Origin of the sequence: Nocardioides zeicaulis (assembly GCF_042432345.1) — a bacterium.
Taxonomy (GTDB): domain Bacteria; phylum Actinomycetota; class Actinomycetes; order Propionibacteriales; family Nocardioidaceae; genus Nocardioides; species Nocardioides zeicaulis.
In genome coordinates, this window is sequence record NZ_JBHLXH010000001.1 from 44,378 (window position 1) to 99,966 (window position 55,589).

The 55,589-nt window shown below is 73.3% G+C and carries 57 protein-coding genes, 1 tRNA gene and 1 pseudogene (1 of these 59 cut by a window edge); 33 read left to right on the plus strand and 26 right to left on the minus strand.

What is annotated here, in order from left to right; translation table 11 throughout:
• Window positions 1-496: M20/M25/M40 family metallo-hydrolase (locus ACFFJG_RS00240; RefSeq protein WP_378516607.1), on the minus strand; the 496-nt coding region annotated here is incomplete at its 3' end.
• An 82-nt stretch (window positions 497-578) separates the two neighbouring features.
• On the opposite strand from ACFFJG_RS00240, the gene ACFFJG_RS00245 reads away from it, so the two are divergent.
• From ACFFJG_RS00245 to ACFFJG_RS00285, 9 genes are all read left to right on the plus strand, one after another.
• Window positions 579-664: transfer RNA gene (locus ACFFJG_RS00245), tRNA-Leu, on the plus strand.
• 397 nt (window positions 665-1,061) lie between these two features.
• On the plus strand, window positions 1,062-1,238 hold the full coding sequence (locus tag ACFFJG_RS00250) for a hypothetical protein (RefSeq protein ID WP_378516608.1): 177 nt from the start codon (window positions 1,062-1,064) through the stop codon (window positions 1,236-1,238).
• A complete protein-coding gene (locus tag ACFFJG_RS00255; protein ID WP_378516609.1) occupies window positions 1,235-1,987 on the plus strand; it encodes a hypothetical protein in 753 nt (250 codons plus the stop codon). Before ACFFJG_RS00250 ends, ACFFJG_RS00255 begins: the two co-directional genes overlap by 4 nt.
• Window positions 1,984-2,391, plus strand: a complete 408-nt coding sequence (locus ACFFJG_RS00260) for a phage holin family protein (RefSeq protein ID WP_378516610.1) — start codon at window positions 1,984-1,986, stop codon at window positions 2,389-2,391. Before ACFFJG_RS00255 ends, ACFFJG_RS00260 begins: the two co-directional genes overlap by 4 nt.
• Window positions 2,367-2,942, plus strand: coding sequence for a DUF3618 domain-containing protein (locus ACFFJG_RS00265; RefSeq protein ID WP_378516611.1), 576 nt, complete (start codon window positions 2,367-2,369; stop codon window positions 2,940-2,942). Before ACFFJG_RS00260 ends, ACFFJG_RS00265 begins: the two co-directional genes overlap by 25 nt.
• A 99-nt stretch (window positions 2,943-3,041) precedes the next feature.
• Window positions 3,042-4,181, plus strand: coding sequence for a zinc-dependent alcohol dehydrogenase (locus ACFFJG_RS00270; protein WP_378519428.1), 1,140 nt, complete (start codon window positions 3,042-3,044; stop codon window positions 4,179-4,181).
• 13 nt (window positions 4,182-4,194) lie between these two features.
• Window positions 4,195-4,758 carry a hypothetical protein gene (locus ACFFJG_RS00275; protein ID WP_378516612.1) on the plus strand — a complete coding sequence of 188 codons (564 nt, stop codon included), beginning with the start codon at window positions 4,195-4,197 and terminating at the stop codon, window positions 4,756-4,758.
• 74 nt (window positions 4,759-4,832) lie between these two features.
• Window positions 4,833-5,258, plus strand: coding sequence for a hypothetical protein (locus ACFFJG_RS00280; protein WP_378516613.1), 426 nt, complete (start codon window positions 4,833-4,835; stop codon window positions 5,256-5,258).
• Window positions 5,255-6,127, plus strand: a complete 873-nt coding sequence (locus tag ACFFJG_RS00285) for an alpha/beta fold hydrolase (protein ID WP_378516614.1) — start codon at window positions 5,255-5,257, stop codon at window positions 6,125-6,127. The genes ACFFJG_RS00280 and ACFFJG_RS00285 overlap by 4 nt, the downstream gene beginning before the upstream one ends.
• Here ACFFJG_RS00285 and ACFFJG_RS00290 read toward each other — a convergent pair.
• On the minus strand, window positions 6,111-7,688 hold the full coding sequence (locus tag ACFFJG_RS00290) for an amino acid permease (RefSeq protein WP_378516615.1): 1,578 nt from the start codon (window positions 7,686-7,688) through the stop codon (window positions 6,111-6,113). The two genes, ACFFJG_RS00285 and ACFFJG_RS00290, sit on opposite strands and share 17 nt — an antisense overlap.
• A gap of 148 nt (window positions 7,689-7,836) precedes the next feature.
• On the opposite strand from ACFFJG_RS00290, the gene ACFFJG_RS00295 reads away from it, so the two are divergent.
• Genes ACFFJG_RS00295 through ACFFJG_RS00315 form a run of 5 tightly spaced genes read left to right on the plus strand, consistent with a single transcriptional unit; the run spans window position 7,837 to window position 12,895 of the window.
• Window positions 7,837-8,571: a FadR/GntR family transcriptional regulator gene (locus ACFFJG_RS00295; RefSeq protein WP_378516616.1), complete on the plus strand. Its 735-nt coding sequence runs from the start codon at window positions 7,837-7,839 to the stop codon at window positions 8,569-8,571.
• A gap of 41 nt (window positions 8,572-8,612) precedes the next feature.
• Entirely contained in the window at window positions 8,613-9,980 is a 1,368-nt protein-coding gene (locus ACFFJG_RS00300) for a glutamine synthetase family protein (protein WP_378516617.1), read from the plus strand.
• 1 nt (window position 9,981) lies between these two features.
• Window positions 9,982-11,346 (plus strand): aldehyde dehydrogenase family protein, encoded by a 1,365-nt coding sequence (locus ACFFJG_RS00305; protein ID WP_446686210.1) that lies wholly within the window; start codon window positions 9,982-9,984, stop codon window positions 11,344-11,346.
• A 42-nt stretch (window positions 11,347-11,388) separates the two neighbouring features.
• Window positions 11,389-12,168, plus strand: coding sequence for a 3-oxoacyl-ACP reductase (locus tag ACFFJG_RS00310; protein WP_378516618.1), 780 nt, complete (start codon window positions 11,389-11,391; stop codon window positions 12,166-12,168).
• A gap of 7 nt (window positions 12,169-12,175) precedes the next feature.
• Window positions 12,176-12,895 carry a gamma-glutamyl-gamma-aminobutyrate hydrolase family protein gene (locus ACFFJG_RS00315; RefSeq protein WP_378516619.1) on the plus strand — a complete coding sequence of 240 codons (720 nt, stop codon included), beginning with the start codon at window positions 12,176-12,178 and terminating at the stop codon, window positions 12,893-12,895.
• 9 nt (window positions 12,896-12,904) lie between these two features.
• On the opposite strand, the gene ACFFJG_RS00320 is transcribed toward ACFFJG_RS00315, so the two are convergent.
• Entirely contained in the window at window positions 12,905-13,360 is a 456-nt protein-coding gene (locus ACFFJG_RS00320) for a VanZ family protein (RefSeq protein ID WP_378516620.1), read from the minus strand.
• 76 nt (window positions 13,361-13,436) lie between these two features.
• Between ACFFJG_RS00320 and ACFFJG_RS00325 the strand changes: the two genes are divergently transcribed.
• The 3 genes from ACFFJG_RS00325 (at window position 13,437) to ACFFJG_RS00335 (ending at window position 18,627) form a co-directional block, all read left to right on the plus strand.
• On the plus strand, window positions 13,437-16,853 hold the full coding sequence (locus tag ACFFJG_RS00325; RefSeq protein ID WP_378516621.1) for a bifunctional 3'-5' exonuclease/DNA polymerase: 3,417 nt from the start codon (window positions 13,437-13,439) through the stop codon (window positions 16,851-16,853).
• Between the two features lie 33 nt (window positions 16,854-16,886).
• Window positions 16,887-17,468 carry a LysR family substrate-binding domain-containing protein gene (locus ACFFJG_RS00330; RefSeq protein WP_378516622.1) on the plus strand — a complete coding sequence of 194 codons (582 nt, stop codon included), beginning with the start codon at window positions 16,887-16,889 and terminating at the stop codon, window positions 17,466-17,468.
• Window positions 17,469-17,556: 88 nt separating this feature from the next.
• Entirely contained in the window at window positions 17,557-18,627 is a 1,071-nt protein-coding gene (locus ACFFJG_RS00335) for an NAD-dependent epimerase/dehydratase family protein (RefSeq protein ID WP_378516623.1), read from the plus strand.
• A gap of 30 nt (window positions 18,628-18,657) precedes the next feature.
• On the opposite strand, the gene ACFFJG_RS00340 is transcribed toward ACFFJG_RS00335, so the two are convergent.
• From ACFFJG_RS00340 to ACFFJG_RS00385, 10 genes are all read right to left on the minus strand, one after another.
• Window positions 18,658-19,266 (minus strand): hypothetical protein, encoded by a 609-nt coding sequence (locus tag ACFFJG_RS00340; protein ID WP_378516624.1) that lies wholly within the window; start codon window positions 19,264-19,266, stop codon window positions 18,658-18,660.
• Between the two features lie 77 nt (window positions 19,267-19,343).
• On the minus strand, window positions 19,344-19,667 hold the full coding sequence (locus tag ACFFJG_RS00345; protein WP_378516625.1) for a hypothetical protein: 324 nt from the start codon (window positions 19,665-19,667) through the stop codon (window positions 19,344-19,346).
• Window positions 19,668-19,830: 163 nt separating this feature from the next.
• Window positions 19,831-21,291, minus strand: coding sequence for an HNH endonuclease signature motif containing protein (locus ACFFJG_RS00350; RefSeq protein WP_378516626.1), 1,461 nt, complete (start codon window positions 21,289-21,291; stop codon window positions 19,831-19,833).
• 149 nt (window positions 21,292-21,440) lie between these two features.
• Window positions 21,441-22,715, minus strand: a complete 1,275-nt coding sequence (locus ACFFJG_RS00355; protein WP_378516627.1) for a glycosyltransferase — start codon at window positions 22,713-22,715, stop codon at window positions 21,441-21,443.
• Entirely contained in the window at window positions 22,712-23,713 is a 1,002-nt protein-coding gene (locus tag ACFFJG_RS00360) for a glycosyltransferase family protein (RefSeq protein ID WP_378516628.1), read from the minus strand. Before ACFFJG_RS00360 ends, ACFFJG_RS00355 begins: the two co-directional genes overlap by 4 nt.
• 70 nt (window positions 23,714-23,783) lie before the next feature.
• Window positions 23,784-24,329 (minus strand): nucleosidase, encoded by a 546-nt coding sequence (locus ACFFJG_RS00365; protein ID WP_378516629.1) that lies wholly within the window; start codon window positions 24,327-24,329, stop codon window positions 23,784-23,786.
• Window positions 24,326-25,015, minus strand: coding sequence for a sulfotransferase family protein (locus ACFFJG_RS00370; RefSeq protein ID WP_378516630.1), 690 nt, complete (start codon window positions 25,013-25,015; stop codon window positions 24,326-24,328). The genes ACFFJG_RS00365 and ACFFJG_RS00370 overlap by 4 nt, the downstream gene beginning before the upstream one ends.
• Window positions 25,012-26,445, minus strand: coding sequence for a GuaB1 family IMP dehydrogenase-related protein (locus ACFFJG_RS00375; RefSeq protein WP_378516631.1), 1,434 nt, complete (start codon window positions 26,443-26,445; stop codon window positions 25,012-25,014). Before ACFFJG_RS00375 ends, ACFFJG_RS00370 begins: the two co-directional genes overlap by 4 nt.
• An 11-nt stretch (window positions 26,446-26,456) precedes the next feature.
• Window positions 26,457-27,080, minus strand: coding sequence for a hypothetical protein (locus ACFFJG_RS00380; RefSeq protein ID WP_378516632.1), 624 nt, complete (start codon window positions 27,078-27,080; stop codon window positions 26,457-26,459).
• A gap of 25 nt (window positions 27,081-27,105) precedes the next feature.
• Entirely contained in the window at window positions 27,106-28,551 is a 1,446-nt protein-coding gene (locus ACFFJG_RS00385) for a pyridoxal-dependent decarboxylase (RefSeq protein ID WP_378516633.1), read from the minus strand.
• Window positions 28,552-28,647: 96 nt separating this feature from the next.
• Here ACFFJG_RS00385 and ACFFJG_RS00390 point away from each other — a divergent pair, with 96 nt between their 5' ends.
• Window positions 28,648-28,941, plus strand: a complete 294-nt coding sequence (locus tag ACFFJG_RS00390; RefSeq protein ID WP_378516634.1) for a YiaA/YiaB family inner membrane protein — start codon at window positions 28,648-28,650, stop codon at window positions 28,939-28,941.
• A 111-nt stretch (window positions 28,942-29,052) separates the two neighbouring features.
• Here the strand turns inward: ACFFJG_RS00390 and ACFFJG_RS00395 are convergent, their stop codons facing one another.
• Together ACFFJG_RS00395 and ACFFJG_RS00400 are read right to left on the minus strand one after the other, a co-directional pair.
• Entirely contained in the window at window positions 29,053-30,273 is a 1,221-nt protein-coding gene (locus ACFFJG_RS00395) for an acyl-CoA dehydrogenase family protein (protein ID WP_378516635.1), read from the minus strand.
• The gene (locus tag ACFFJG_RS00400) at window positions 30,273-31,634 is read right to left on the minus strand and encodes an acyl-CoA dehydrogenase family protein (RefSeq protein ID WP_378516636.1); all 1,362 of its coding nucleotides are present in this window, start codon (window positions 31,632-31,634) and stop codon (window positions 30,273-30,275) included. The genes ACFFJG_RS00395 and ACFFJG_RS00400 overlap by 1 nt, the downstream gene beginning before the upstream one ends.
• Before the next feature lie 87 nt (window positions 31,635-31,721).
• Here ACFFJG_RS00400 and def point away from each other — a divergent pair, with 87 nt between their 5' ends.
• Genes def through ACFFJG_RS00415 form a run of 3 tightly spaced genes read left to right on the plus strand, consistent with a single transcriptional unit; the run spans window position 31,722 to window position 33,795 of the window.
• The gene (gene def / locus ACFFJG_RS00405) at window positions 31,722-32,348 is read left to right on the plus strand and encodes a peptide deformylase (RefSeq protein ID WP_378516637.1); all 627 of its coding nucleotides are present in this window, start codon (window positions 31,722-31,724) and stop codon (window positions 32,346-32,348) included.
• A 9-nt stretch (window positions 32,349-32,357) separates the two neighbouring features.
• A complete protein-coding gene (locus tag ACFFJG_RS00410; RefSeq protein ID WP_378516638.1) occupies window positions 32,358-33,149 on the plus strand; it encodes a TrmH family RNA methyltransferase in 792 nt (263 codons plus the stop codon).
• A gap of 10 nt (window positions 33,150-33,159) precedes the next feature.
• Window positions 33,160-33,795 carry a DedA family protein gene (locus ACFFJG_RS00415; RefSeq protein ID WP_378516639.1) on the plus strand — a complete coding sequence of 212 codons (636 nt, stop codon included), beginning with the start codon at window positions 33,160-33,162 and terminating at the stop codon, window positions 33,793-33,795.
• Here the strand turns inward: ACFFJG_RS00415 and ACFFJG_RS00420 are convergent.
• Entirely contained in the window at window positions 33,758-34,570 is an 813-nt protein-coding gene (locus tag ACFFJG_RS00420) for a TrmH family RNA methyltransferase (RefSeq protein WP_378516640.1), read from the minus strand. The genes ACFFJG_RS00415 and ACFFJG_RS00420 overlap by 38 nt on opposite strands.
• Window positions 34,563-35,825, minus strand: a complete 1,263-nt coding sequence (gene cobA, locus ACFFJG_RS00425) for a uroporphyrinogen-III C-methyltransferase (RefSeq protein WP_378516641.1) — start codon at window positions 35,823-35,825, stop codon at window positions 34,563-34,565. The genes ACFFJG_RS00420 and cobA overlap by 8 nt, the downstream gene beginning before the upstream one ends.
• Window positions 35,826-35,875: 50 nt before the next feature.
• Here cobA and ACFFJG_RS00430 point away from each other — a divergent pair, with 50 nt between their 5' ends.
• The 5 genes and pseudogenes from ACFFJG_RS00430 to ACFFJG_RS00450 form a co-directional block, all read left to right on the plus strand.
• On the plus strand, window positions 35,876-36,397 hold the full coding sequence (locus ACFFJG_RS00430) for a YbhB/YbcL family Raf kinase inhibitor-like protein (protein ID WP_378516642.1): 522 nt from the start codon (window positions 35,876-35,878) through the stop codon (window positions 36,395-36,397).
• A 325-nt stretch (window positions 36,398-36,722) separates the two neighbouring features.
• The gene (locus ACFFJG_RS00435; protein WP_378516643.1) at window positions 36,723-37,256 is read left to right on the plus strand and encodes a CAP domain-containing protein; all 534 of its coding nucleotides are present in this window, start codon (window positions 36,723-36,725) and stop codon (window positions 37,254-37,256) included.
• A gap of 112 nt (window positions 37,257-37,368) precedes the next feature.
• On the plus strand, window positions 37,369-38,166 hold the full coding sequence (locus ACFFJG_RS00440) for an ABC transporter permease (protein ID WP_378516644.1): 798 nt from the start codon (window positions 37,369-37,371) through the stop codon (window positions 38,164-38,166).
• On the plus strand, window positions 38,159-38,983 hold the full coding sequence (locus tag ACFFJG_RS00445) for an ABC transporter permease (RefSeq protein WP_378516645.1): 825 nt from the start codon (window positions 38,159-38,161) through the stop codon (window positions 38,981-38,983). The genes ACFFJG_RS00440 and ACFFJG_RS00445 overlap by 8 nt, the downstream gene beginning before the upstream one ends.
• A gap of 132 nt (window positions 38,984-39,115) precedes the next feature.
• A pseudogene (locus ACFFJG_RS00450) lies at window positions 39,116-39,961 on the plus strand (ABC transporter ATP-binding protein); the annotation flags it as partial.
• Window positions 39,962-39,967: 6 nt separating this feature from the next.
• Here ACFFJG_RS00450 and ACFFJG_RS00455 read toward each other — a convergent pair.
• Window positions 39,968-40,948: an oxidoreductase gene (locus tag ACFFJG_RS00455; protein WP_378516647.1), complete on the minus strand. Its 981-nt coding sequence runs from the start codon at window positions 40,946-40,948 to the stop codon at window positions 39,968-39,970.
• 52 nt (window positions 40,949-41,000) lie between these two features.
• Window positions 41,001-42,140, minus strand: coding sequence for a PP2C family protein-serine/threonine phosphatase (locus ACFFJG_RS00460; RefSeq protein ID WP_378516648.1), 1,140 nt, complete (start codon window positions 42,138-42,140; stop codon window positions 41,001-41,003).
• Window positions 42,141-42,225: 85 nt separating this feature from the next.
• Here ACFFJG_RS00460 and ACFFJG_RS00465 point away from each other — a divergent pair, with 85 nt between their 5' ends.
• A complete protein-coding gene (locus tag ACFFJG_RS00465; RefSeq protein ID WP_378516649.1) occupies window positions 42,226-43,290 on the plus strand; it encodes an alpha/beta hydrolase in 1,065 nt (354 codons plus the stop codon).
• Here the strand turns inward: ACFFJG_RS00465 and ACFFJG_RS00470 are convergent.
• From ACFFJG_RS00470 to ACFFJG_RS00485, 4 genes are all read right to left on the minus strand, one after another.
• On the minus strand, window positions 43,219-43,980 hold the full coding sequence (locus ACFFJG_RS00470; RefSeq protein ID WP_378516650.1) for a sulfite exporter TauE/SafE family protein: 762 nt from the start codon (window positions 43,978-43,980) through the stop codon (window positions 43,219-43,221). The genes ACFFJG_RS00465 and ACFFJG_RS00470 overlap by 72 nt on opposite strands.
• Window positions 43,977-45,101 carry an SPFH domain-containing protein gene (locus tag ACFFJG_RS00475; RefSeq protein WP_378516651.1) on the minus strand — a complete coding sequence of 375 codons (1,125 nt, stop codon included), beginning with the start codon at window positions 45,099-45,101 and terminating at the stop codon, window positions 43,977-43,979. The genes ACFFJG_RS00470 and ACFFJG_RS00475 overlap by 4 nt, the downstream gene beginning before the upstream one ends.
• 65 nt (window positions 45,102-45,166) lie before the next feature.
• Complete coding sequence (locus tag ACFFJG_RS00480) at window positions 45,167-45,628, minus strand: NfeD family protein (protein ID WP_378516652.1); 462 nt, start codon at window positions 45,626-45,628, stop codon at window positions 45,167-45,169.
• A 17-nt stretch (window positions 45,629-45,645) separates the two neighbouring features.
• A complete protein-coding gene (locus ACFFJG_RS00485) occupies window positions 45,646-46,452 on the minus strand; it encodes an ABC transporter ATP-binding protein (protein WP_378516653.1) in 807 nt (268 codons plus the stop codon).
• A gap of 75 nt (window positions 46,453-46,527) precedes the next feature.
• Between ACFFJG_RS00485 and ACFFJG_RS00490 the strand changes: the two genes are divergently transcribed.
• Together ACFFJG_RS00490 and serB are read left to right on the plus strand one after the other, a co-directional pair.
• Entirely contained in the window at window positions 46,528-47,238 is a 711-nt protein-coding gene (locus ACFFJG_RS00490; RefSeq protein ID WP_378516654.1) for an Rv1486c family protein, read from the plus strand.
• A gap of 49 nt (window positions 47,239-47,287) precedes the next feature.
• The gene (gene serB / locus ACFFJG_RS00495; protein WP_378516655.1) at window positions 47,288-48,505 is read left to right on the plus strand and encodes a phosphoserine phosphatase SerB; all 1,218 of its coding nucleotides are present in this window, start codon (window positions 47,288-47,290) and stop codon (window positions 48,503-48,505) included.
• Here the strand turns inward: serB and ACFFJG_RS00500 are convergent.
• Together ACFFJG_RS00500 and ACFFJG_RS00505 are read right to left on the minus strand one after the other, a co-directional pair.
• Entirely contained in the window at window positions 48,477-49,277 is an 801-nt protein-coding gene (locus ACFFJG_RS00500; protein ID WP_378516656.1) for a putative protein N(5)-glutamine methyltransferase, read from the minus strand. The genes serB and ACFFJG_RS00500 overlap by 29 nt on opposite strands.
• Window positions 49,274-49,804, minus strand: coding sequence for a SixA phosphatase family protein (locus ACFFJG_RS00505; protein ID WP_378516657.1), 531 nt, complete (start codon window positions 49,802-49,804; stop codon window positions 49,274-49,276). Before ACFFJG_RS00505 ends, ACFFJG_RS00500 begins: the two co-directional genes overlap by 4 nt.
• A 33-nt stretch (window positions 49,805-49,837) precedes the next feature.
• On the opposite strand from ACFFJG_RS00505, the gene ACFFJG_RS00510 reads away from it, so the two are divergent.
• Genes ACFFJG_RS00510 through ACFFJG_RS00520 form a run of 3 tightly spaced genes read left to right on the plus strand, consistent with a single transcriptional unit; the run spans window position 49,838 to window position 53,966 of the window.
• The gene (locus ACFFJG_RS00510) at window positions 49,838-50,824 is read left to right on the plus strand and encodes a cyanophycinase (RefSeq protein ID WP_378516658.1); all 987 of its coding nucleotides are present in this window, start codon (window positions 49,838-49,840) and stop codon (window positions 50,822-50,824) included.
• Window positions 50,821-53,604, plus strand: coding sequence for a cyanophycin synthetase (gene cphA / locus ACFFJG_RS00515; RefSeq protein ID WP_378516659.1), 2,784 nt, complete (start codon window positions 50,821-50,823; stop codon window positions 53,602-53,604). The genes ACFFJG_RS00510 and cphA overlap by 4 nt, the downstream gene beginning before the upstream one ends.
• Window positions 53,601-53,966, plus strand: a complete 366-nt coding sequence (locus ACFFJG_RS00520; protein WP_378516660.1) for a cupin domain-containing protein — start codon at window positions 53,601-53,603, stop codon at window positions 53,964-53,966. Before cphA ends, ACFFJG_RS00520 begins: the two co-directional genes overlap by 4 nt.
• Window positions 53,967-53,991: 25 nt before the next feature.
• Here ACFFJG_RS00520 and ACFFJG_RS00525 read toward each other — a convergent pair whose 3' ends face one another.
• Window positions 53,992-55,386 (minus strand): MFS transporter, encoded by a 1,395-nt coding sequence (locus ACFFJG_RS00525; protein ID WP_378516661.1) that lies wholly within the window; start codon window positions 55,384-55,386, stop codon window positions 53,992-53,994.
• Window positions 55,387-55,436: 50 nt separating this feature from the next.
• Here ACFFJG_RS00525 and ACFFJG_RS00530 point away from each other — a divergent pair, with 50 nt between their 5' ends.
• Window positions 55,437-55,589, plus strand: the start of a protein-coding gene (locus ACFFJG_RS00530; protein WP_378516662.1) for a winged helix-turn-helix transcriptional regulator. The gene runs 372 nt beyond the window's last position; 153 of the gene's 525 nt are visible here — the first part of the coding sequence; its start codon is at window positions 55,437-55,439; the stop codon falls past the right edge of the window.

Below are 55,589 nucleotides of genomic sequence, written 5' to 3' on the forward strand. Positions count from 1 at the left end.
CGGCGCCGTGGTGGCCCCCGGCCTCCTCGTCGGCGGTGAAGCAGAGCACCACCTCGCGGTCGGGCGCGGCGCCCGCCCGCGCCCGGGCGCGCACCACGCTGAGGAGCATGGCGTCGAAGTCCTTCATGTCGACCGCCCCGCGGCCCCAGACCTGGCCGTCCCTGATCTCGCCGGAGAAGGGGTGCACCTGCCAGTCGTCGGCCTCGGCGGGCACCACGTCGAGGTGGCCGTGGAGCAGCAGGGGCGCGCGGCCGTCGCCACCGCCCCACCGGGCGACGACGTTGGCGCGGCCGGGCCGCCCCTCGACGACCTGGCTCTCGATGCCGACCTCGTCGAGCAGCGTCGCGACGTGCTCGGCGGCCTTGCGCTCCCCCGGCCCGTCGTCGCTGCCGTAGTTGGAGGTGTCGATCGCGATGAGGTCCTGGCAGAGCCGGACCACCTCGGCGGCGGGGTCGTACGAGCGGGTGTCCGAGGTGTCGTTCGGGGCCTGGTCCATGCCGTCCATCCTGCCCCAGGACCGAACCACCTCCCCCGATTGCACCGCTGGTCCCGCCCTTTGCTACTGTTCCACCGCACTCGTCCGGGTGGCGGAATTGGCAGACGCGCTAGCTTGAGGTGCTAGTGCCCGTATTAGGGCGTGGGGGTTCAAGTCCCCCCTCGGACACACACGTTGAGCCCCAGGTCCACGACCTGGGGCTCTTCGCATGCCACCCACGCGCGGCGCACCGCCACCGTCCTGCCCTCGCTCCTCGCCGTCGTCGCGCCCACCGCCGGGCGTGCTCCAGCCCGCCGCGGCCTTCCAGGACTTCGTCGAGCGACGCCTCACCCGGCTGTGGCGGGCCAACGACCCGCGCGAGCGGTGCCGCACCGATCGCCGTGCGCACCGACGGTCGGTGGTGACCTACCCCCGCCGACGGGCGATCCCCCACGCGGCTCGACCTCCTGCACGACCTCGATGCACCCAACCCTCCGCTGTGCCCACCGGCGGGAGGTTGATGCATTTCGCCTCCGTCCGCCCCGAAGGGTGAGGGCGGCCCGGATCCGGTGGGTACGGGGCGGCCATGACCGAGAACTCGCACGACCACGACCAGGACGCCGACCCGCCGACACCCGACGGCGAGGAGCCCGACCAGGAGCAGCTGCAGCCCGGGTCGGAACCGGCCAGTGACCCCGACCCCGACCCGGGCACGGGACCTGACGTGACGAGCAAGGCATCGAACCCCGAGGAGGACGCATGACGATCCAGGACGACTACACCAGCCAGACAGGCGGCCAGGGCGACAGCCAGGGAGGCGCCGCCTCCGCGGCCGCCGACCAGGGCAAGCACCTGGCCGGCACGGCCAAGGACGAGGCCACCAACGTCGCCGGCACGGCTGCCGAGCAGGCGCGCAGCGTCGTCGGTGACGCCCGACGACAGGTGACCAGCCAGCTCAGCGACCAGGCCACCACGCAGCGTGACAACCTCACGCAGGTGCTGCGCAGCCTCGGCGACGACCTGCAGCAGATGGCCGAGAACGGCCCCGGTCAGGGCATGGCCAACGACCTCGCCCGCGAGGTCTCCGACCGGGCCCGCGCGCTCGGCAGTCACCTCGAGGGCCGCGAGCCCGGTGACCTGCTCCAGGACGCACGCGACTTCGCGCGCCGACGACCGGGCACGTTCCTGCTCGGGGCGCTGGCTGCCGGCGTCGTGGCGGGACGGCTGTTCCGGGCCACCGCCGACGGTGCCGCCGCGGCCTCGCTCGACCAGCCGGCCACCGGCACGACGGGCCTGTCGACGCCGGTGCCCGCCCCGCGGGTCACCCCCACGGAGTCCAGCGCCGGGTACGGCACGCCGGCCAGCGCCGGGTACGGCACCGAGTCGAGCACGGACAGCCCGGGCACGACCGGCTACGACACCCCGGTGGTGGACCCGACGCTCGCCACCCCGGCCAGCACCGACTCCACCTCGTCGGGCCTGCCGGGTCAGCAGACGCAGGACAAGCCGTGAGCGGCGCGCACCCGGCGGGCACGGGTGACGAGCGCAGCCTCGGCCAGATCGTGGGCGACCTGACCCACGACATGACCACCCTCGTCAAGCAGGAGCTGGACCTCGCTCGCACCGAGATGAAGCAGGAGGCCGCGCGCGCCGGGAAGGGCGCGGGGATGCTCGGCGGAGCCGGTGTGGCCGGGCTGCTCGCGCTGATCCTGGCGTCGTTCGCGCTCAGCTACCTGCTCGACAACTGGATGCCGGTCGAGCTGGCGTTCCTGCTCACCACCCTGCTCTGGGCGATCGTGGCGGCCGTCCTGGCCGCTCGCGGCCGCGCAGAGCTCAAGAAGTCGAACCCGCAGCTGCCCAAGACGCAGCAGACACTCAAGGAGGACGCGGCATGGGCCAGAGCACAGAAGAGCTGAACACGGAGATCGAGCAGACCCGTCAGTCGATGACGGCGAACGTGGACGCACTGCAGGACCGGGTGAGCCCGTCCGCGATCGTGGAGCGGCGCAAGCAGGCGGCGCGGAGCCGCGTGCTGGGCGTCCGCGACAAGGTGATGGGCACGGCGCACGACGTCCGATCGTCCACGAGCGGGACCGCCGGCGGCGCGAAGGACTCGGCCGTCGGCGCCGCCCAGGGGCTGGTGTCGGGAACGCAGGACCGCGTCGAGGGCGCGCCCCTGGCTGCCGGTCTGGTCGCCTTCGGCGCCGGTCTGGTCGTCGCGGCGCTGATCCCGGCGTCGGAGAAGGAGGCGGTGGCCGCCGGCCACGTCGTCGACGCTGCCAAGGAGCACGGCCAGCCGGTCGTCGACCAGGCGAAGTCGGTCGCGCAGGACGTCGCAGCCAGTGTCAAGGACACAGCGACGGAAGCGGCGCAGACCGTCAAGGACGCGGCGAGCGACAGCGTCGAGAACGTCAGGTCCGAGGGGAAGTCCGGGGTGGACGAGGTCCGCTCCCAGGCTGGTTCCTGACCCTCCACGAGGCGTCGGCACGTCCGTCCGCGGACGGGCCGGCGCCTCGTCGACCCACCGACCCACCGACCCACCAGCGCAGGAGGCACCGTGCGCGCCATGGTCTACCGCGGGCCCTACCGGGTCCGCGTCGAGGACAAGCCCCGTCCCCGCATCGAGCACCCCAACGACGCCGTCGTCCGGGTGCGGCGTGCCGCCATCTGCGGCTCCGACCTGCACCTGTTCCACGGGATGATGCCCGACACCCGGGTCGGCCACACGTTCGGCCACGAGTTCGTCGGCGTCGTGGACGAGGTCGGGCCGTCGGTGCAGCACCTGCGGGTGGGCGACCGCGTCATGGTGCCGTTCAACATCTTCTGCGGGACGTGCTTCTTCTGCGCCCGCGGCCTCTACTCCAACTGCCACAACGTCAACGCCAACGCGACCGCCGTCGGTGGGATCTACGGCTACTCGCACACCACGGGCGGGTACGACGGCGGCCAGGCCGAGTACGTCCGGGTGCCGTTCGCCGACGTCGGTCCGATGGTCATCCCCGACTGGCTCGACGAGGAGGACGCGCTGCTGATGACCGACGCCCTCGCCACGGGCTACTTCGGCGCACAGCTCGCCGACATCCGCGAGGGCGACACCGTGGCCGTCCTCGGCGCCGGCCCGGTGGGCCTCTACGCCGCCCGCAGCGCCTGGCTGATGGGCGCCGGACGCGTGGTGGTGATCGACCACCTCGCCGAGCGGCTCGAGATGGCCCGCACCTTCGCCCACGCGGAGGTGCTCGACTACGACGAGGTGGACGACGTCGTGGTCGCGATGAAGCGGATGACCGACCACCTCGGGTTCGACCGGGTGATCGACGCGGTCGGCGCGGAGGCCGACGGCAACATGCTCCAGCACCTCACCTCCGCGCGCTTCAAGCTGCAGGGCGGCTCTCCCGTGGCGCTCAACTGGGCGATCGACGGGGTCCGCAAGGCCGGCACGGTGTCGGTGATGGGCGCGTACGGGCCGATCTTCAGCTCGGTCAAGTTCGGTGACGCCCTCAACAAGGGCCTCACGATGCGGATGAACCAGGCGCCGGTGCGCCGCCAGTGGCCCCGGCTGCTCGAGCACGTGCGCAACGGCTACCTCAAGCCCAACGACATCGTCACCCACCGCTTCGGGCTGGAGGAGATCGCCGACGCCTACCACGTCTTCTCCGCCAAGCTCGACGGCTGCATCAAGCCCGTGATCGTCGTCGCCGACGACTGAGGAAGGACCCACCGTGCCCTACAGCGCCGACAAGCCCCCGCTCCCGGAGACGCCCGAGGAGCTGCGCGCGCGCATCCCCGGCTGGGGCGCCGACCTCGACCCCGCGGACCGGCCCTCGTACCCGCGCGAGGTCCTCGACCTCTCCGCGACCGGTGCGCACTGGGACGTGCCGCAGGACCAGCCCGGAGGGCAGGGACGTGAGCGGTCGGTCGATCACGCCCGCCTGACCCCGGTGTTCGGCACCGCCCAGCCGCTCGGCGGCCTCGCCGGACCGGTCCGCCGCTACGCCTACGCACGGCACAGCGAGGCCAAGGCGGCCCACTGGCTGCTGCTGATCGCCGCCGACCGGATCGACGTCGCCGAGCACGTGGTGCGGTCGTGGGTGACCACGCGCCCCGACAACCCGCTCACCGAGACCGGGGTGCGGGCCGAGGTGTCCCACGGGCCCCTGCGGTCGCGTCGCGGGCGCAGCGACGTGCGCCACCAGGTGCTGGACCCCGTTGTCAACGGCGTCCCGTGGGTCCTCGGCGCGTACGCCGGCTACCGCGCCGTGCGCGCGGTCTCGCGACACGGGTGAGGCAGGGCAGCACCGCCGTGCGGCGTGTGCGGGGTCACACGGCGTGGAGTGCGGGCGGATGGGTACGGGGTGGCATGACTTCCTTCACGACCGTCCAGAGGCTCCTGACCCTGCCGGCCCACGCCGCCGCGGCCGTCGCGGGCACGTCGGCCGGACTCCTCGCCACCGGCGTACGACGCGTCTCGCACCTCCTCGGCCGCACCGCCGGGCACGTCGCCGACACCGCGGCCCCGTCGGGACCGTGGCCGGCCGAGAAGGCCCCGCGGGTCGACGTCCCGCCCACCCCCGCCACGGCCCCGGTCGCCGAGGACTCGACCCCCGAGGACTCGGCCCCCGAGGACTCGACCCCCGAGGAGACGACCCCCGGGCCGCGCGTGGCACCGTCCGCGCAGGCCGCCGTCCTGGCGCCCGCCCTCGGCCTCAGCGAGGCGGAGGTCGAGGAGCTCACGGGCGACGACCACCAGAGCGCGTCCGACGGGCCGAGGTCCGAGGACGGATGACGCCCTCCCTGTCCGCCCACCACCCGGACGAGTCCGGTGCCCGCCTGTTCCGACGGTCCCGGACGGTGCGCGGCGACGGGGTGGACCTCGCCGTTCACGAGCTCGGTGACCGCGAGCGGCCCACCGTCGTGCTCGTGCACGGCTGGCCCGACACGCACCGCGTCTGGCAACAGGTCGCCGACCGGCTCGCCTGGACCTGCCACGTCGTCCTCTACGACACCCGGGCGCGCGGCGCATCGCGCACGCACTCCCCCGGTGCGGACGTGTCGCTCCCCGCGCTCGCCTGCGACCTGCGCGACGTCCTCGACGCGACGTCGCCGACGGCGCCGGCGCACGTCGTCGGCCACGATTGGGGCTCCGTCCAGGCGTGGGAGGCGGTCTGCGAGGCGTGGGCGCCCGGGCGGATCGCGTCGTTCACCTCGCTCAGCGGACCGAACCTCGACCACGTCGGCGCCTGGGTGCGCGGCCTCGCCCGCCGCCCGTCGCCGACCGGCCTGGTGGGCGCGCTCGGCCAGGCGGTGTCGTCGTCCTACGTCGCCGGCCTGGTCTCCCCCGTCGCACCACCGCTCCTGCGCGCCGCCGGAGCCCACGACGCCGCGCGGGGCTTGGCGTACTACCGCGCCAACCTCCTCCACGGCCTCCGGCCGGACGCGCACCCGCGCGAGCGACGCACGGACGTGCCGGTGCTGCAGGTCGAGCTCACGCGGGACCCGGCGATCCGCCGGGCCTCGCTCACCGCGAGCGACCCATGGTGCAGCGACCTGCGCCGCACCACGCTGCGCGTGGGCCACTGGGCGCCGAGGACCCACCCGGACCTCGTGGTCCGGGAGGTCCTCGACCAGGTGGCTGAGGTCACTCGAAGGCGTTGACCACGTCCTCGTCGATCGTCTTCACCGGCCCGGTGAACCAGTTCTTCGCCGAGGTCGTCCACCACACCGCCAGGAAGAGCAGCACGGCGAGCACCATGATCGGGGCGTAGTTGACGGCCGCCCAGTCGAACTCGTCGCGCCAGGGTGCCCCGAACGGCGAGGTCGGGAGCATCAGCATGATGCCGACGACGATGATCTCGATGACGGCCACGAGGTTCATCCAGCGGTACTTGCGGCCGTTGTTCCAGCTGCCCACCTCGAACGAGTCGCCGGCCCGCCAGCGCAGGAAGATCGGGATCGCGAAGGAGAAGTAGAGGCCGATGACCGACACCGAGGTGACGGCGTAGAACGCGGTGGGGATGCCGTTGACCGACTTGAGCGCCGGGAGCGTGATGATCGCGCCGAGGACGGCCGCGAAGATGACCGCGTTGGCCGGCGTGCGGGAGGCGTTGACGCGCGACCAGAGGCGCGAGCCGGGGACGGCCCGGTCACGGCTGAAGGCGAACATCATCCGCGACGTCGAGGTCAGGCACGCCGTGGCGCAGAAGAGCTGCGCGCAGGAGGACACGAAGAGCAGCAGCCCGCCCCAGGTGGAGCCGAGGGCCGCGTCGAAGACGTACGCGACGCCGCCGGCCGGGATGCTGGCGTAGTCGGGGGCGCCGTCGACCTGCGGGATCGCGAAGGTGACCGCGAGCAGCAGGACGTAGCCACCGACGGCGGAGTAGAAGATCGACTGCCAGATCGCCCTGGCCGCCGTCTTCGCCGCGCCCTGGGTCTCCTCCGACAGGTGCACCGAGGCGTCGAACCCGGTGATCGTGTACTGGGTGAGGATGAAGCCGAACGGGATGATCGCGAAGAAGAAGACCAGGTTGCTGGTCGACCCGTCGGACCACCCGGAGCCGTTGTAGGTGTCGGTGAAGACCTGGGAGACGCTCAGGTGCTGGTCGGGGACGATGATCAGCACGAGCACGAGGAACGCCGCGCCGACCACGTGCCACCACACCGAGATGTTGTTGATGACGGCGAGCAGGTGGCTGGAGAAGATGTTGACCACCGTGATGAACACCAGGATGACGAGGAAGAACAGGAAGACGGTGTTCAGCGAGAACTCGTCCTGCCAGCCCCAGGCCAGGAACGTCAGGTGGAAGAACGTGGCGCAGCCGTAGGCCACCGACGCGGTCACCGCGATCAGGCCGATGAGGTTGAGCCAGCCGGTGAAGAACCCGGCGGCCGGGCCGCCCAGCTTGGAGGCCCAGTAGTAGATGCCGCCCGAGGTCGGCATCGCCGAGACCAGCTCGGACATCGTGAAGCCGATGATGAGGATGAAGACCGAGATGATCGGCCACGACCACGAGATCGAGACAGGCCCGCCGTTGGCGATGCCGGCGCCGTAGGTGGTCAGGCACCCGGCGAGGATCGAGATGATCGAGAACGAGATCGCGAAGTTGGAGAAGCCGGACCACGAGCGGGCCAGCTCCTGCTTGTACCCGAGCCGGGCCAGGTGCGCCTCGTCCTCGGACAGGTGCTGGGCCGGCGGATCGGACATGGACTCGGGGGACATGAGTGCACCTCTCGCAGAGCTCGGACGAGCGTCAGATGGGTGCTCGGCACCGTAGACCCGGCCGCGGGCGCTTGTGAATAGGTGACCCACAAATTGGTCTGAACCCTGACCATTGACGAGACCGGCCGGCCCACCCAGACTGGCCGTCATGTCCGCCCAGCCGCACGAGCACCTCACCGCAGCGGTGCTCCGACCGGTGCGCGGGCACCACGCGTTCGAGGGATGCGTGGAACAGCTCGCCACCGCGATCCGGCTCGGGGTCTACCCCGTCGGCAGCGTGCTGCCGCCCGAGCGCGAGCTCGCCGAGCGGATGGCGGTCAGCCGGGCGACGCTGCGCGAGGCGATCGCCGCGCTGCGCCAGGCCGGGCTGGTCGAGACCAGGCGCGGTCGCGGCGGCGGCTCGACGGTGACCTCGCAGGCCCGCAGCCGGTTCACCGGCGGGCTGGCGCACCTGCCGGCGGCCACGGCGGCGGAGTGGCTCGACGCGCTGGAGTTCCGCCGCGTCGTCGAGCCGGGCGCGGCCTACCTCGCGGCCCGTCACGACCTCAGTGAGGCCGACCGCGAGCGCCTCACCGACGCCGAGGCCGCGGTGCGCGACGCGACCGGCAAGCGGGCCCACCGCCAGGCGGACTCCCGCTTCCACCTCACGCTCGCCGCGCTGAGCGGCTCGGTGCGCATCCAGGAGGCGGTGACCTCGGTGCAGTCGGTGCTCGACACGATGCTGGCCTCGATCCCCTCGCTCGACACCAACATCAGCCACTCCCACCAGCAGCACCGCCTCGTCACGCAGGCGGTCCTCGCCGGCCGTGCCGACCGCGCCCGCGCGGTGATGGAGGACCACTGCGACGACACCGCGGCGCTGCTGCGCGGCCTGCTCGCCTGACGCACCACACCACCCGACCGACCACCGGAGACGGAGAGCCCGTGACCACACGCAACGAGCGCCACCTCACCCTCGACGCGCTGCGCACCCTCATCGAGGACGGCGAGGTCGACACCGTCGTCCTCGCCTTCACCGACATGCAGGGCCGCCTGCAGGGCAAGCGGCTGCACGGTCGCTACTTCCTCGACCACGTCGTGGGCCACGGCACCGAGGGCTGCAACTACCTGCTCGGCGTCGACGTGGACATGAACACCGTCTCCGGCTACGCGATGACGTCGTGGGACCAGGGCTACGGCGACATGGAGTTCGTCATGGACGAGCAGACCGTGCGCCTGCTGCCCTGGCTGCCCGCGACCGCGATGGTGCAGTGCGACCTGGAGTGGCCCGACCACCGCCCCGTCACCGCCTCGCCGCGCGCGATCCTGAAGGCGCAGCTCGACCGGCTCGCCGCGCACGGGTGGACGGCGTACGCCGGCACCGAGCTCGAGCTCGTCGTCTACGAGGACACCTACGAGGAGGCGCGGCGCAAGAACTACCGCGACCTGGTGCCCGCCAACGACTACAACGTTGACTACTCGATCCTCGGCACCACCAAGCTCGAGCCGCTGCTGCGCGACATCCGCAACCACATGTACGCCGCCGGGCTCGACGTCGAGGGCGCCAAGGGCGAGTGCAACTTCGGCCAGCACGAGGTCGGCTTCCTCTACGCCGAGGCCCTCACCACCGCCGACAACCACGTGGTCTACAAGAACGCCGCCAAGGAGATCGCCGCGCAGCACGGCAAGTCGGTGACGTTCATGGCCAAGCCCAACCAGCGCGAGGGCAGCTCGTGCCACATCCACCTGTCCCTGCGCGGCACGGACGGCGAACTGGTGTTCTGGGACGAGGAGGCCGGCGCCCGGACCCCGCTCTACGACCGCTTCATCGCCGGCGTGCTCGCCACCGCGGCCGACTTCACGCTGTTCTTCGCGCCCAACATCAACTCCTACAAGCGCTTCGCGGACGGCTCCTTCGCCCCCACGACGCTCGGGTGGGGCCTGGACAACCGCACGTGCGCGGTGCGCCTCGTCGGCCGCGGCGCCGGCGCCCGGATGGAGAACCGCATCCCGGGCGCCGACACCAACCCCTACCTCGCGCTCGCCGCGATGATCGCCGGCGGCCTCCACGGCATCGAGAACGAGCTCGAGCTGGAGCCGGAGCTCACCGGCAACGCGTACGCCTCCGACAAGCCGCGCGTGCCGTCCACGATGGGCGCCGCCCGCGAGCTGTTCCACGCCTCGGCCGTGACCCGCGCGGCCCTGGGTGACGAGGTCGTCGACCACTACGCCAACATGGCCGACGTCGAGCTCGCTGCCTACAACGCCGCCGTCACCGACTGGGAGCTCGTCCGCGGCTTCGAGAGGTTGTGAGATGACCCTGCAGACCCACCCCCTGGTCAACCCCGCCACCGGGCAGGAGCTCGACTCCTCCCCCGCCCTGGCCGGCCTCGACGAGACCGACGAGGCGATCCAGCGCGCCCACGACGCGTTCCCCGCGTGGCGCGACGTCGCGCCGGGCGAGCGGGCCCGGCTGCTGCGCGCCTTCGCCGCCGTGGTCGACGAGCACGTCGAGGAGCTCGCGCAGCTCGAGGTCCTCAACGCCGGCCACACGATCGGCAACGCCCGCTGGGAGGCCGGCAACGTCCGCGACTGCCTCAACTACTACTCCGCGGCGCCCGAGCGCCTCTTCGGCCGGCAGGTTCCGGTGCCCGGCGGCACCGACCTGACCTTCCGCGAGCCGCTCGGCGTCGTCGGGATCATCGTGCCCTGGAACTTTCCGATGCCGATCGCGGCGTGGGGCTTCGCCCCGGCGCTGGCCGCGGGCAACACGGTCGTCCTCAAGCCCGCCGAGCTCACCCCGCTCACCGCGATCCGGATCGGCGAGCTCGCGCGGCTGGCGGGCATCCCGGAGGGCGTGCTGACGGTCGTCCCGGGACGGGGATCGGTCGTCGGCCAGCGCTTCGTCACCCACCCGCTGGTCCGCAAGGTCTGCTTCACCGGCTCCACCACCGTCGGCAAGCAGGTCATGGCCGGCTGCGCCGAGCAGGTCAAGCGGGTCACCCTCGAGCTCGGCGGCAAGAGCGCGAACATCGTCTTCGCCGACACCGACGTCGCCGCGGCCGCCGCCAGCGCGCCGTACGCCGTCTTCGACAACGCCGGCCAGGACTGCTGCGCGCGCTCGCGGATCCTGGTCGAGCGCTCGGCCTACGACGAGTTCGTCGGCCGCCTCGAGACGGCCGTCAAGGCGCTGCGCGTCACCGACCCCTCCGACGAGCAGAGCGAGATGGGTCCCCTCGTCTCCTCGGGCCAGCGCGACCGCGTCCAGGGCTACCTCGACGGCGCGAGCATCGCCTTCACCGGCAGCGCCCCCGACGGACCGGGCTGGTGGCTGCCGCCGACGGTCGTGGAGTCCGCGGACACCGGCGAGGCGATCTGGCGCGAGGAGGTCTTCGGCCCCGTCGTCGCGGTGCGCGCCTTCGACGAGGAGGAGGAGGCCGTCGCGCTCGCCAACGACAGCGACTACGGCCTGTCCGGGTCGATCTTCACCTCCGACCTCGGACGCGCCCTGAGGGTCTCGCGCCGCGTCGAGGCCGGCAACCTGTCGGTCAACAGCCACTCCTCGGTCCGCTACTGGACGCCGTTCGGCGGCTACAAGCAGTCCGGCCTCGGTCGCGAGCTCGGGCCGGACGCGCCCGACGCGTTCACCGAGGAGAAGAACGTCTTCATCGCCCACTGACGGCCCATTGACGGCCCACTGAACGGAAAGAGGAACACACCCATGGCAGGACGCATCGAGGGTCGCACGGCCGTCGTCACCGGCGGTTGCAGCGGCATCGGCCTGGCGACCGTGCGCCGGTTCGTCGAGGAGGGCGCGCGCGTCGTCATCGGCGACATCGACGACGCGGGCGGGGAGGCGCTGGTCGCGGAGCTCGGCGGCCCCGACGTGGCGACCTACGTCCACGTCGACGTGACCTCCAAGGACGAGGTCGACGCGCTCTTCCGCACCGCCAAGGACACCTACGGCTCGGTGGACATCGCCTTCAACAACGCGGGCATCTCGCCGCCGGAGGACGACTCGATCCTCGACACCGACCTCGACGCGTGGCGCAGGGTGCAGGAGGTCAACCTGACCAGCGTGTACCTGTGCTGCAAGGCCGCGCTCCCCTACATGCTGGAGCAGAAGCGCGGCTCCATCATCAACACCGCGTCGTTCGTCGCGGTGATGGGCGCCGCCACCTCGCAGATCTCCTACTCGGCCTCCAAGGGCGGCGTGCTGTCGATGTCGCGCGAGCTCGGCGTCCAGTTCGCCCGCGAGGGCGTCCGCGTCAACGCCCTGTGCCCCGGACCGGTGAACACCCCGCTGCTCAAGGAGCTGTTCGCCAGCGACGCCGAGCGGGCCGCGCGCCGCCTCGTGCACGTGCCGATGGGCCGCTTCGCCGAGCCCGAGGAGATGGCCAACGCCGTGCTGTTCCTGGCCTCCGACGAGTCGAGCTTCATGACCGCCAACACCTTCCTGGTCGACGGCGGCATCTCCGGCGCGTACGTCACCCCCCTGTGAGGACGTCGTGACGCAGGCGCCGCTGGTCGGGCTGACGACCTACCGGCAGCAGGCGGCCTGGGGTGTGTGGGACACCCGCGCCGACCTGCTCCCCACCGAGTACGCCGTCGCGGTCGAGGCCGCGGGCGGCGTGCCGGTGCTGCTGCCGCCCGTGGCGGCGACCGGGGCGGCGGAGCGGGTGGTCGCACGGCTCGACGCGCTCGTCGTCTCGGGCGGCGAGGACGTCGACCCGTCGCGCTACGCCGCCGAGCCGCACCCGCGCACGGCGGGCTGGCAGCCGGAGCGCGACGCGTGGGAGCTGTCCCTGCTGGCGGCGGCCGACGAGGCCGGGCTGCCGGTCCTCGGGATCTGTCGGGGCATGCAGCTGATGGCGGTGCACGGCGGCGGCGCCCTCGACCAGCACACCCCCGACCTGGTCGGGCACGAGACGCACTCCCCCGGCGGCGACGTGTACGGCACCGTGGCCGTCACCACCGCGCCCGGCTCGCGGCTGGCGACGCTCGTCGGGCCGGAGGTCGAGGTGAGCTGCCACCACCACCAGTCGGTCGCGACCCACCCCGGCTTCGAGGCGGTCGCGCGCGCAGCCGACGGAACGCTCGAGGCGATGGAGACGACCGGCGAGCGCTGGTGCGTGGCGGTGCAGTGGCACCCCGAGACCCGGGTCGAGACCGGCCTGATGACCGGGCTCGTCGCCGCCGCGCGCGCCCACGCGGCCCGGGGCGGCTGACCGGGCGGCTCAACCGCGGGCGGGGCGCTCCCGTCGCCGCCTCAGGGTCGCCGGGAGGGTGAGCACCAGCGCCAGCGCGACGCCGGCGAACATGCCGATCGAGTTCGCCGCGACGTCGCGGGGGTCGGAGACGCGCCCCGGGATGTCGCGCTGCACGGTCTCGATCATCGAGGTCAGCACGATGCCGGCGGCGATCGCGACCAGCCACAGCCGGCTGCCGACGAGCAGCAGCAGGAACACGCCGAGCGGCACGAAGAGCCCCACGTTGGCCAGGAACTCGATGCGCTCGAGGCTGAGCCTGCTGGTGAGCGGGTCGAGGTCGGGGTACCGCTCGAGACGGGCCAGGATCCGGCCGGCGAGGCCGTAGTAGTCGGGCTGCCCGGACCCCGGCGTCAGCGTGACCAGGCCGACGAACCCCAGGTAGAGGATCGTCAGCAGGCTCAGGAACGGGTGGCGGTGCAGCACCCGACCCATGATCCGGGTCGCCCCAACGCGGCCCGCCGGCGGACCCGTCGTCGGTGGTGTGGGCGAGAGTTGTCCCATGACCCGCGTGCAGCTCACCCGTCTGCCGGGCGAGCGCGTGCGAGTCACGGAGGAGGGCGGCCGGACGAGCGAGGTCGACCTCACGGACCTGCCCGCCCTGGTCGCGGCGCGCGAGCCCGAGGGCCCGCGCTGGGTCTGGGACGACACCGCCCGTTGGTACCCGCCGCTGCTCGCCGCCGGCGTCCGGGTGGCCCGCGCCCACGACCTGCGGCTGTGCCACCACCTGCTGCGCCGGGCCCCCGCCGTCGACGCCTCCCTGCTCGACGGGGAGGAGTCGCCGCTCTGGGACCGGCTCGGGCCGGCCGTGCCGAGCGACCCGGTGCTGTTCAGCTCGCTCGACGCCGCCGACCACCTGCGCGCCGACCTCGAGGACGCCCGGCAGCGCGCGGCGGTCGCCGCCTCGTCCGACGCCGCGCGGCTCGGGCTGCTGGTCGCGGCCGAGTCGTCGGGCGCGCTCGCCGCCGCCGAGATGACCCACGCCGGTGTCCCCTGGCGGGTAGACGTGCACGACGCGCTGCTGACCGGGCTGCTCGGCGAGCGGCCGCCGCGCGGCGCCCGCCCCCGGGTCCTCGAGCAGGTCGCCGACGACGTGCGCCGCCTCCTCGGCGCGCCCGGCCTCAACCCCGACTCGCGGCCCGAGCTGCTCGCCGCGCTGCGCCGCAACGACATCGAGCTCACCGACACCCGGGCGTGGTCGCTGCGCTCGGTCGACCACCCGGTCGTCGAGCCGCTGCTGCGCTACAAGAAGCTGGCGCACCTGTTCCAGACCAACGGCTGGGCGTGGATCGACGAGTGGGTGCGCGACGGACGCTTCCGCCCGGTCTACCAGCCGGCCGGCTCGGCGACCGGGCGCTGGTCGTCCAACGGCGGGGGCGCGCTGTCCTTCCCGCAGCAGGTGCGCGCGGCGGCCGTCGCCGACGACGACTGGGCCCTCGTCGTCGCCGACGTCGCCCAGCTCGAACCGCGAGTGCTCGCCGGGATGAGCGGCGACCGGGCGCTGGCCCGGGCCGCACGGGGCGCGGACCTCTACCAAGGCATGGTCGACGACGGTGCCGTGGCGACGCGCCAGCACGCCAAGCTCGGCCTGCTGGGGGCGATGTACGGCGCCACCAGCGGTGAGAGCGGCCGGATGCTCGCCGACCTCAACCGCCGCTACCCCGCCGCCTTCGGGCTGGTCGAGGAGGCGGCTCGCGCGGGCGAGCGCGGGCAGGTCGTGCGCACGCTGCTCGGCCGCGGCTGCCCGCCGCTCGGCGGGNNCGCCCCACGCCCCGCCCGCCGACACCGCCGACCAGGACCGGCACCGCCGCGCGTACGGCAGGTTCACCCGCAACTTCGTGGTGCAGGGCACGGCGGCCGAGTGGGCGTCGTGCTGGATCGCCGACCTCCGCAACCGGCTGTGGGCCCTGGCTGGCGCCGAACCGCTGGACGCCCGTCCGCACCTGGTGTTCTTCCTGCACGACGAGGTCGTGGTGCACACGCCCGTCGGGCTCGCCGACGACGTCGTCGCGGCCGTCGAGGCTGCTGCCCAGGGCGCCGGCGCCCTGCTGTTCCGCGACCTCCCGATCGACTTCCCGCTCTCCGTCTCGGTCGTCAGGTCCTACGCCGAGGCAGGCAAGGGCACCCCGGCGGGCGAGCCGATGCTGTGACATCGGTCTCTCCCCTCGCGGGGAGCGCCCGACCCGGTTTGCCCGGCACCGCGGTTCTTTGGTCTGGTCGAGGGATGGCCATCGGCATGGAACACCCCCACGAGATCCCGACGCCCGACGAGGTGCACCCCGCGCTCGACGCCGCGATCGAGCCCACCGGCCCTCCCCGGCAGGGTCTCGACAGGGTCGTCTTCGGCGTCACCGCCGCGATCAGCGTCGCCTTCCTCGCCTGGGGGTTCATCAGCACCAGCAGCCTGGCCGACGCCTCCGGCACCGGCCTGTCGTGGGTGATGGGCAACGCCGGCTGGCTCTTCGTCCTCACCTCCAGCGCCTTCGTGGTCTTCGTCATCTGGCTCGCCATGGGCAAGTTCGGCAACATCCCGCTCGGCCGTGACGACGAGGAGCCCGAGTTCCGCACGGTGTCGTGGATCGCGATGATGTTCAGCGCCGGCATGGGCATCGGCCTGATGTTCTACGGCGTCAGCGAGCCGGTCACGCACTTCGTCACCCCGCCGCCGGGGACGGGCGAGGCCGGCAACGCCGAGGCCGCCCAGACCGCCATGGCCACGACGATGTTCCACTGGACGCTGCACCCCTGGGCCATCTACGCCGTCGTCGGCCTCGCGGTCGCCTACGGCGTCTACCGCAAGGGCCGCCTCCAGCTGATCAGCTCGGCCTTCGAGCCGCTCCTGGGTCGCCACGCCCACGGGGCCGGCGGCAAGGCGATCGACATGTTCGCCATCTTCGCGACCCTCTTCGGCTCGGCCACCTCGCTCGGCCTCGGCGCCCTGCAGATCGAGTCCGGCCTCCAGATCGTCGCCGGCCTCGGCGACACCGGCAACGCCGTGCTGGTCGGCATCATCGCCGTGCTCACGGCCGCGTTCGTGCTGTCCGCGGTCTCCGGCGTCGCCAAGGGCATCCAGTGGCTGTCGAACGTCAACATGGTGCTCGCCGTGGGTCTGGCGCTCTTCGTGTTCCTCGTCGGGCCGACGGTCTTCATGCTCAACCTCGTGCCGACCTCGATCGGCAGCTACGTCGCCGACCTGCCGATGATGGCCGCGCGCACCGCCGCGGAGGGCGAGGAGACCAGCGACTGGCTCTCCACCTGGACGGTCTTCTACTGGGCCTGGTGGCTGTCGTGGACGCCGTTCGTGGGCATGTTCATCGCCCGCATCTCCCGCGGGCGCACGATCCGCCAGTTCGTCACCGGCGTGCTGCTCGTGCCCAGCCTGGTGAGCGTCGTGTGGTTCTGCATCTTCGGCGGCGCGGCGATCGACCTGCAGGAGAACGGCACCGACATCGCCGGCGCCGGCGGGCTGGAGAACCAGCTCTTCAGCACCCTCGAGGCCTACCCGCTGGCCACCGTCTCCAGCATCGTGGTGATGGTGCTGGTCGGCATCTTCTTCGTCTCCGGCGCCGACGCCGCCTCCATCGTGATGGGCACCCTGTCCGAGCGCGGCACCGCGCACCCGAGCCGGCCCACCGTGATCTTCTGGGGCGTCGCGACCGGTGCCGTCGCGGCGGTGATGCTGCTCGTCGGTGGGGAGGACGCCCTCACCGGCCTCCAGACCATCACCGTCATCGCGGCCCTGCCGTTCGTGGTCATCATGATCGGCCTGGCGGCCGCGCTGGTGAAGGACCTCGGGCAGGACCCGATGGTCGTGCGGCGCAAGTACGCCATCGAGGCCGTCGAGGCCGCGGTCATCACCGGTGTCACCGAGCACGGCGACGACTTCGTGATCTCGGTCGAGAAGGACCCCGAGGCCTGAGCCGCGGCGCGCGGTCGCCGTAGGGTCGTGCCCATGATCGCTCCCCTCCGCGTCGGCTTCGTGACCGGCGCGACCCCGGACAAGTGGGCGCGCCACTGGCGCGAGCGCCGCCGCGAGTCGCTCCACCTCGTGTCGACGACCGAGGCCGACCAGCTCGACGGCGTGCGCGACGGCAGCCTCGACATGGCGATCGTCCGGCTGCCCGTGGACCGCGACGGGCTGCACTGCGTGCGCCTCTACGACGAGGTGCAGGTGGTGGTCGCGTCGGCGGACCACGTGGTCGCCGCGGCCGACGCCGAGGTGAGCCTCGCCGACCTCGTCGACGAGCAGCTCGTGCGCCCGCACCCGAGCGGCTGGACACCCGACGCCGAGCAGCTCGACTGGCCCCCGATGACCGAGCAGGAGGCGATCGAGACGGTCGCCGCCGGCACCGGCGTGGTCATCGTGCCGATGTCGGTCGCCCGCCTCCACCAGCGCAAGGACGTCGTCAGCCGCGTGGTCGCCGACCTCGAGCCCACCACCATCGCGCTGGTCTGGAAGGTCGAGCGCGACGACGACGTCACCCAGGCGTTCGTCGGTGTCACCAAGGGGCGTACGGCGAACACCTCGCGCTGATCGGCTCCTCGGACGTCTGTCTCCGGCCGCACGGGGTACGGGACGGGTCGAGGCGCGGCACCCGGTCGCTCCCGGCAGGAGGGGTGCCATGCGGGTCGTCGTCACCGGAGCGAGCGGCAACGTCGGGACGGCGCTGCTGCGCCGGCTCGCGCAGGACGGCCGGCACGACGTCGTGGGTCTCGCCCGGCGTCCACCGGACAACGGAGGCGCCTCGGCGTACGCGGGCGTGGAGTGGGTGGCCGTGGACCTGTCCCGGCCCGACACCGAGGTCCTGCGCGCGGCCGTGGCGGGTGCCGACGCGGTCGTCCACCTGGCGTGGGGGTTCCAGCCGTCCCACCGGGAGCCGTACCTGCGCTCCCTCGGCGTGGGCGGGACGTCGCGCGTCATCGACGCCGTCACGGCGTGCGGGGTGCCGCACCTGGTGCACATGTCGTCGGTCGGGGCGTACTCCCCCAAGCAGGACGACCTCCCCGTGGCCGAGACCTGGCCCACCGAGGGTGTGCCCACGTCGATGTACAGCCGCCACAAGGCGGCCGCCGAGCGGCTCCTCGACCTGCTCGAGCAGGGCGACTCGGGCACGACCGTCACCCGCCTGCGCCCCGGGATCGTCGGACAGCGCTCCGCCGGCAGCGCGCTGCTGCGCTACGGCCTGCCCGCCCTGGTGCCGTCGGGGGTCGTCGGCCGGGTGCCTGTGCTGCCGGTGGACCGCCGGCTGGTGATCCCGATGGTGCACGCGGACGACGTGGCCGACGCCGTCGTCCGGTCGCTGGAGGCCAAGGCCCAGGGTGCGTTCAACCTCGCCGCGGCCCCGGCGATCACCGCCCAGCACGTCGCCGACGCGCTCGGCGCTCGGCTCGTCCACGTGCCGTCCGCCGCCGTGCGCGCGGCGGTCTCGGGCTCGTGGCACGCGCGGGTACAGCCCCTCGATCCGGGGTGGATCGACCTTGCGTTCGCGGTGCCCCTGCTCGACACGACCCGTGCGCTCACGGAGCTCGGCTGGTCTCCCACCCGCGACGCGCGGTCGGTGCTAGCGGAGACCCTGGACGGCATGCGCGACGCCGACTCGGCCCACTCCCCCGTCCTACGCCCGCGCACGGTCGCCGGCGGCCTGCTCCGCGCCGTCCGACGCGGACCCGTCAGCAGCCGGCGCGTGACCTGACGCGGGTCAGCCGACGCTGTCCACGCGCCATCACGCCACGGCGGGCACCACGTCGTCTCGCGTGCTGATGGCAGTCCACCCGACCAGGACGAGCAGTCCGCCCACGCCCGCGACCGACAGCAGCACCAGTCGGGACTCACGGACGACGGGGCTGCAGGCCGCCGCGATGCGTCGTTCGTCGCCAGCGGGGGTCGCCGAGGCCGGAACGTTGCCGGCGCCCGACATCAGCCACGAGTCGGGGATCGAGGATCCGCAGTGCTGGGTCCGGCCCGTGACCGTGGTCGACAGTCCGTTCTCGGTGCCGATGGCGAAGGCCGCGAGCAGCACCAGCAATCCACCCGCCAGCGCAGCCTTGGCCCAGACCATCCACCGAGCATGGTCCGACCATCCCTGTCGCGCAAGGGTCGGGCTCACCGGCGTCTCCGCACCACCGTCCCGGCAGACCTCGGCGTCGCTCACGAAGCGGCCGACGGTGGTGGTGCTGCCACCCATGCACTCGTGGACCGGTATGCCTTCACGGACATCCAGGCATGGGCCGTGACCGAGCTCCAGTTCCGACGCATGACGGCGACGGACAGGAAGAATCACGAGCAGCGCATGCACGAGCTCCGCGAGCGCGCCACGGCGTCGCAACAGCACCTCGGCCGGGACTGACCCTCCGCCAGACACGGCACATCAGCATGCGCGACCGGGTGGTTCGGGAGGCTGGAGGCCGCCTAGGCGGTCCTGTCGGTGTCGCGTCGCGCGCTGGCCTGCGCTTCCAGGATCGCCCTATCGCGTTGCGTCAGCACGTACATCCCGACTGCGATCCCTGAGATGGCACACGCACCCGCGACGACCCTCAGAGCACGGACGAGCGCCTGGTCGGCGGGAGCAAGAGCCGAATCGTCGAGGTACTCGGCGACACCGAAGAAGTACACGGCGAGCGCGCACGCGACGAGAGACAGCATCCCGACGACGCGGAGAAGCATGGGCTGGACCGGCCGATCGATGTCGACGGAAACCTGCGAGGCAGGCCGCTCCCCGTTGCTCGTCGTCATGGCGGAACGTTCTCACGCGGTCGTGTCCGTCGTCCGGACATTGACGGAGGGCAACGGCCGACAGTGGAAGAACGCGCGGCGTCGCGCGGGCTGGGCGACCTGGTCGCCGTGCGGACGTGCCGGTGGCCCCGCTACCTGATGGGTGGCGGGGTGCGGGGCGGGGTCATGGTCGGCGGGGTTGCGGGATCCGGGGCGGCCCTGTGGTCTGGGGTGGTGTGGGTGGGTTGAGGGCGGTGGTGCCATCCCGGTCGCGGAGGTAGTGGTGGTCGTGGGGGCTGGTCCACTCGAAGACGCCCGGACGCAGGTGGACGTAGCGCCAGGCGGTGTGGGTCTTGAGTCGATGGTGGGACCGGCACAACGGGGCGAGGTTCGAGGTCGCGGTCGGGCCGGGCTGCGGCCGACCGGCGGCTGCTGCGTCGTGGTCGAACGGCACGACGTGGTCGAGGTCGCAGACCCGGGCGGGGCGGGTGCACCACGGGAACACACAGGTCCGGTCACGGAGCACGACCTGCTCGCGGATCAGGTCGGGGATCGCGTAGGTCTCGGCAGTGAGGTCGGCATTCAGGTCCAGGACCGGGCGGATGGTGACCTTGGTCCGCGACGACGTGCACCAGGTCTTGACCTGGTCCAGGAGCGCGAGACGCTGCCCGTTCTCGAGCCGGGCGGTGGGGCCGAACACCGTCTGCTCGCCCGTGACGGCAGCGTCGAGGTGGACGTGGAGCACGACCTCACGGGCTGCTGGGAGGTTGGCACCGCCCGGGGCCGGGGCGGGCGTGCCCTGGGTGTGGAGGTCGAGGGCGGTCTGGGTGCGGGCGAGGTCGCCGAGCGCGGCGGCACGCCGCGCGCCGAGCGCGGCCGTCGAGCCGAGTGCCTTCAAGGCTGCGGCACCGTGCTGGATGGCGGCGTCGAGGTCGTAGGCGTCGGCGAGGTCGAGCTCGGCCTCCATCCTCATCAGGCCGTCGTAATGGACGTGACTCGTGTCGAACGTGACGTGACGGGCGTCGTGGTTGAGGTACTGGTCGGCGGCGAAGTCCTCGTGGTCCTCACCCGCCGCGAAGTCGGGCCGGGGCTCGAGGCTGAGGTCGTAGCGCTTGATGGCCTCCGCGACCAGCCGGTCGAGCTGCGCAGTGCCGACCTTGCCCGCGACGGCCGCGACCTGGGCGTCGATCCACCCGGCCGCCTCGACCGTCAGCGTCGGAACGGTGTGGATGGTCGTCTCGGCCACCAGCCGCGCCCGCCAGGCGGGCACGCGGCCGGCGTGAACCTGGTCCCACAGGCGAGGCAACCGGTGGCGGAGCTCAAGCGCGTGCCCGATCAGCTTCTTCGCCGCCGTGGTCGAGATCCCCAGCACCGCCCCGAGCTCGGGGATGCAGAACTCCGTCACCAGCGGACACCCCGCGCCGGCGATGGGCTCCTCGTGGTCGAAGCCCGGCACGGTGAACGCGGCGGCGTGGTGGACCGACTCGGGCGGGTGCAGGTCGGCCCACCGGGCGGCGAGATCGAGCTGACGGGCAGCAGCGGCATCCTCGGCCTGCCGCTCACTGCGGATCGAGGCGAGCAGGCCGGCGGCGCCGAGGTCGTCGGAGACCTCGCTCACTCCGAGCGCGTTTCGCGTGTCGATCATGTGTTCGATTCTAGGCGAAGGGCCCGACAGTCGTCGATCAGCGGAGGCGACCTGTGGACAGCCTGACCGCCCCGACGACCGGTCTCATGACGCCCGCCGAGTGACCTCCCCTGACCGACGAGAGGCGCCGCCGCCGACCCCCGGCCGGGTCAGCGCCCCCGCCAACCCCCGAGCCAGGAAGCGAGGGTGGTGTCGTGCGTCCAGGGACGGAGCGCAGCGTCCACGGGAGGGCCGGCGGGAGCGAGGTCGGGGCGCCCCCAGCGCTCCGCGCGACGCAGCAGCCGGAGGTCCTGGACCTCCGCGCACCCGTCGGCGACGGAGCGCCGCCCAACGGTGCCGTCGAGGCCCTCCAGCAGCGCGGTCCAGGCGTCGGCACCCCCGCTGAGCCCTCGGCGCACGTCGACGTGGACCCGCGCCGAGCCCGGCAACGGCCCGTCGTCGACCACCACGCGCGGGTCCGGCCCCACCAGGTCGGCGTGCGCGGGCGACACCCGCACCCGGGCACGAGGCAGCGAAGCGAGGACCGAGTCGACCGTGACCAGCAGCTCCGCCTCGCCGAGCGAGGCAGCCAGGGTGACCACGACGTCGGCGGGACCGCGGAGCAGCCCGTGCCACGTCGTGCTCGACGACGCGGTGCGGTCGGCCACCGCGACGGTCTCCGCCAGCTCGGCAACGTCGTGGCGCGGACGCTCGCCCGCGTGCGGGCCGTCGTGCCAGGCAACGGCGTCGCGCCGGTGGGCGACCAGCCCGCCCGCGGTCCACGAGCGGTGGGCGAGCTCCCAGTCCTCGCCCCCGTAGGTCCGGAAGGACTCGTCGAAGCCGCCGACCTCGTCGTACCACCAGCGGCTGCACGCCATGACGGCGCTGATCACGAACCGGTGCGCCGACCCGTCCGCGTCGAGCAGGTCGCGGGTGCGGTCGTAGGCCTCGCCCAGCCACGCCGGCTCGGGCAGCTCCAGTCCGGGCGCGACCGACTCCATGGGCACGTCGGGCCCGACGCCGGCGAGGTCGGCGTGGCGCCGACGCCCCACGACCAGCGCCTCCGGGAGCACCTCCGGCAGCGCGGCCATCCGCTCCACGAACCCGGGCTCCGGGTGGGTGTCGGCGTCGAGCAGCACCAGCACGTCCCCCGTGCTTGCCGCCACGCCCAGGTTGCGCGCCGCTGCCGCACGGAACCCCTCGTCGGCCTGGCGCACCACCCTCACCCCCGGCGGGACCGCGGGCGCCTCGCCGGAGCCGTCATCAGCCACGACGACCTCGTCGGGCACCCGGGTCTGGCGACGCAGCGCCGCCAGCGTCCGGTCGAGCTCGCGCTGCTGCTCGAAGTAGGTGACGACGACCGACACCCGCCGTGGCGACCCGCCGGCCGGCGCCAGGTCCCACCGGTTCCCGGGCACGCTCGTCCCCCAGGGCGGCCTGCTCACGCGCCGACCGTCGCCCACCACGCGCGGTACGCCTCGGCCGTCTGCTCCAGGCGCGGCCCGACGTCGGTCCCGGGGGCGAGCCACGTCGACCCGGGGTCGGCCAGCGCCCTCGCGAGCGCGGGCACCAGGGAGGAGTCGTCGAAGAGCACGATCGTCCCGGGACGCAGCGCGGCCATCTCACGGGCGTACGCGCTGTCGCGGACCAGCGGCCGCCTCCCGGCGGCGATCCACGAGTTCATGCTGCCCGAGGCGGACACGTTCCTGTGCGCGGCCACCGCGACGTCCACCTGCCGCAGCACGCGTACGACGTCGGCCTCGGGCACCCGTCCCGACACCTCCACCGGCACGCCGCGAGCCCGGCTCGTGGTCCTCAGGACGTCCACCTCGTCGTCGTGCCCCGGGGCCGCGCCGCCGAGGACGCGCACGCGGGCCATGACGCCCGACCGGCGCAGCGCTGCAGCCGCGCGGACGACGTGCCGGTGGCCCTTGCCCGGGTAGACGTAGCCGAACACGCCGAGCACCGGCTCGTCGACGGCGCCGTGCGCGCGCGGCGCGCCGGGCGTCGTCGACACGATCGGGAGCGGGATCACGGACCCGCTGGCCCCCGGCGCGGACCACCGCTCGACCAGCGCGTGCTCGTGCCGGGAGTTGGTCGCCCAGGCGTGGCTGGCGCGCACGATGCGGCCGTACGCCGCGGCGCGGGCAGCGAAGACGGGACCGTCCGTCGGCTGCGGGACGTCGTGCAGCGTCACGGTCAGCCGCACCCGGCGCGCCAGCGCTTCGAGCGCCTCCGCCGCCTCGGCGGGCGTCCGGCTGAACAGCCGGTCGGTCACGTGCACGTGCACGGGCGCGCCCACGCGGAGCTCCGCCGCCTCGCGGACGACCGGCGCCCCGGCCGCCGCAGCCACCTCGCCCGCATAGCGCGTGACGCCGTGGGTGTCCGGGCCCACCAGCAGGTGGTGCGGCACTGTGGAGTCGTCGGTCGTCCGGAGCAGCACGAGGACATCCTGCTGAATGGGGTCAAGCCGCGCACCCCTCCGGGCGGGGCCGGCTCCCGGCGCGGGGGGCTCAGAGCTCGCGCTCGAGCCAGTCCCCCAGGAAGCGGGCGGAGGCGGCGACCGTCGACGGCCAGTCGAGGGCGGACTCGTCGGCCTCGTCGGAGACGTGCTTGACCAGGCGCACCGGGACACCGGCCCGGAGCGCAGCCCACGCGACGGCGTAGCCCTCCATGTCGACGAGGTGGGCCTGGGCGGCGAGGGCGTCGCGCACCGCGGGGTCGGTGACGAAGACGTCGCCCGTGGCGAGCACGACGTCGGACTTGCCCACCACCAGTCGCTCCTGCGGGTCGTGCCCGAGGGCGCGTACGGCGTCGGCGCTCAGGTCGTGGTTGAGCACCGCTCCCGCCTCGAACAGCCCGGTCAGGCCGGGCCGCAGCGCCCCGGCGGTGCCGAGGTTGACGACGGTGAGGCCGTCGAGGTCGTCGTACGACGCCAGGGCGCGCGCAGTCGCTGCGGCAGCGGCGACCTTGCCCATGCCGGTGACCACCAGCGGGAGGGCGGGCGGGACGTGCGCGGCCTCCGCCGCGGTCGCACTGACGACCAGCACCCGGTTCACCCGGCGTCCCGGTGCTTGCCGCGGCGCGAGTGCGGGGTGGCGAGGACGGCCTCGACGCGGTCGGCGTCCCAGGGCTCGCCGAGCCAGTCGAAGAGCCCGCGCAGCGACCCCGGGTCGGCGACGTAGTCGTCGTAGTGGACGCGGTGCACGGCGTCGCCGAGGCCCTCCGCAGCGGCGAGCATCTTCTGCTCGATCGCGCTCACCTGGCCGAGCGGGTCGTCCTTGTGGGTCCAGTAGTTGCTGGCCGCGACGTCCTCGAGGTTGCGCGTGTTGAGCACGAAGCGGGCGCCGGGGAACACCTGCCGGAGGAACGCGAGGTAGTCGGGCAGGTCCGCGTCGTACCAGCGGATCTCCTTGTAGCCCGTCACCCGCGTGCCCGGCTCCGGGCGCAGCAGCGTCGCCTCGGCGAGCGCGCGGATGTGCTCCAGCGACGCCTGCTCCGGGAACCCCTCGATGCCGAACCACGGGTGGGTCGGCTGGCTCGCACGCGCCGGGTCGACGCGGTCACGCTCGGCGAGCCCGCTGCGGTGGAAGTCGTAGAGGTGGCGCATGGCGTGGCGGTTCTCTCCGCGGATCAGCCAGCCCGGGATCGAGTTGAGGATGCCCATCAGCAGGGTCGAGCCCGACCTGCCGTAGGTCATCACGAAGACGTGCCGCAGCTCCTGCACCCCAAGCCCCCGCGTCACCAGGACTTCTCGAGCGGGCGTCCCTCGTGGAACCCCGCGGCGGACTGCACACCGACCAGCGCGTTCTCGTGCAGCTCGGCCAGCGTGGACGCGCCGGCGTAGGTGCACGAGGAGCGCACGCCGGAGCAGATCTGGTCGATCAGGTCCTCCACGCCCGGGCGCTGGGGGTCGAGGTACATCCGCGAGGAGGAGATGCCCTCCTCGTAGAGGCCCTTGCGCGCCCGGTCGTACGACGACTCGCCCGCCGTGCGGTTGGCCACGGCCCGCGCCGACGCCATGCCGAAGGACACCTTGAACGGCCGTCCGTCGGCGTCGTGCATGAGGTCGCCGGGCGACTCGTGGGTGCCGGCGAACCACGACCCGATCATCACCGACGACGCGCCGGCGGCGAGCGCGAGGGCGACGTCGCGCGGGTGCCGCACTCCCCCGTCGGCCCACACGTGGGCGCCCAGCTCGCGCGCGGCGGCGGCGCACTCGAGCACCGCGGAGAACTGGGGCCGGCCGACGCCGGTCATCATGCGGGTGGTGCACATGGCGCCGGGCCCGACCCCGACCTTGACGATGTCGGCTCCCGCCTCGACGAGCGCCCGGGTGCCCTCGGCGGAGACCACGTTGCCGGCCGCGACCGGCACGGTGGGCGACAGCGCCCGGACGGCCTGCAGCGCCTGGAGCATGCGGTCCTGGTGGCCGTGGGCGGTGTCGACGACGAGGCAGTCGACACCGGCGGCGAGCAGCTGCCCGGCGCGCTGGGCGACCTCGCCGTTGACGCCGACGGCCGCCGCGACCCGCAGCCCGCCGGTGGCGTCGACGGCGGGCGCGTAGAGCGTCGCGCGCAGGGCGCCGAGCCGGGTCAGCACGCCGACCAGCGTGCCGCTGTCGGACACCGCGACGGCGAGCGGCGCCTTGGCCCGCTCGATCGCGTCGTAGGCCTCGCGCGGGTCGGTGGTCGCCGAGACGGTCACGACGTCGCGGTTCATCACCGACCCGACCTGCGCGAAGCGGTCGACCTCGACGCAGTCGGACTCGGACACGACGCCCACCGGGCGGCCGTCCTCGACGACCACGGCGGCGCGGTGCGCACGCTTGGGGATCAGGGAGAGCGCCTCGGCGACCGTCTGGTCCGGACGCAGCTCGATCGGGGTGTCGAAGACGGTGTGGCGCTGCTTGACCCACGCGACGACGTCGGCGACGACGGGGATCGGGATGTCCTGCGGGATCACCGTCAGCCCGCCGCGGCGCGCGACGGTCTCGGCCATCCGGCGCCCCGCGATCGCGGTCATGTTGGCCACGACCAGCGGCAGCGTCGCACCGGTGCCGTCGGCGGTGGCGAGGTCGACGTCGTAGCGGCTCGCGACCGCCGAGTGGCGGGGCACCATGAAGACGTCGTCGTAGGTCAGGTCATGCGGCGGTGCCGCGTCGAGGAACTGCACGTGGCGCAACTCTACGCACCCTCGCCGGGCAGCCGCGGCGGTCGCAGCCCGACGTCGGCGAGCTCGAGCGCCGCGAGCGCGCGCACCACCGCGGGGTCCCGGTCGCGCCAGGCGCCGGCAGGGTCGTCGCTGACCCGCGCGAGGACGTGCATCGGCTGGTGCGCGAGCGCGCGCAGGGCGAAGAGGTCGAGGTCCTCACGGGCGTCGACGAACCGGGCACCCGCGGTCGCCTCGCGCGCGAACCGCCACCGGACCGGCAGGTGCACCGCCGCCACCACGAGGATGGGGACGAGCGCCACCGACAGCCCCAGCAGCAGGGCGAGGCGCTCGACGGCGTCCACGGTGTCGCGACCGGCGGACGCGATGCCGTCGGAGGCCTCCGCGGCCCGGTCGAACGGCACCGCGAGCTCGTCGCCCACGAGGGGCGCGCCACCGAGGCGCTCGCCCGCGTCACGGAGGTTGTCGGCCATCGACGTCGCCGCCGAGTCGGTCTGCCGCGCCGGTCCGGCGAGCTCCATCGTGCCGTCGTGCACCGCGTGGCCGGCCCACACCCACAGCACCAGCCAGGCCACGAAGAGGAGGTCGGCGGTGACCTGGCGGGTCCGGCGCAGCGGCGTGTCGGCGTAGAGCTTCATGGCGACACTGTCGCACTGCGACGGCTCAGGCCTGGGCGCTCACCGCGTCCTGGAGTGCCCGCCAGGTGCGGTCGACGTCGGCCTCGGTCGTGCGCCAGCTGCCGACCGCCACCCGGATCGCTGCGCGGCCCTCGACGGTCGTGTGGCTCAGGTACGCCTCGCCCGAGGCGTTGACCGCCTCCATCGCGGCCAGGGTCTGCTCGTCGCCGGCACGCACCCTAAGCACCACCAGCGACAGCGACGGCTGCGTGACCAGCTCGAACCGGTCGTCGGCCGCGACGTGCGCCGCGACCCGCCGGGCCAGCGCGACGCCCGACCGCACGTGGGCCCGCAGCCCCTCGAGGCCGTAGGTCCGCAGCACGGCCCACAGCTTCAGCGAGCGGAACCGGCGCCCGAGCTGCGGGTGCCAGTCGCGGTAGTCGACGACCGCACCCGACTCCGTCGCGGCGTTGCGGAGGTACTCCGGCAGGATCGTCAGCGCACCGGTCAGCGCCGCCCGGTCGCGCACCCAGAACGTGCTGCAGTCGAAGGTCGTCAGCAGCCACTTGTGCGGGTTCGTGACGAACGAGTCGGCGTCCTCCACGCCTCGCAGGTGCCCGCGCAGCTCCGGGCACACCGCCGCCACGCCGGCCCAGGCGCCGTCGACGTGGACCCAGAGGTCGTCGTGGGCGCGGGCGAGCCCGACCACCGCCGCCACGTCGTCGGTGGCGCCCGTCGAGGTGGACCCGCAGGCGACGTGCACCATCACCGGCCGGCGGCCCGCGGCGACGTCGGCATCGACCGCCTCGCGCAGCGCGGCGACGTCCATCGCCTGCGTCGCCGGGTCGACCGCGACCGCCCGCACCGACTCCTCGCCGAGCCCGGCCATCATCGCGGCCTTGACCAGCGAGGAGTGCGCCTGCGTGGAGCCGTAGACGGTCCACTGCTCGTGCCCCGCACCACGACGTCGTACGTCACCTGCGCTGGCGCGGTGCAGGGCGGCGAGCAGCGCGGTGAGGGTGGCGGTCGACGCGGTGTCCTGGATGACGCCGCCTCCCGGGCCGTCGCTGCGGAACGCCGCGGGCAGCCCGAGCGCGTCGGCGAGCCAGTCGAGCACCACCTGCTCCACCTCGGTGACGGCCGGGCTGGTGGCCCAGATCATCCCCTGGGCGCCGATGCCGCTGGAGAGCAGGTCGCCGAGGATCGCTGCGGGCGAGGAGTTGGCCGGGAAGTAGGCGAAGAAGCGCGGGTGCTGCCAGTGCGTGAGGCCCGGCACGACGACGCGGTCGAGGTCGGCGAGCAGCGCGTCGAACGGCTCGCCGGTCTCGGGGGCGGACGCCGGCATCAGCGCCGCCACCTCACCCGGCGCGACCTGGGACCGCACCGGCAGGTCGTCGAGGGCGGCCCAGTAGTCGGCGATCCAGTCGATGGCGGCGTGGCCCTGGCGGCGGAACTCCTCGGGCGACATGTGCCCCGGTGCGCTCTCTGGCATGGGGCGAACGTACCGGTCGGGTCGGGTGCGCGTACTCAGGGCGGATCGGGTAGCGCGACACGTCCGTGCGACGCCGGGCGTCGGCACGCTTCTGCCATGCCCTCCAAGACCGACACCACCGCCAAGAACACCGCCGCCTTCGCCATGCAGGCCACCATCTCGTTCGGTGCCTCGCTCTTCGCCATGCTGGTCGCGATCTACTTCATGGAGGCCGACCCGTGGATCAAGGGCTTCCTCGCCCTCGGCACGCTCTACCTCACCACCTCGACGTTCACCCTCGCCAAGGTCGTGCGCGACCAGCAGGAGGACGCGCGGGTCTTCCACCGCATCGACCAGGCCCGCGTCGACAAGCTCCTCGCCGAGCACGACCCCTTCAAGTCCGTCTCCTGAGCGAGTCCTGACCGACTCCGTGGGCGAGTCCCTCACCTCGTGCCCGTTGCCACGCCCACAACGAGACGAAGTCCCCGCACGTGCGGGGACTTCGTCATGCCGCGACCGCCCTCAGCGGAGCTCGCTGCTCGACAGCCCGAGCAGCCGACGGGCGACGATGAGCTGCTGGATCTGCTGGGTGCCCTCGAAGATGTCGAGGATCTTGGAGTCGCGGGCCCACTTCTCCAGCAGCTCGGCCTCGCTGAAGCCGAGGGTGCCGCACAGCTCGACGCACGAGAGGGTCACGTCGGACCCCACGCGCCCGGCCTTCGCCTTGGCCATCGAGGCCTCGAGGGAGTTGGGCCGGCGGTTGTCGGCCATCCACGCGGCCTGCATCATCAGCAGCCGAGCGCCCTCCCAGTCGGCCTCGAGCTGGAGCAGCTTCGCGGCAGCGGCGCTCTGCACCTGGGCGGGCCGGTCGTAGTCGACCGTGACGCCCGCCTGCTCGAGCAGGTCGCGGGTGAGGTCCAGGGAGGCGCGGGCGCAGCCGACCGCCATCCCGGCGACCATCGGCCGGGTGTTGTCGAAGGTCGCCATGGCGCCGGCGAAGCCGGACTTCACGTCGATCTCCGGCGACCCGAGGAGATCCTCGGCCGGCACGCGGCAGTCGGTGAAGGTGATCGCGGCGGTGTCGGAGGCGCGGATGCCGAGCTTGTGCTCGAGCCGCTCCACCCTGAGCCCGGGGTTGTCCTTGCGGACCAGGAACGACTTGATCGCCGCCCGGCCGAGCTCCTTGTCGAGGGTCGCCCACACGACCACGCTGTCGGCGCGGTCCCCGGAGGTGACGTAGATCTTCTCGCCGTTGATGACGTACTCGTCGCCGTCCCTGACGGCCGTCGTGGTGATGTTGGCCGAGTCGGAGCCCGTGCCCGGCTCGGTGATCGCCATTGCCGCCCACGTGCCGCGGTAGCGCTCGAGCTGCTCCTCGGTGGCCACCGAGGCGATGGCCGAGTTGCCCAGGCCCTGGCGCGGCATCGAGAGCAGCAGCGCGGTGTCGCCCCAGCACATCTCGGCGATCGAGAGCACCGACGCGAGGTTGGCGCCGTTGCGCACCCCTGCGCCGGAGGCGTCGGACGGCTTGTCCCGTCGTACGCCGCCGGCACCCGCGCCGCTGGTGGCGCCGGTCGCGGACACGCCGTCGATGAGCGCGGCGAGCATGTCGAGCTCCTTGGGGTACTCGTGCTCGGCGCGGTCGTAGGTGCGCGAGATGGGGCGCAGCATGTTCATCGCGAGCTGGTGGGCCTGGTCGACCAGGCCGGCGTGCTTCCTCGGGACCTCCAGGTTGATCGCCATCAGACCAGCACCGCACCTTCCATGACACCGACGGCCCGCAGGTCGCGGTACCACCGTTCGACGGGGTGTTCCTTCACGAAGCCGTGGCCGCCGAGCAGCTGGACGCCGTCGAGGCCGATCCGCATGCCCTTCTCGACGCACAGCTGGCGGGCCAGCGCCACCTCGCGCCGGAAGTCCTCGCCGCGCCCGGCGCGCGAGGCGGCCTTCCAGGTGAGCAGCCGCATCGCCTGCAGCTCGATCGCCATGTCGGCGACCATGAACGCCACTGATTGGCGGTGGCTGATCGGCTCCCCGAAGGCCTCGCGCTCGTTGACGTAGACCTTCGTGTAGTCGAGCACCGCCTGCGCGGTGCCGACGGCCAGCGCGCACCACGCGAGGCGCGAGAGGCGGACGCACTCGGCGTACGCGGTGCCGTCGGCGTCGCCGAGCAGCGCGTCGGCGGGCACGCGCACGCCGCGCAGGTGCAGCCGGGACAGGCTCGCGGCGCGCAGCCCCATCGACGGGTCGGCCTCCACCTCGAGGCCTGCGGCGCCAGCCTCGACGAGGACGAGGGCGGGGGTGCCGTCGAGGCTGGCGGCGACGACGAACAGCTCGGCCTCAGCCCCACGGACGACGCCCGACTTCACGCCGTCCAGGACGATCTCGTCACCGTCACGACGCGCGCTGGTGGCAGGCGCGAGGGGGTCGAAGAGGACCGTCGGCTCGGCGATGCACAGCGCGGCGACCGCGACGTCGTCGCCGGTGAACGCCGGCAGGTAGGTCTGCTGCTGGGCGTCGGTGCCCCACAGCGCCAGTGCCGTGGCGACGGAGCCCGGCGCGAGCGAGGCCACGGCCAGGCCCATGTCGCCGCGGGCCAGCGCCTCGGCCACGAGCGTGGCCGCCATCGTGGAGCGCTCCTCCATGATGCCGCCGAGCGCCTCGGGGACCCCGAGGACCGGCAGGCCCACCTCGCGGGTCGCCGCCAGCACCTCGGCGGGCGCCGCGCACGCGTCGTCGGCGGCGGACGCCGCCGGGCGCAGCACCTCCTCGGCCAGCTCGGTGACCACGTCGACGAGCATCTGCTCGTCCTCGGTGGGCGTGAGGTCGAAGACGCCCCGCGCGGGAGCCGCGGCGGGGCGGGTGCCGCCGGACCGCCTCCCCGCGCGGGCGAAGGTGCGCCCAGCCACTGTGGCGACGCGGAAGCCGTTGCGCGTGGTCGAGTAGACGACCTGCTCGGCCTGCCGCCGCAGGCCGACGCGGTCGAGGAGGTCGCTCTGCGCCAGCCGGTTCACGGCGGCGACGGCGAGGCCGATCGGGTCGCGCGTCTCCTTCGACGACAAGCCGTGACGACCTCCCGGGCGGAGGCTGCTGAAGAGGGGCATGGCACAAATGTAACTGCGAGTTACAGGCTGCGCCAGAGGGCGTCCCGTGGTGCGGGCCACCCGACCCCCGCTCGCTAGGATCACTGCATGCCCGACGACGACCCCACCGCCGTGCCCCCCGCCGTCCCCGACGACGTCCGGGCTCCCCACGGGCCCCTCCCCGAGGGCGGCACCGCCCGCCCGATCACCCGCTGGGGCACCCCGGTGATGCACGCGCCGCAGCAGCAGGTCACGACCTACGACGACGCGCTCGCGACGCTGGCCGCCGACATGGTCGCCACGATGTACGCCGCCGACGGCGTCGGCCTCGCTGCGTGCCAGGTCGGCGAGGACGTGGCGATGTTCGTCTTCGACTGCCCCGACGACGACGGCGTGCGCACCGTCGGCCTGGTCTGCAACCCGGTCCTGACGCTGCCCGAGGGCCGCGAGCGCCGCCTCGACGACGACGACGAGGGCTGCCTGTCCTTCCCGGGCTCCTTCGAGCCCTGCCCGCGCCCCGACTGGGCGCGCGTCGACGGCACCGGCCTCGACGGGGAGCCGGTGAGCTTCGAGGGCACCGGCCTGCTGGCGCGGTGCCTCCAGCACGAGACCGACCACACCCTCGGCACGGTCTTCGGCGACCGGCTCTCGGCGAAGTCACGCAAGCGGCTGACGAAGAAGCACGACGCGGCCGCCGAGGACTACCCCCTCGACTGGCCCGCCGGACAGGGCTGAGCGCGCACGATGAGCGAGCTGCGCATCACGCGCGAGAACGCACGCTTCCAGCAGTGGGAGGCGCTGCTGACCAACCGGTCCAAGCGCCACCGCAACCGCGAGTTCCTGGTCCAGGGCGTGCGCCCCGTCACGCGCGCGATCGCCGAGGGCTGGACGGTGCGCCAGCTGCTGCGCGCCGAGGGGTCCTCCTCGGAGTGGGCGGAGCAGACGTGGACCGGCACCGACGCCGAACGGGTGGTGCTCTCCCCCGAGCTGCACGCCCGGCTGAGCGGCAAGGACGGGTCCGAGCTCGTCGCGGTCGTCGAGATGCCCGAGGACGGCGTGGTCCGGCTCGCCGGGTCGGCGCGCCCGCACGGCCCGGTCGTGGTCTTCGACCGCCCGACCAGCCCCGGCAACATCGGCACGCTGGCCCGCTCGGCCGACGCGTTCGGCGCCTCCGCGCTGGTCGTCACCGGGCACGCCGCGGACCCCTACGACCCCCAGTGCGTGCGCGCGAGCACCGGCTCCCTCTTCGCCCTCACCGTCCTGCGGGTGCCCGGGCCGGGACCGGTCGTCGAGCACGCCCACGCCCACGGCTACCGCATCGTCGGCACCGACGAGGAGGGCACCCCGCTCGACGGCGTCGACCTGTCGGGCCGGCTGGTGCTCGTGGTCGGCAACGAGACCCACGGGCTGTCCTCGGGGTGGCGCGCGGCGTGCGACGACGTCGCCAGCATCGCCATGGTCGGCTCGGCCTCGTCCCTCAACGCCGCCGTGGCGGGATCCCTCGTGCTCCACGAGGCCCTGCGGCAGCGCGGCTGACGGCGCGCGGATGGACGCCGTCCTCGACTGGGTCGTGCTCGTCATGCGCACGATCGGTGCGCCCGGCGTCGGGGTCGCGACCGCGCTGGAGACCGTGTTCCCACCCGTGCCGAGCGAGCTGGTGCTGCCGCTGGCCGGCTACACCGCCAGCCAGGGCCACTACGGTCTCGTCGCGGCGATCGTGTGGGCCACCGTCGGCTCCGTCCTCGGCGCGCTGGTGCTCTACTGGCTCGGCGCCGCGTGGGGCCTGGACCGGATCTGCGCGCTGGCCGACCGGATCCCGCTCGTGCACGCCGACGACGTACGCCGTGCGGTGTCGTGGTTCGGCGCGCACGGCCGCTCGGCGGTGTTCGTCGGCCGCCTCGTGCCGGGCGTGCGCAGCCTCGTGTCGATCCCGGCGGGCGTGGACCGGATGCCACTGGCGACCTTCTGCCTCTACACCACGCTCGGCAGCCTGGCGTGGAACACGGCGCTCATCCTCGCCGGCTACGAGCTCGGCGAGCAGTGGCACGTCGTGGAGGGCTACGTCGGCCCGGTGAGCAACGTCGTCTACGCCGTGCTCGCGGTCGTGCTGCTCTGGTTCGCGGCCCGGCGCCTGCGCCACAGGGTCAGCGGCGAGCGGCGGCGTAGCACGCCACCGCAGTAGCGGCGGCGACGTTGAGCGAGTCGATGCCGGCGCGCATCGGGATGATCGCGCGCCGGTCGGCCGCCGACTCCCACCGCGCGGACAGGCCGTGGCCCTCCGAGCCCAGCACCAGTGCGAGCCGGTCGACCCCGGCCACGGCGTCCTCGATCGGCACCGAGTCGGGCGAGAGCGTGAGGGCGACCGTGGTGAAGCCGCGGTGCGACAGGTCCGGCAGGGCGTCGTACCAGTCGGGCACGCGGGTCCAGGGCGTGGTGAACACCGCGCCCATGCCGACCTTCACCGAGCGGCGGTAGAGCGGGTCGGCGCAGCGCGGCGCGAGCAGCACCGCGTCGAAGCCCAGTGCCGCGCCGGAGCGGAAGACCGCGCCCACGTTGGTGTGGTCGACGAGGTCCTCGAGCACCAGCACCGAGCGCGCGCCCTCGAGCACGTCCTCGACCGGTGGCAGGGGGCGGCGGTGGAGGGAGGCGAGGGCACCGCGGTGCACGTGGAAGCCGGTGACCTCCTCGATGAGCGGCTCGGGCAGCACGTAGCACGGGGCGCCGCTCGGCTCGACCACGTCGCGCAGCCCGTCGAGCCAGCGCGGCGCCATCAGGAAGGAGCGCGCCCGGTGGCCCGCCTCGAGCGCGCGGCGCACGACCTTCTCGCCCTCGGCGAGGAACAGGCCGTGCTCGGACTCCAGGTGCTTGCGGAGCTCGACGTCGCGCAGGTCGCGGTAGTCGGCCAGGCGGGGATCGGCGGGGTCGTCGATCTCGATCGTGCGGAGCGGGTCAGCCACGCCCGTAGTGTGCCGGACGGGCGACCGCGACGACCTCGCCCACGACGATGATCGCCGGTGGCGACACCTCGTGGGCCACCAGGTCGGCGGCGAGGTCCGCGAGCGTGGTGAGCACGGTGCGCTCGGTGGGCATGGTGCCGTCGACGACGACCGCGACCGGCGTCGTGGCGGACCGCCCGCCGGTGACCAGCGCCTCGGCGATCGCCGGCGCGTTCTCGACCGCCATGAGCAGCACGACCGTGCCCCGCATCCGAGCGACCGCGTCCCAGGCCACCAGCGACTCCGGGTGGCCGGGCGGGAGGTGGCCGGAGATGACGGTGAACTCGTGGGCCACGCCGCGGTGCGTCACCGGGATGCCGGCCCGGGCCGGCACGGCGATCGCCGAGGTCAGGCCGGGCACGACCGTGACCGGGACGTCGGCCTCGAGGCACGCCAGCACCTCCTCGTAGCCCCGGCCGAAGACGAAGTTGTCGCCGCCCTTGAACCGGACCACCCGCTTGCCGGCCCGCGCGCGCTCGACGATCACCTCGTTGATGCGCTCCTGGGTGGCCGAGCGGCCGCGGGGCAGCTTGGCGACGTCGACCAGCTCGACGTGGGGCCCGAGCTCGTCGAGCAGCTCGCGGGGGGCGAGCCGGTCGGCCACGACGACGTCGGCGGAGGCGAGGGCGTGGCGCGCGGCGACGGTGGCGAGCTCGGGCTCGCCGGGCCCGCCGCCCACCAGCACCACGCCCGGGGTGCGGTCGTGGGCGTCGACCGCGTGGAGGTGCCCGTCGCGCAGGGCAGTGACGATCTCGTCGCGCAGCGCCGCCGACTTGTGGGGCTCCCGGTTGCCGAGCACGCCGATGGTGACGCTGCCGTGGTGGCCCGCCGCCGGGGTCCAGGCGGTGCCGCCGAGGGCGTCGTCGGCCCGTACGCAGAACGTGTGCCGGCGCTCGGCCGCGGCCACGACCCGGGCGTTGACCTCCGGGTCGTCGGTGGCGGCGACGACGTACCAGGCGCCGTCAAGGTCGGCGTCCTCGAACCCGCGCAGCACGAGGGACAGCTCGCCGGACAGGCCCTCGATCGCGGGCGTCACCTCGGGGCTGACCACGCTCACGCGCGCCCCGGCCGCCAGGAAGGCCGGCACCCGGCGCTGGGCGACGTGACCGCCACCGACCACCACCACCTTCCGCCCGGCCAGCACCAGGCCGGCGAGGTAGGGGCGGTGCGCGTCGGTCGGCAGCGAGGAGTCGGACGGCTCGAGGGGGTCGGGCATGGGACCAGTCTCCCTGCCCCCTCCGTGGGGGTGATCGCTAGGTTCGAGGAATGAGCATCGAACGACCGGTCTCCCCGAACCCGTACGACTACCTCCCCGCCACGGCGTCCTTCGACGTCACCAGCACCGACGTGACCGACGGTGCCCCCCTCCCCGACGACCAGGTGGCAGCGCTCGGCAACACCTCGCCGCAGCTGAGCTGGTCGGGTGCGCCGGAGGGCACGAAGTCCTACGTCGTGACGTGCTTCGACCCCGACGCCCCGACGCCGAGCGGCTTCTGGCACTGGGTCCTGGTCGACCTGCCCGCCGACGTGACCTCGCTCGACACCGGCGCCGCCGCGGGCGACCTGCCCGGCCGGGCGTTCCACGTCCGCAACGACGGCGGCGAGGCCGGCTTCACCGGTGCCGCCCCGCCGGAGGGCGACCAGCCCCACCGCTACTTCTTCGTCGTGCACGCCGTCGGCGAGGAGACCCTCGGCGTCGACGCAGACGCCTCCCCCGCCGTGGTGTCGTTCAACCTCGCGTTCAAGACCCTCGGCCGCGCGATCCTGCACGGCACGTACCAGCACTGACACCCCGCGGACACCAGCACCCACCTCGCAGCCACCGCCCGGCGCCGACAGGCCCCGTGGTCCGGACCCCGGTCCAGACCACGGGGCCTTTTCGCTGCGCGTTTCGTCGTTCCCCCCACGCAGGATCGCTCAAGCCGCTTACATCGACCCTGCTGAGATCGGTGGACTCCGGTCAGAACGTTGAGGATCAATGCGGCGTGTCGCAGACGACTTCTGCAGAAAATCCACGTTCAGCACACAACTCATCTACGCTCAAGCCGATCTTTACCAAGGTTTCGTCAAGATCCGCTCACCCCCCACGAGCGGCGGATCTCCCGGAGGACATGTGCTGAACCGAACCCTGACCCGGACCGCGGCCCGTGCTGCCGCGCTCGTCGCCACCCTCTGCGTCGGTGCGACGACGCTGCTGCCGAGTGCCGCGCAGGCGGGCACCTGGCCCGTGCCGACGTCGTTCGACAGCGCCCGCGACACCGGTGACCTCCCCGGCGAGCAGCTCGAGGAGCTGCTGATGGTGGAGATCAACCAGGCGCGCGCGAGCAACGGCCTGGCCCCGATCCGCGTCTTCGACGCCTGCACCGACCGCCTCTCCGAGCGGTGGGGCCGGCGCATCGCGGCCACCGGCGCCTTCGTGCACCGCGACCAGGGCGAGGTCGTCGAGCGATGCCGTGGCTCCTGGGCCGGCGAGACGCTCGTGCGCGGCACCGGCCTCACGCCCGAGCAGATGGTCGAGCTCTGGCTCGACTCCCCCGGTCACCGCGAGATCCTGCTCAGCCCGCGCGCCGAGCGCGCCGGCGTCGCGATCACCCAGGACGACCAGGGCCGCACCATCGGCGTGGTCAACCTCGTCCGTCACCGCTGACCCCCGCGCCCGGTCCGACCCGGGTGCGCTCCCGGTCCGGTTGTGAGACGATCCCGGGCCCCCTCCTCGAGGTGGCGGGCAGGTTCGGGACAGGTCGGTCAGGGGGAAGCGGATGCTGCACGTCGCCGTCGCGACCCGGGCCTTCCGCCGCTACTCCACCTACCGCGCCGCGACGCTGGCCGGCGTCTTCACCAACTCGGTCTTCGGCGTCATCTACTCCTTCGCCTACATCGCCCTGTGGCGCGCCAACCCGACGGCCGGTGGGTACGACCAGCAGGACGCCGTCACCTACGTCTGGCTCGGCCAGGCGCTGCTGATGACGATCGCCCTGTGGGGTGGCGGCTCCACCGACGACCTCGCCGAGCGGATCCGCACCGGCGACGTGGCGATCGACCTGTACCGCCCCGTCGGGCTCGTCGGCTGGTACCTCGCCAGCGATCTCGGCCGCGCGGCGTACCACCTGCTCACGCGGGGCCTGGGCCCGACGCTGGTCGGCCTCCTGCTCTTCGACATCGCCCTGCCGTCGTCGGCCGTGGCCGGCCTCGCCTTCTGCGTCTCGATGGCCCTGGCCGTCGTGGTGAGCTTCGCGATCCGCTTCCTCGTCGCCAGCACCGCGTTCTGGCTGCTCGACCAGTCGGGCGTGAAGGTGATGAGCGGCGCGTTCGCGATCTTCTTCAGCGGCATGATGCTGCCGCTCGTGCTCTTCCCGGGATGGCTGGGCACGCTCGCGCGGGTCCTGCCGTGGGCCTCCTACGTGCAGGTGCCCGCCGACGTCTGGCTCGGCAAGCACACCGGCACCGGCCTGCTGGCGGCCCTCGGCTTCCAGGTGCTGTGGGCCGTCGTGCTGCTCGCCGCGTGCAGCGCGGTCCTTCGCCTGGCCACGCGCAAGGTGGTGGTCCAGGGTGGTTGACGCCTCGGCCGGGACCGGGCCGCTCGGGCACCTGCGCACCTACGGCCAGATCGCGTGGCTGTGGATCCGCGCCGCCTGGCAGTACCCGACGTCCTTCGTGCTGCTCGCGGTCGGCAACGGCCTGATCACCGGGCTCGACTTCATCGGCCTCTGGATCATGTTCGCCCACCTCGACACGCTCGCCGGCTTCGCGCTCCACGAGGTGGCCCTGCTCTACGGGAGCGCGTCACTGGCGCTCGCCCTGGCCGACACCGCCATCGGCAGCGTGGAGCGGATCGGCGCCTACATCCGCACCGGGCGGCTGGACCAGATGATGACCAAGCCGGTGCCGCTGCTGGTGCAGGTGTGCGCGGACCAGTTCACGCTGCGCCGCCTCGGACGGCTCACGCAGGCGGCTGCGGTCTTCGGCTGGGCCTGCTCCTACGTCGACTGGACACCCGCGCGGGTCCTGGTGGCCGTGTCGATGATCGTCAGCGGCGCGCTGGTGTTCTTCGGCCTGTTCGTCGGCTTCTCGTGCATCCAGTTCTGGACCACCGACGCCACGGAGCTGGCCAACGCCTTCACCTACGGCGGCGCGACGGTGACGCAGTACCCGCTCAACATCTTCCCGCGCGAGGTGCTGGTCGGGCTGACGTTCGTCGTCCCGGTGGCGTTCGTGAACTGGTACCCGTGCCTGTTCCTGCTCGGTCGCCCCGACCCGACCGGCATGCCCGACGCACTGCAGCTGGCCTCGCCGCTCGCCGGCGTCCTGACGACGGCCGCCGCGCTGCTCGTCTGGCGCACCGGGGTGCGCCGCTACACCTCGACCGGGAGCTGACCCATGACCGAGCCCACCACCCAGCCGCTCATCGCCGTCCACGGCCTCGAGCGCACCTTCGACGTACGCCGACGCGTCGAGGGCCGGCGCCGGCGCGTCCGCGACCGGGTCCGCGCCGTCCACGACCTCGACCTCACCATCGAGCGCGGCGAGATGGTCGGCTACATCGGCCCCAACGGCGCCGGGAAGTCCACGACCATCAAGATGCTGACCGGCATCCTCGTCCCGAGCGGGGGCTCGGTGCGGGTGGCGGGGCTCGACCCCAGCCGCGAGCGGGTCGCCCTCGCGCGCCGTATCGGCGTGGTGTTCGGCCAGCGGTCGACGCTGTGGTGGGACCTGCCGCTGCGCGACTCCTTCGAGCTGCTGCAGAAGATGTACCGCATCGAGCCCGCGCGCTACCGGGAGAACCTGGCCCGCTTCGTCGAGCTCCTCGACCTCGGCGCCCAGCTCGACACCCCGGTGCGCCAGCTCAGCCTCGGCCAGCGCATGCGGGGCGACATCACCGCGGCGCTGCTGCACGACCCCGAGGTGCTCTACCTCGACGAGCCCACCATCGGCCTCGACGTGGTGAGCAAGGGCCGGCTGCGCGAGTTCCTGCGCGCGCTCAACGCCGAGCGGGGCACCACCCTGCTGCTGACCACCCACGACCTGCAGGACATCGAGGCGCTGTGCGACCGCGTGATCGTCATCGACCACGGCACCGCGGTCTACGACGGCTCGCTCGCCGGCCTCCACGCGCAGGGCGGTGCGACGCGCACGCTGGTGGTCGACCTCGTCGACGAGGCGCCCCCGATCGAGGTCCCGGGCGCGCGGGTGCGGCGGGTCGAGGGGCCCCGGCAGTGGCTGTCGTTCCCGGCGGACGCCAGCGCCGCGCCCGTCGTGGCGGCGGTGGCGGCGGCGTACGACGTGGCCGACCTGTCCATCCAGGAGCCCGACATCGAGGACGTCATCCGCGACCTGTACTCGCGCGGCGCCTAGGCGCGGTCAGCCGAGCGGGTCCAGGCCGGTGGCCTCGACCGACAGCTCCCAGAGCCGCTCCGCTGACGGCACGTCGATGGCCCACTCCTTGACCCCGCCGGTCCGGGCGTCGCCGTGGTCGGGCGGCACGACGCCCTTGATCGAGCAGTCCTCGCAGTAGACGCCTCCGCGCGACTCGAGCTCGGGCGCCGTCGCCGCCCACAGCCCGGTCGAGGCGCCCTCGGCCGGGGTCTTGAACATCGGGTTGGGGTTGCCGTCCTCGTCGATCCATCCGCGCTCGAGCAGCTCCTCGCGCGGCATGTGGCGCTGCAGGTCGGTCATGATCCCGCCCGGGTGCACCGAGTAGGCGTGGATGCCCCGCGCGGCGCCGCGGGCGTCGAGCGCGACGGCGAACAGGGCGTTGGCCGTCTTGGACTGGCCGTAGGCGACCCACGGGTCGTAGGGCTCGGACTCGAAGTTGAGGTCGTCGAAGCGCACCGGCGAGCGGTAGTGGCCGACCGAGGAGTACGACACCACCCGGGCGCCGTCGGCGAGGAGGTCGGCGATCCCGCCGACGAGCGCGAAGTGCCCGAGGTGGTTGGTGCCGAGCTGCCGCTCCCAGCCCTGGGGCGTCTCCTCGTGGGGCGTGGCCATCACCCCTGCCACGTCGATCACCAGGTCGACCGGCCTCCCCTCCTCGCGCACCGAGGCGGTCAGCGCCGCCACCGAGTCCAGGTCGCCGAGGTCCATCGGCCGGACCTCCACGCCCGGGAGGCCCGCCAGGGCCTCGGCGGCCACGTCGACGCGACGCGACGGCACCAGGACGGACGCGCCGGCGCCCGCCAGCGCGCGCACGGTCTCCAGGCCGAGCCCGGAGTAGCCGCCCGTCACCACCGCCCGCCTGCCGGCCAGGTCGTGGCCGGCGACGACCTCCGCGGCCGTGGTGCGGTAGCCGAAGGCGGTCTCGAGCGGCTGCTGGCGGGCGATCATGTCCTCGGTGGTGACCATCACCCGAGGCTCGCGCCCCCGGCGCCGCGCGTCAACAGCGCGCCGTGAGCGACTAGCGGACGGGGACGGCGACCGAACGGTCGGGGACGACGAGCTGGCGCTCGAGGAGCAGCAGGGCGCGGTCGTCGTCGCCCCGCGGCACCTTCTTGAGCACGCGGCGCGGCATCCCGGTGAACCCCCGGGCGTCGACCGCCTGCAGCGCGACGTCGCGCAGCCAGTCGATGCCGCCGTCGAGGTCCTTGTCGGCGGACTCGATGACGCCGTCGGTGTAGAACATGAGCGCCTCGCCCGGCTTGAGACGGCCGCGGCTGGGGGTGAAGTCGGCCTCGGGGATCACGCCGAGCGCCATCCCCCGGGCGTTGTCGATGGACCAGCCGCGGTGGTCGAGGTGCCAGTGCAGCGCGGGCGGGTGCCCGGCGCTGGTGATCGTGTAGTCACCGGTGACCAGGTCGACCTTGACGTGCACGGCGGTCGCCAGCGACTCATCGGACTCCTGGCGGAGCAGGAAGGAGTTGGCGGCCGCCATCAGCTCGTGCGGGGGCAGCGCGCCGATGAGCCCGCCGAGCGCCCCGGCGAACTGCAGCGCCTGCGGGCCCACCGAGGTGCCCTTGCCGCACACGTCGACCAGCGCCATCTCCAGCCACCGGCCCTCGCGGAGGTCGGCGACGAGGAAGTCGCCGGCGTAGCTCGGGCCGTTGGCCGTGATCGTGGCCGACTGGGACCGCCAGCCCGGCGGCAGCTCCGGCACGACGCCCTGGCGCTGGAGGCGGTCGCGCAGCTGCGTGAGGACGGCCTCGCTGAGCGCCATCGGGAGACCGGAGCGCTGCTTGCTGGACTGGTAGACCGCGAGGGCGCCCCCGATGCCGAAAACGGCGAGGGCGAGCGGCTTGCTGCCGCGCTCGAAGCTGGTCTCGACCGACGTCCAGACCGCCGCCACCGCGAGGACCACCGTGAGCAGCACGAGCGGGACGAAGCGCAGCAGCATGAGCCCGACCATGAGGAACAGGAACCACAGCGCCACGGGGAGCACGACCCGTGCGAGGTCTCCCAGCACGACGGCCACGCCGACCAGCCCCACCAGCACGAGGAGGAGGAACGCCTGGCTGCCGCGCGAGCCCGTGCGCCACCCCTCGACGCGCTGTCGCAGGTACGACGAGAACGCGCGGGTCGGGGTCCTCAGCGCGTTCGGCACCCGGCAAGGGTAGGGCCGCGCCCGCGACGCACGAGGCCATATCGGAAATCTGGGGACAGCGCACTCCACTCGCTAGGCTCGTGCCATGACGCTGGTTCCACGACCGGCCGCGGACCGCCTGGACGCCGGGACCGACGTGCTCGGCCCCGACTACCGGGTCGAGACCTTCTCGCTGCCGCCCGACGACGAGGGCGCCGTGGTGGCCACGCTGGTCACCCGGGAGCCGGAGGCGCCGCACGGCGGTGCGGTGCTCCACGTCCACGGGTTCGCCGACTACTTCTTCCACGACGAGTACGCCCGGTGGTGGACCGACCGCGGCTGGACCTTCTACGCCATCGACCTGCGCAAGTACGGCCGTTCCCTCCGCGACCACCAGACGCCGCACTTCGTCACCGACCTCGAGGAGTACTTCGCCGAGATCGACCTGGCGTGGTGGCGGATCACCGAGCGCGACCGGCACCGCTCGGTCGTCGTGACCGGCCACTCCACGGGCGGCCTCACCGTGTCGCTGTGGGCGCACGAGCGTCGGCCGGCCGGGCTGACCGGGATGGTCCTCAACTCCCCGTGGTTCGACATGCAGGGCGCCGCGTGGCTGCGCAGCCCGGCCGCGAGGATCGCCCTGGAGCGGCTCGGCACGCGCCGCCCGATGCAGGAGATCCCGCGCAAGGTGAGCGAGGTCTACGGTCGCTCCCTGCACCGGGAGCACGGCGGCGAGTGGGACTACGACCTGGACTGGAAGCCGCTGGAGTCGCGACCGGTCTACATCGGCTGGCTGCGGGCGGTGCGTCGTGGCCACGCGCGCCTGCACGCCGGTCTCGACGTCCCGGCGCCGGTGCTCGTGCTGTCCTCGGCCCGGTCGGCGATCGCCGCCCCGAGCGAGGAGGACGTCCGCACCAGCGACATCGTCCTCGACGTGGAGCAGATCCGGCGCTGGGCCTCGTCCGTGGGGCGGCACGTGACGTCGGTGGCCGTCGAGGGCGCGGTGCACGACATGGTCCTCTCGCGCCCCGACGTGCGGCGCGAGGTCTACGCGGTGATCGAGCGCTGGTGCGGCGCGTGGCTGGCACCCGGAATCGGCTCAGGCCAGCAGCAGCACGAGGGCGACGACGCCGACCACGGCGATCACGCCACGCAGCAGCGGCGGGGGTAGCCGGCGCCCAACCGTCGCGCCGAGCTGGCCCCCGACGACCGAGCCGGCCGCGATCAGTCCGGCGACGGTCCAGTCGACGTCGGCGACCCCGATGAAGACGACGGCGGCCACGGCGTTGACGACGAGCGCCAGCACGTTCTTGGTCGCGGTGTGGCGCTGCATGGCGTCGGCGACGCCGATGCCCAGGACCGCCATCAGCAGCACGCCCTGGGCGGCGCCGAAGTAGCCGCCGTAGACGCCGGTGAGCGCGACGGCCGGCCACACCCACCACACGCCGTGGTCGGGGATGCCGCCACGGCGCTCCGCGCGCGCGGCCACCGAGCGCTGGATGCGGGGGCCGAGCAGCACGAGCACGACGCCGAGCGCGATCAGCACCGGGACGATCGCGTCGAACGCCGACGACGGCAGCCACAGGAGCAGCAACGCGCCGACGATCCCCCCGAGCAGCGAGGCGGATCCCAGCCGCAGCACCCGGGAGCGCTGGCCCGCGAGCTCGCGGCGGTAGCCGACGACACCCGAGACGCTGCCGGGCACCAGGCCCACGGTGTTGCTCACGTTGGCCGTCACCGGAGGGACGCCGAACGCCAGCAGGGTCGGGAACGTGATGAGCGTTCCCGACCCCACGACGGTGTTGATCGTGCCGGCCGCCACCCCTGCGAGGACGACCAGCAGTGACTCGACTGGACTCACGGCGCGGCGGGAGCCCCCGGCTCGCCGGGCTCACCCGGGGCGTCGAGCGCGTCGGGCGCCGTCCGGCCGGGGTGGGCGGCGCTCTCCGCCTCCGCGATCGCCTGCTGGACGGCCTGGTTGGTCTCGGTCTCCAGTGCGCCCGACGAGCGCGGCACCAGGGGCTCGGAGGAGCCCATGTCGACCCGCTTGCGCGGCGTGGCGTCCTTCGGGATGCCGGCGATCTCGTGGATCGAGGAGCCGAGCCCCTCCATCGCCTTGGTGATCTCCGAGGGGATGACCCACACCTTGTTGGCGCTGCCCTCGGCGATCTTCGGCATCATCTGGAGGTACTGGTAGGCCAGCAGGGACTGGTCGGGCTGGCCGTCGTGGATGGCCTGGAAGACCGTCTGGATGGCCTGGCCCTCACCCTGGGCGCGCAGGATCGCGGCCTCGCGGTCGGCCTGGGCGCGCAGGATCAGCGACTCGCGGTCACCCTCGGCGTTGAGGATGGCCGACTGCTTGTTGCCCTCGGCGGTGAGGATCGCGGACTGGCGCTGGCCCTCGGCGGTGAGGATCAGGGCGCGCTTGTCGCGGTCGGCGCGCATCTGCTTCTCCATCGCGTCCTTGATCGACGGCGGCGGGTCGATGCCCTTGATCTCGACGCGGTTGACGCGGATGCCCCACTTGCCGGTGGCCTCGTCGAGGACGCCGCGCAGGCCGCTGTTGATCTCGTCGCGGCTGGTGAGGGTTTGCTCGAGGTCCATGCCGCCGACGATGTTGCGCAGCGTGGTCATCGTGAGCTGCTCGACGGCCTGGATGTAGTTGGCGATCTCGTAGGTGGCGGTGACCGGATCGGTGACCTGGAAGTAGATGACGGTGTCGATCGACACCACCAGGTTGTCCTCGGTGATCACCGGCTGGGGCGGGAAGCTCACGACCTGCTCGCGCAGGTCGATGAGGTAGCGCACCTTGTCGATGAACGGCACGACGATGTTGAGCCCTGCCGGCAGCGTGCCCTTGTACTTGCCGAAGCGCTCGACGATCGCCGCGCGTGCCTGGGGCACGATGCGGACCGTCTTGGCGAGCATGACGACGACGAACAGGACGACGAGCAGGAACAGGACGAGCAATGCGGTCGGCACTGGTCTCCCCCGATCTTGTTGGTGTTGCGGCGTGTGGTGTGGCGTGTGGTGTGGCGCGCGGCGGCTCAGGGCTCGAGCGTCGCCACGGGGTGGACGTAGGCCGTCGCACCCTTGATCTGGAGGATTTCGACGGTCTCGCCCGGCGCGATGCGGAGGTTCTCGTCGTAGGGCAGCGCGGTCCAGATCTCGCCGCCCGCCTTGATGCGTCCGGCGTTGAGGCCGGTGATCTCCTCGGTCACCATCCCCCGGGTGCCCACGAGCTTGCCGTGACCGAGCGAGAGCTCGGGGCCGCTGTGGAGGCGCTTGACGACCGAGGGGCGCACGAGGGCGATCATCGCGACCGAGGAGGCGACCGCGGCGAGCAGCGTGATCTCGAACGGCAGGCCGACGAGCGCGGCGACCATCCCGACGACCGCACCGGCGGCGAGCATGGCGAGGATCAGGTCGAGGCTGAACATCTCGGCGACGCCGAGCGCGATGGCGAGAGCCAGCCACGTCTCCCAGAGGTGGTCGCGGATCCAGTCCATGCTCCGACCCTATCGACTCACCGTTCGGCGGCGCTGCGCTCGACTCGGCGACGTGCGGCGAACCGATCGTCGGCGCGGGTCAGCAGCAGGGGCATGCCGAAGGTCTCCGAGAGGGTCTCGGCGGTCACCACCTCCTCCACCGGCCCCGCGTCGACCACGCGACCGGCGCGCAGCAGCAGCGCGTGCGTGAACCCGGGCGGGATCTCCTCCACGTGGTGGGAGACGAGCACGGTGGCGGGCGAGTCGGGGTCGAGCGCGAGCTCGGACAGGGTGGCCACGAGGTCCTCGCGGCCACCGAGGTCGAGGCCGGCGGCGGGCTCGTCGAGCAGGAGGAGCTCGGGGTCGGTCATCAGGGCCCGGGCGATCTGGACCCGCTTGCGCTCCCCCTCGCTGAGGGTGCCGAAGGTGCGCTCGGCGAGGTGGGCGGCGCCGACCTCCGCGAGCAGGTCGCCCGCGCGGTCGTGGTCGAGGTCGGCGTACTCCTCGCGCCAGCGGCCCACGACGCCGTAGGAGGCGGACACGACCACGTCCTTGACCAGCTCGGTGCGCGGGATCCGGTCGGCGAGGGCCGCGCTGGTCAGCCCGATGCGCGGGCGCAGGTCGAACACGTCGGTGGTGCCGAGCACCTCGTCGAGGATGCCGGCGACGCCGGAGGTCGGGTGCAGCTGGGCGGCGGCGACCTGGAGGAGCGTCGTCTTGCCGGCGCCGTTGGGACCGAGCACCACCCAGCGCTCGTCCTCCTCGACCTGCCAGCTCACCTCGTCGAGCAGCAGCGTGGTGCCCCGACGCACCGTGACACCCGCGAGCTCGATGACGGCGACCATGTTCCTCACCCTATCCAGCACCGCGGGCCGCGGTGACGGCGCGACGCGCAGGGGCGGGCGAGTAGCCTCGCGGCGATGTCCTCCCCCGCCTCCCTCCCGCACGCGGCGACGCTCGCCTGGTGGCTCACCGCCTGGCTGCGCGGCCACGAGCAGACCGACCACGTCCTCGATGTGCTCGCCGCCGACACGCACCTGCTCGAGGGCGGTTCCGCGCTCGACCTGCTGGTGCGGGGCCGGTCGACGGGGGCGACGTACGCCGGGCTGGCGCTGCCCGTCGACGGCGACCCGCTGGGACTGGGCGGACCGCGTCCCTTCAACGAGGCCGCCCTGGAGGCCGGCCAGGCCGTGGTGGTCGGCGACGTGGGCCTGGTGCCGGACGAGGTCGGCGAGACCGTGCAGTGGCGCGTGCACCAGGCCGCCCGCCGCCAGCTGCCCGACGTCGGCGAGGCCGACCGGGCGCTGCGCGAGGCGCTGGTCGTCACGGCCGGCGCGCTGGCCGACCTCGACGTCGCGCGATGGCGCCCCGAGGCCGCGGACGCGCTCAGCAACCTGCACCACCGCCCCGAGCTGGACGCGCCGCTGGGCACGCCGGCGCGCTGCGTCGAGCTCGCGGCACGCGGGATGCAGGCCTGGGCGATCGTCGACCTCGCGCTCGTCGACGACGGCGGCGCGCTGTCGTCCCACGAGGTGGAGCGCCGGCGCGACCTGCTCGCCCCGCTCGGCCGCGCCGCGCGCCGCGCGGTGGTCGCCGCCTGCTCGCCGGAGGTCTGGCCGCCGGACCGCTGACCGGACCGTGCCGCTGGCGACGGTGCGCCGGGGCTAGCCTGAGCCCACCATGGACGACGCGCCGAAGACCCTGCTGGTCACCCTGACGGGGAAGGACCGCCCGGGCGTCACCTCGACCATCTTCGACGCGCTGGCGGCCGCCGGGGTCGAGGTCCTCGACATCGAGCAGATCGTGCTGCGGCGCCGTCTGCTGCTCGGCATCCTCGTCACCGCGCCGCGGGACTGGAAGAGGCTGCGCGACGTCATCGAGCGCACCGCGGCCGAGCTCGAGATGTCCGTCGAGGTCGACCGCGGCGCCGGAGACAACAAGGAGCGACGCGGCGACCGCTCGCACATCACCCTCATCGGCAGCCCGCTGAAGGCCGCCGCGGTGGCCGCGGTGGCCGGCCGCATCGCCGACTCGGGCGCCAACATCGACCGCATCGAGCGGCTCGCGCGCTACCCCGTCACGGCCATCGAGCTGCACGTGTCGGGAGCACCGGTCGAGCAGCTCCGTCCGTTGCTCGCCGCCGAGGCGGTCCGGCTCGGCATCGACCTGGCCGTGCAGCGCGAGAGCCTGCACCGGCGCGGCGTGCGGCTGATCGTGATGGACGTCGACTCCACGCTGATCCAGGGCGAGGTGATCGAGATGATCGCCGCCCACGCGGGCCAGGAGGAGGAGGTCGCCCGGGTCACCGAGGCCGCCATGCGCGGCGAGCTCGACTTCGAGGAGTCGCTCCGGCAGCGGGTCGCGCTGCTCGAGGGCGTCCCCGCGTCGGCGCTCGACGAGGTCTACGAGTCGGTCGTGCTGGCGGCGGGCGCGCGCACCCTGGTGCGCACCCTGCGGCGCCTCGGCTACCGGTTCGCGATCGTGTCGGGCGGCTTCAGCCAGATCACCGACCGGCTGGCCGCCGACCTCGGCATCCACTTCGCCCGCGCCAACGAGCTCGAGATCGTCGACGGTCGCCTGACCGGACGCATCGTGGGCGAGGTGGTCGACCGGGCGGGCAAGGCGGCCGCGCTGCGCGAGTTCGCCGCGGAGGTCGGGGTGCCGGTCGACGCGGTGATCGCGATCGGGGACGGGGCCAACGACCTCGACATGCTCAACACCGCGGGCCTCGGCATCGCCTACAACGCCAAGCCGATGGTGCGCGACGCCGCGCACACGTCGGTCAACGTGCCCTACCTCGACACCGTGCTCTACCTGCTCGGCATCTCCCGGGAGGAGATCGAGGAGGCGGACGCCGAGGTCGGCATCGTCACCCCCGCTCCCCCGCTGCTGGGCTGACACCGGGCGCCACGCCCACCGCCACGCAGCCCTGGACCTCGTCGTCGACCAGGACGTCGGTGGCGAGACCGGCCGCCTCCATCGCCGCGTGGGTGAGGGGCAGCTGCTCGAGGCTGGTCTCGACGAGGAGCACGCCCCCGGGTGCGAGCCACACCGGCGCACCGGCGGCCAGGCGGCGGTGCAGGTGGACGCCGTCGGTACCGCCGTCGAGCGCCTCGAGCGGCTCGTGGTCACGCGCCTCGGCGGGCATGGTGGCGATGCGGGCCGTCGGGACGTAGGGGGCGTTGGCCGCGACCACGTCGACCCGGCCCGCAAGGCCGGCGGGCAGGGCGTCCCAGAGGTCGCCGAGGTGGAGGGCGGCCGACGGCGCGTTCGCACCGGCACAGGCGAGGGCGGGCGGGCTGACGTCGGCCGCGTGCACCTCGACGTCGTACCCCTCGAGGAGCGCAGCGACCGGTCCGGCGCCGCAGCACATCTCCACGACCACCGGCCGGCGAGATCCGGTCGCGAGGCGGGCCCTCTCCTGCGCCGCGCGGACGAGCAGCTCGGTGCGGCGGCGCGGGACGAACACGCCGCGCGTCACGCTCAGCCTGTGCCCCAGCACCAGGACCCAGCCCAGCACGGTCTCGAGCGGCTCACCGGCGACCCGGCGCTCGACCAGCCTCGCCAGGGCCTCGCCCGTCGCCGCCTCCGCGAGCAGCGCGGCCTCCTCCTCGGCCCACACGCAGCCCGCGGCCCGCAGCCTGGCGACGACCTCGTCGTGCGCGGTCACGCCGAGCCGACGTGGAACCCCGTCAGCCGGCCCGCGCCCGCGTCGAGGTCGCCCCAGCCGCACGCGACGTCGAAGACCGCCACGGAGGCCGGCGGGAAGCCCGCGACCACCATGTCGGTCGTCGCGTCGTCGTCGCCGTCGCCGTCGTCGAGCAGCTCGGCGACGTAGGCCATCGTGGGGTTGTGCCCCACGACGACCAGCGTGCCGACGCCCGCACCGGTCTCGCGGACCAGGTCGCGCGCGGCATCGGGACCGGCGGCGTAGAGGGCGGGTGAGAGGCCGGGCTCGACGTCCCACCCCGCGCCGAGCGCGAGGTGGAGCCAGGTCTCGTGGGTCCGACGGGCGTCGGAGACCAGGGCCGCGTCGGGGACGACGCCCTGCTCGCGCAGCCAGCGCCCGGCCTCCTCGGCGTCCGCGCGACCGCGGTCGCTGAGGTCGCGACCGTGGTCGGTGGCGCCGGTCGGCTCGGCCTTCGCATGGCGGACGATCACCAGGCGTCGGTGTCCGCCGGTCGTTGACTCCTGCATCAGCACAGCCTCCCAGCCGCTAGCCTGCCTGTCATGCCCAGGGGACCGCTCATGATCATCGGTGGCGCCGAGGACAAGGTGCGCAAGCCGACGATCCTCAAGCACTTCGTCGCCCTCAGCGGTGGACGGGACGCGCGCATCGCGGTCATCCCGACCGCCTCGTCGCTCGGGCGCGAGGTCGTCGACGTCTACGACGCGCTGTTCACGAAGTTCGGGGCGGCCCGCGTCGACGCCGTACGTCCCGAGACCCGCGACGAGGCCCACGACCCCGCGCTGGTCAAGGCGCTCGACGAGGCGACCGGCGTCTTCATGACCGGCGGCAACCAGCTCAAGCTGTCCGCGGTCGTCGGCGGCACGCCGGTCGGCGAGGCGATCCTGCGCGCCCACGAGCGCGGAGCGGTCGTCGCGGGCACCTCGGCGGGCGCGAGCATCCAGTCGTCGCACATGGTGGCCTTCGGCGTCGGTGGCTCCACGCCGAAGCAGCGGATGACCCAGGTCGCCGCCGGGCTCGGGCTGGTGCCGACGACGGTGATCGACCAGCACTTCGACCAGCGCAACCGCTACGGCAGGTTGCTGATGATCGTGGCGCAGAGCCCCCAGCTGCTGGGGATCGGCGTCGACGAGGACACCTGCGGCCTGGTGGAGGACGTCGACGGCGACGCCGTGATGAGGGTCCTCGGCAAGGGCGCGGTGACGGTCTTCGACGGCGCCCGGATGGTGTCCAACGCCCACGAGGCCAAGCGCTCCTCCCCGCTGCTGGCCAGCGGCGTGGTCTTCCACGTGATGCCGGAGGGAAGCGTCTTCAACCTCACCACGCGCCAGCTCGTGCCCCAGCAGACCGACGTCGACCCCGACGACGCCGTCGAGCTGGCCGAGGCCAGCCGGGACCTGCGCCAGCTCGCCCGCGACATCGCCGCCGCCGACGCCGCCCCGGCCGCGATCCGCCGGCGGCTCAAGCTGCGCCGCCCACCGACCCGCCCGTCCGACGACACCCCCACCCCCCAGGGAGAAGAAGCATGAGCGAGCGACCGACGCCGGACCTGGAGATCGTCGAGACCCGCGTCTACCGCGGGGCCAACGTCTGGTCCTACGACAAGTCGATCCACCTCGTCGTGGACCTCGGCTCGCTCGAGCAGTTCCCGACCAACACCCTGCCCGGCTTCACCGACGACCTGGTCGCGATGCTGCCCGGGCTGCGCGAGCACTCCTGCTCGCGCGGTCGCCGAGGCGGCTTCCTCGAGCGGCTCAAGGAGGGCACCTGGCTCGGCCACGTCGCCGAGCACGTCGCGCTGGCGCTCCAGCAGCTCGTCGGCCACGACATCCGTCGCGGCAAGACCCGCCAGGTCAAGGGGGTCGCCGGCCGCTACAACATCATCTACGGCTACATCGACGAGAACGTCGGGCTCAGCGCGGGCCGCCTCGCGGTCCGACTGGTCAACCACCTCGTCGAGGGCGACCCGGAGTTCGACTGGGAGGCCGAGCGCGACGACTTCATCCGGCGCGCCGAGCGGACCGCCTTCGGCCCCTCGACCCAGGCCATCGTCGACGAGGCCGTCTCGCGCGACATCCCGTGGATCCGGCTCAACCAGTACTCGCTGGTGCAGCTCGGCCAGGGCGTCCACGCCAAGCGGATCCGCGCCACGATGACGTCCGAGACGTCGTCGATCGCCGTCGACATCGCCTCCGACAAGGACCTCACCACCACGCTGCTCGCCGCGGCCGGCCTGCCGGTGCCCAAGCAGGAGTCGGTGCGCACCGAGGAGCAGGCGGTCGCCGCCGCCCGCCGGATCGGCTACCCCGTCGTGCTCAAGCCGCTCGACGGCAACCACGGCCGCGGGGTGTGCCTCGACCTGCAGGACGAGGCCGACGTACGCGCCGCGTTCCCGGTCGCGCACGGCCAGTCGCGGCGCGGCAACGTCATCGTCGAGTCGTTCGTGACCGGCAAGGACTACCGCTGCCTCATCATCGACGGCCGGATGGTCGCGATCGCCGAGCGCGTGCCGGCCTCGGTGACCGGTGACGGCACGTCGACGGTCGAGCAGCTCGTCGAGCTCACGAACGCCGACCCGCGCCGCGGTGTGGGCCACGAGAAGGTGTTGACCCGGATCAAGGTCGACGAGGCCGCGCTCGAGGTCCTGGCCGAGCAGGGCCACAGCCTGACCTCGGTCCCCGCCGAGGGCGAGATGGTGAAGCTGGCGCTCACCGGCAACATGTCGACCGGAGGCATCTCCATCGACCGCACCTTCGAGGCGCACCCGGAGAACGTCGAGATCGCCGAGGAAGCCGCCCGCATGGTCGGGCTCGACATCGCCGGCATCGACTTCATCTGCCCCGACATCACCGAGCCGGTGCGCGAGGCCGGCGGGGCGATCTGCGAGGTCAACGCCGCGCCCGGCTTCCGGATGCACACCCACCCCACGATCGGCGAGCCCCAGTTCATCGCCAAGCCGGTCGTCGACATGCTCTTCCCGCCGGGCGCCCCCTCGCGGATCCCGATCGTCGCGGTCACCGGCACCAACGGCAAGACGACCACCAGCCGCATGATCAGCCACATCTTCAAGGGCATGGGCCGCAAGGTCGGCATGACCTCGACCGACGGCGTGGTCATCGACGAGCGCCTGGTCATCCGCGCCGACGCGTCCGGTCCGCGCTCGGCCCGGATGGTGCTGCAGAACCCGCGCGTCGACTTCGCCGTCTTCGAGGTCGCGCGCGGCGGCATCCTGCGCGAGGGCCTGGGCTACGAGCGCAACGACGTCGCCGTCGTGCTCAACGTCCAGCCCGACCACCTCGGGATGCGCGGCATCGACACCGTCGAGCAGCTCGCCGACGTCAAGGCCGTGATCGTCGAGGCCGTGCCGCGCGACGGCCACGCCGTGCTCAACGCCGACGACCCGCTCGTGCGCGAGATGCGCCGCAAGTGCTCGGGCCAGGTCGTGTGGTTCTCCATGGAGGAGCCCGGGAGCGAGGTGCGCGAGATGATCGACGCCCACTGCCGTCGCGGCGGCAAGGCGATCGTGCTCAACCCGACCGAGCGCGGCGAGATGATGGTCGTGCAGCACGGCCGTCGCGAGATGCAGCTCGCCTGGACCCACCTGCTGCCCGCCACCTTCAACGGCCGCGCCCGGATGAACGTGCAGAACTCCCTGGCCGCCGCTGCGGCCGCCTTCGCGGCCGGCGCCCCCCTGCACGACATCCGGCAGGGCCTGCGGACGTTCTCGACCAACTACTACCTCTCCCCCGGACGCCTCAACGAGGTCGAGGTCAACGGCGTCAACGTGATCGTCGACTACTGCCACAACGCACCCGGCATGAAGATGCTCGGAGACTTCGTGGACCGGGTCGGCGACTCGCTGGAGTCCTCGCACGACCTCGCCCGGCCGTCGCGGATCGGCATCATCGCCACCGCCGGCGACCGCCGCGACCAGGACATGGTCGACCTCGGTCACGTGGCCGCCCAGCACTTCGACGTCTGCATCGTCCGCGAGGACGTGGCGCTGCGCGGGCGCGAGCGCGGCGCGACCGCGGAGCTGGTGCTCCAGGGCGTGCGCCAGGCGATGGACGAGGGCGCGCGCTGCAAGCAGGCCGAGCTGGTGCTCGAGGAGATCGAGGCGGTCCGCCACGCGATGAGCCGGGCCAACCGCGGTGACCTCGTCGTGGTCTGCGTCGACAAGCACGCCGAGGTGATGAGCGAGCTGGAGAACTGGTCGGAGCAGGCCTACGCCGGTGCCGGCGCGTCGTCGGAGGCACCCGCCGCCGACCCCGACTTCAGCCCGCCGACCGCCGAGGAGACCGCGGGGTGAAGGTCCTCGACCTGGCCGCGCTGCCGCACCGCCCGATCGAGGCGCACGGCAGCCGCGGGTTCTCCGTCGGTGCGTTCGGCCTCGGCGCCGACACGCACCTCGTGGCCGTCGCGCTCCAGCCCGGCGGCACCATCGGCCGCCACCCCGCGGTCGGACGGCAGCTGCTGGTGGTGCTGTCCGGCGAGGCGGAGGTCGCCGGTGCCGAGGGCGTGGTGCGCCGCCTCGGTCCCGGCGAGGCGGCCGTCTGGGAGCCGGGCGAGCCGCACGAGACCCGGTCGCCCGGCGGCATGACGGCGATGATCGTCGAGGGCGACCTCGACATCGGCGCCCCCGGCGAGCAGGTCGACCCGGGTGACGTCTAGGGACCCTGCCGCCCGCGCCTGACCGTCAGGACCGACCCGGCCCGACCCCGAGCGGGTCGGCGGGCGCTGCTGCCGGCGTGCGCTCGCCGAGGAGCGCGACGCCGACGGCGCCGACCAGGGAGACCACTGCCGTGACGGCCACCGCGCGGTGCCAGCCGTCCACCAGGCCCTGGGCGGTGACGGCCCCGGCAGGTGCGGCGACGACCGACACGACGGTCACGCCGAGGGCGGAGCCGAGGTAGCGGGCGGTGTTGTTGGCACCACTCCCCAGCCCGGCCTGGCCCGGCGGAACGCTGGCGACGCTCTCGCGACCCATCGCCGCGTTGAGGACGCCGGTCGCGACGCCAGCGAGGAGCAACCCGGGCAGGAACCGCGCCGGACCGCTCCCCGTGCCGACCCCGAGCACCATGAGCTGCCCGACGGCGACGAGGGCGAGCGCGACCGACATCCGCGCCCTGCCGCTCCAGGCCGGGGGCAGTCGGCGCGCCAGGACGGCGGTGACGACGCTGGGCAGCGACCAGGCGAGCATCAACCACGCGGCGGTCGTCGCAGAGATCCCGAGCGCCGCGCCGACGAAGCCCGAGACGTAGGACATCAGCGCGATGATGCCCGCACCGGTGGCGAGCCCGGCGAGGGTGACCGCGCGGAAGGCCGGGCGCCGGAACAGGCCCAGGTCGAGCATCGGGGCCTCGCTGCGGGCCTCCACGACGACGAAGCCGACCAGCAGCAGGGCGCCGAGGCCGAGGAGCAGGAGGGTGTCGGGCCGGTCCCACCCGGCTCGGCCCTCGGTGAGACCGGCAAGCAGCGCCGAGGTGCCGAGCGCCATCAGCAGCACCCCCGCGACGTCGGGCCTGGCCCGCACCGCGGTGCGGGACTCGGGACACCCACGGCCCGCGACCGCCAGGGCGAGACCGGCGAGGCCGATGACGACGTAGACGTCACGCCACGAGTGGAGCGCGCTCAGGTAGTTGCCGAGCAGCGGCCCGATCGCGATGCCGGCGCCCACGCTCGCGCCCCAGGTGCCGGTGGCCCGGCCGCGCTCGACCGGGTCGGGGTGGGCGGCTGCGATCATGCCCAGCCCGGCCGCGACCACGGCTGCGCCGCCGGCCCCGGCGACGACGCGCGTGACGGCGAAGGTCGCCACGTCGCCCGAGAGGGCGCCGAGCAGTGAGGCGACCCCGAGGACGACGGCGCCGATGACGAACCAGCGCCGGCGGCCGTAGTCGTCGGCGAGCCTGCCCGCGGTGAGCAGCAAGGCACCCAGCCCGATGCTCATCGAGCTCAGCACCCACGTGGCACCGCCGTGCCCGGCACCCAGCCCGGCGACGGTCTGGTTGAAGTTGGCGAGCGGGGCGGTGAAGGCCACGAGCACGGCGACCGTGCCGAGCGAGGCGGTCACGAGCGTGCGACGTGGTGACACCGGCGTTCCTTTGGTTCGATGAACAGACCAAAGCACGATAGCATCGACCCATGGCGCTCGGCACGGACTATCCACGGCAGGACTGCGGCATCGCCCGCTCCCTCGAGCTCGTCGGGGAGCGGTGGACGCTGCTGATCCTGCGCGACTGCTTCTTCGGGGTGCGCCGCTTCACCGACCTCCAGGCCCACCTCGACGTGTCGAAG

Coding starts and splice junctions, on each gene's coding strand:
- ACFFJG_RS00395 (WP_378516635.1), bottom strand. CDS start 30,273: ATGGCGATCAACCTGGAGGTCCCGAGGAAGCACGCCGGCCTGGTCGAC.
- def (WP_378516637.1), top strand. CDS start 31,722: ATGCCCGACGACGACCCCACCGCCGTGCCCCCCGCCGTCCCCGACGAC.
- ACFFJG_RS00440 (WP_378516644.1), top strand. CDS start 37,369: ATGCTGCACGTCGCCGTCGCGACCCGGGCCTTCCGCCGCTACTCCACC.
- ACFFJG_RS00385 (WP_378516633.1), bottom strand. CDS start 28,551: ATGCCAGAGAGCGCACCGGGGCACATGTCGCCCGAGGAGTTCCGCCGC.
- ACFFJG_RS00480 (WP_378516652.1), bottom strand. CDS start 45,628: ATGGACTGGATCCGCGACCACCTCTGGGAGACGTGGCTGGCTCTCGCC.
- ACFFJG_RS00465 (WP_378516649.1), top strand. CDS start 42,226: ATGACGCTGGTTCCACGACCGGCCGCGGACCGCCTGGACGCCGGGACC.
- cphA (WP_378516659.1), top strand. CDS start 50,821: ATGAGCGAGCGACCGACGCCGGACCTGGAGATCGTCGAGACCCGCGTC.
- cobA (WP_378516641.1), bottom strand. CDS start 35,825: ATGCCCGACCCCCTCGAGCCGTCCGACTCCTCGCTGCCGACCGACGCG.
- ACFFJG_RS00485 (WP_378516653.1), bottom strand. CDS start 46,452: ATGGTCGCCGTCATCGAGCTCGCGGGTGTCACGGTGCGTCGGGGCACC.
- ACFFJG_RS00410 (WP_378516638.1), top strand. CDS start 32,358: ATGAGCGAGCTGCGCATCACGCGCGAGAACGCACGCTTCCAGCAGTGG.
- ACFFJG_RS00490 (WP_378516654.1), top strand. CDS start 46,528: ATGTCCTCCCCCGCCTCCCTCCCGCACGCGGCGACGCTCGCCTGGTGG.
- ACFFJG_RS00345 (WP_378516625.1), bottom strand. CDS start 19,667: ATGACGACGAGCAACGGGGAGCGGCCTGCCTCGCAGGTTTCCGTCGAC.
- ACFFJG_RS00400 (WP_378516636.1), bottom strand. CDS start 31,634: ATGCCCCTCTTCAGCAGCCTCCGCCCGGGAGGTCGTCACGGCTTGTCG.
- ACFFJG_RS00305 (WP_446686210.1), top strand. CDS start 9,982: ATGACCCTGCAGACCCACCCCCTGGTCAACCCCGCCACCGGGCAGGAG.
- ACFFJG_RS00310 (WP_378516618.1), top strand. CDS start 11,389: ATGGCAGGACGCATCGAGGGTCGCACGGCCGTCGTCACCGGCGGTTGC.
- ACFFJG_RS00330 (WP_378516622.1), top strand. CDS start 16,887: ATGATCGCTCCCCTCCGCGTCGGCTTCGTGACCGGCGCGACCCCGGAC.
- ACFFJG_RS00280 (WP_378516613.1), top strand. CDS start 4,833: ATGACTTCCTTCACGACCGTCCAGAGGCTCCTGACCCTGCCGGCCCAC.
- ACFFJG_RS00290 (WP_378516615.1), bottom strand. CDS start 7,688: ATGTCCCCCGAGTCCATGTCCGATCCGCCGGCCCAGCACCTGTCCGAG.
- ACFFJG_RS00505 (WP_378516657.1), bottom strand. CDS start 49,804: ATGCAGGAGTCAACGACCGGCGGACACCGACGCCTGGTGATCGTCCGC.
- ACFFJG_RS00335 (WP_378516623.1), top strand. CDS start 17,557: ATGCGGGTCGTCGTCACCGGAGCGAGCGGCAACGTCGGGACGGCGCTG.
- ACFFJG_RS00350 (WP_378516626.1), bottom strand. CDS start 21,291: ATGATCGACACGCGAAACGCGCTCGGAGTGAGCGAGGTCTCCGACGAC.
- ACFFJG_RS00430 (WP_378516642.1), top strand. CDS start 35,876: ATGAGCATCGAACGACCGGTCTCCCCGAACCCGTACGACTACCTCCCC.
- serB (WP_378516655.1), top strand. CDS start 47,288: ATGGACGACGCGCCGAAGACCCTGCTGGTCACCCTGACGGGGAAGGAC.
- ACFFJG_RS00415 (WP_378516639.1), top strand. CDS start 33,160: ATGGACGCCGTCCTCGACTGGGTCGTGCTCGTCATGCGCACGATCGGT.
- ACFFJG_RS00380 (WP_378516632.1), bottom strand. CDS start 27,080: ATGAAGCTCTACGCCGACACGCCGCTGCGCCGGACCCGCCAGGTCACC.
- ACFFJG_RS00510 (WP_378516658.1), top strand. CDS start 49,838: ATGCCCAGGGGACCGCTCATGATCATCGGTGGCGCCGAGGACAAGGTG.
- ACFFJG_RS00295 (WP_378516616.1), top strand. CDS start 7,837: ATGTCCGCCCAGCCGCACGAGCACCTCACCGCAGCGGTGCTCCGACCG.
- ACFFJG_RS00390 (WP_378516634.1), top strand. CDS start 28,648: ATGCCCTCCAAGACCGACACCACCGCCAAGAACACCGCCGCCTTCGCC.
- ACFFJG_RS00270 (WP_378519428.1), top strand. CDS start 3,042: ATGGTCTACCGCGGGCCCTACCGGGTCCGCGTCGAGGACAAGCCCCGT.
- ACFFJG_RS00265 (WP_378516611.1), top strand. CDS start 2,367: ATGGGCCAGAGCACAGAAGAGCTGAACACGGAGATCGAGCAGACCCGT.
- ACFFJG_RS00285 (WP_378516614.1), top strand. CDS start 5,255: ATGACGCCCTCCCTGTCCGCCCACCACCCGGACGAGTCCGGTGCCCGC.
- ACFFJG_RS00250 (WP_378516608.1), top strand. CDS start 1,062: ATGACCGAGAACTCGCACGACCACGACCAGGACGCCGACCCGCCGACA.
- ACFFJG_RS00255 (WP_378516609.1), top strand. CDS start 1,235: ATGACGATCCAGGACGACTACACCAGCCAGACAGGCGGCCAGGGCGAC.
- ACFFJG_RS00455 (WP_378516647.1), bottom strand. CDS start 40,948: ATGGTCACCACCGAGGACATGATCGCCCGCCAGCAGCCGCTCGAGACC.